General features: G+C 71.9%; 51 protein-coding genes (2 of these 51 only partly in view). 31 read left to right on the top strand and 20 right to left on the bottom strand.

Annotated features, from left to right (window positions below):
* From FOF52_RS07535 to FOF52_RS07520, 4 genes are all read left to right on the top strand, one after another.
* Positions 1-893: the 3' portion of an aromatase/cyclase gene (locus FOF52_RS07535; protein WP_248593108.1), read on the top strand. 55 nt of this gene lie to the left of the window's left edge; only the last 893 of its 948 coding nucleotides appear in the window; the start codon falls outside the window, past its left edge; it ends in the stop codon at positions 891-893.
* A 43-nt stretch (positions 894-936) separates the two neighbouring features.
* Entirely contained in the window at positions 937-1,542 is a 606-nt protein-coding gene (locus FOF52_RS07530; RefSeq protein WP_248593107.1) for a dTDP-4-dehydrorhamnose 3,5-epimerase family protein, read from the top strand.
* Positions 1,543-1,615: 73 nt separating this feature from the next.
* Positions 1,616-2,515, top strand: coding sequence for an NAD-dependent epimerase/dehydratase family protein (locus FOF52_RS07525; protein WP_248593106.1), 900 nt, complete (start codon positions 1,616-1,618; stop codon positions 2,513-2,515).
* Positions 2,508-3,953 carry an NDP-hexose 2,3-dehydratase family protein gene (locus FOF52_RS07520; RefSeq protein WP_248593105.1) on the top strand — a complete coding sequence of 482 codons (1,446 nt, stop codon included), beginning with the start codon at positions 2,508-2,510 and terminating at the stop codon, positions 3,951-3,953. The genes FOF52_RS07525 and FOF52_RS07520 overlap by 8 nt, the downstream gene beginning before the upstream one ends.
* A gap of 19 nt (positions 3,954-3,972) precedes the next feature.
* Here FOF52_RS07520 and FOF52_RS07515 read toward each other — a convergent pair whose 3' ends face one another.
* Positions 3,973-5,082 carry a DegT/DnrJ/EryC1/StrS family aminotransferase gene (locus tag FOF52_RS07515; RefSeq protein WP_248593104.1) on the bottom strand — a complete coding sequence of 370 codons (1,110 nt, stop codon included), beginning with the start codon at positions 5,080-5,082 and terminating at the stop codon, positions 3,973-3,975.
* A 224-nt stretch (positions 5,083-5,306) separates the two neighbouring features.
* Here FOF52_RS07515 and rfbA point away from each other — a divergent pair, with 224 nt between their 5' ends.
* A complete protein-coding gene (rfbA, locus tag FOF52_RS07510) occupies positions 5,307-6,203 on the top strand; it encodes a glucose-1-phosphate thymidylyltransferase RfbA (protein ID WP_248593103.1) in 897 nt (298 codons plus the stop codon).
* Here rfbA and FOF52_RS07505 read toward each other — a convergent pair.
* Together FOF52_RS07505 and FOF52_RS07500 are read right to left on the bottom strand one after the other, a co-directional pair.
* Entirely contained in the window at positions 6,151-6,903 is a 753-nt protein-coding gene (locus FOF52_RS07505; protein WP_248593102.1) for a class I SAM-dependent methyltransferase, read from the bottom strand. The genes rfbA and FOF52_RS07505 overlap by 53 nt on opposite strands.
* Before the next feature lie 66 nt (positions 6,904-6,969).
* Positions 6,970-7,749 carry a cyclase family protein gene (locus FOF52_RS07500; RefSeq protein ID WP_248593101.1) on the bottom strand — a complete coding sequence of 260 codons (780 nt, stop codon included), beginning with the start codon at positions 7,747-7,749 and terminating at the stop codon, positions 6,970-6,972.
* 279 nt (positions 7,750-8,028) lie between these two features.
* Between FOF52_RS07500 and FOF52_RS07495 the strand changes: the two genes are divergently transcribed.
* The 4 genes from FOF52_RS07495 to FOF52_RS07480 are packed head-to-tail and all read left to right on the top strand — an operon-like array spanning position 8,029 to position 11,954.
* Positions 8,029-8,475 carry a nuclear transport factor 2 family protein gene (locus tag FOF52_RS07495; protein WP_248593100.1) on the top strand — a complete coding sequence of 149 codons (447 nt, stop codon included), beginning with the start codon at positions 8,029-8,031 and terminating at the stop codon, positions 8,473-8,475.
* A 9-nt stretch (positions 8,476-8,484) separates the two neighbouring features.
* A complete protein-coding gene (locus FOF52_RS07490; RefSeq protein WP_248593099.1) occupies positions 8,485-9,252 on the top strand; it encodes an SDR family NAD(P)-dependent oxidoreductase in 768 nt (255 codons plus the stop codon).
* A 57-nt stretch (positions 9,253-9,309) separates the two neighbouring features.
* Positions 9,310-10,665 carry a cytochrome P450 family protein gene (locus FOF52_RS07485; protein ID WP_248593098.1) on the top strand — a complete coding sequence of 452 codons (1,356 nt, stop codon included), beginning with the start codon at positions 9,310-9,312 and terminating at the stop codon, positions 10,663-10,665.
* Entirely contained in the window at positions 10,656-11,954 is a 1,299-nt protein-coding gene (locus tag FOF52_RS07480) for a class I SAM-dependent methyltransferase (RefSeq protein WP_282573927.1), read from the top strand. The genes FOF52_RS07485 and FOF52_RS07480 overlap by 10 nt, the downstream gene beginning before the upstream one ends.
* A gap of 45 nt (positions 11,955-11,999) precedes the next feature.
* On the opposite strand, the gene FOF52_RS07475 is transcribed toward FOF52_RS07480, so the two are convergent.
* Positions 12,000-13,286 carry an activator-dependent family glycosyltransferase gene (locus FOF52_RS07475; RefSeq protein ID WP_282573926.1) on the bottom strand — a complete coding sequence of 429 codons (1,287 nt, stop codon included), beginning with the start codon at positions 13,284-13,286 and terminating at the stop codon, positions 12,000-12,002.
* Positions 13,287-13,496: 210 nt separating this feature from the next.
* Here FOF52_RS07475 and FOF52_RS07470 point away from each other — a divergent pair, with 210 nt between their 5' ends.
* From FOF52_RS07470 to FOF52_RS07460, 3 genes are read left to right on the top strand one after another with little or no spacing between them, the layout of a single operon-like run.
* Positions 13,497-14,624 carry a glycosyltransferase gene (locus FOF52_RS07470; RefSeq protein ID WP_248593095.1) on the top strand — a complete coding sequence of 376 codons (1,128 nt, stop codon included), beginning with the start codon at positions 13,497-13,499 and terminating at the stop codon, positions 14,622-14,624.
* A 47-nt stretch (positions 14,625-14,671) separates the two neighbouring features.
* A complete protein-coding gene (locus FOF52_RS07465) occupies positions 14,672-15,466 on the top strand; it encodes a phytanoyl-CoA dioxygenase family protein (RefSeq protein WP_248593094.1) in 795 nt (264 codons plus the stop codon).
* A gap of 31 nt (positions 15,467-15,497) precedes the next feature.
* The gene (locus tag FOF52_RS07460; RefSeq protein WP_248593093.1) at positions 15,498-16,781 is read left to right on the top strand and encodes an activator-dependent family glycosyltransferase; all 1,284 of its coding nucleotides are present in this window, start codon (positions 15,498-15,500) and stop codon (positions 16,779-16,781) included.
* Between the two features lie 31 nt (positions 16,782-16,812).
* Here the strand turns inward: FOF52_RS07460 and FOF52_RS07455 are convergent, their stop codons facing one another.
* Positions 16,813-17,688, bottom strand: coding sequence for an NAD(P)H-binding protein (locus FOF52_RS07455; protein ID WP_248593092.1), 876 nt, complete (start codon positions 17,686-17,688; stop codon positions 16,813-16,815).
* Positions 17,689-17,920: 232 nt separating this feature from the next.
* On the opposite strand from FOF52_RS07455, the gene FOF52_RS07450 reads away from it, so the two are divergent.
* The 4 genes from FOF52_RS07450 to FOF52_RS07435 all read left to right on the top strand — a co-directional run bounded on the left by FOF52_RS07450 (position 17,921) and on the right by FOF52_RS07435 (position 22,727).
* Positions 17,921-19,114 carry a cytochrome P450 gene (locus FOF52_RS07450; protein WP_248593091.1) on the top strand — a complete coding sequence of 398 codons (1,194 nt, stop codon included), beginning with the start codon at positions 17,921-17,923 and terminating at the stop codon, positions 19,112-19,114.
* Positions 19,111-20,409, top strand: a complete 1,299-nt coding sequence (locus FOF52_RS07445) for a nucleotide disphospho-sugar-binding domain-containing protein (RefSeq protein WP_248593090.1) — start codon at positions 19,111-19,113, stop codon at positions 20,407-20,409. The genes FOF52_RS07450 and FOF52_RS07445 overlap by 4 nt, the downstream gene beginning before the upstream one ends.
* A gap of 138 nt (positions 20,410-20,547) precedes the next feature.
* Positions 20,548-21,765 carry a class I SAM-dependent methyltransferase gene (locus tag FOF52_RS07440; protein WP_248593089.1) on the top strand — a complete coding sequence of 406 codons (1,218 nt, stop codon included), beginning with the start codon at positions 20,548-20,550 and terminating at the stop codon, positions 21,763-21,765.
* On the top strand, positions 21,729-22,727 hold the full coding sequence (locus FOF52_RS07435; RefSeq protein ID WP_248593088.1) for an NAD-dependent epimerase/dehydratase family protein: 999 nt from the start codon (positions 21,729-21,731) through the stop codon (positions 22,725-22,727). The genes FOF52_RS07440 and FOF52_RS07435 overlap by 37 nt, the downstream gene beginning before the upstream one ends.
* A gap of 29 nt (positions 22,728-22,756) precedes the next feature.
* Here FOF52_RS07435 and FOF52_RS07430 read toward each other — a convergent pair whose 3' ends face one another.
* The 3 genes from FOF52_RS07430 to FOF52_RS07420 form a co-directional block, all read right to left on the bottom strand.
* Positions 22,757-23,485, bottom strand: a complete 729-nt coding sequence (locus FOF52_RS07430) for a class I SAM-dependent DNA methyltransferase (protein ID WP_248593087.1) — start codon at positions 23,483-23,485, stop codon at positions 22,757-22,759.
* 70 nt (positions 23,486-23,555) lie between these two features.
* A complete protein-coding gene (locus FOF52_RS07425; protein WP_248593086.1) occupies positions 23,556-23,990 on the bottom strand; it encodes an ester cyclase in 435 nt (144 codons plus the stop codon).
* A 426-nt stretch (positions 23,991-24,416) separates the two neighbouring features.
* The gene (locus FOF52_RS07420; RefSeq protein ID WP_248593085.1) at positions 24,417-26,276 is read right to left on the bottom strand and encodes an AfsR/SARP family transcriptional regulator; all 1,860 of its coding nucleotides are present in this window, start codon (positions 26,274-26,276) and stop codon (positions 24,417-24,419) included.
* A 2,416-nt stretch (positions 26,277-28,692) separates the two neighbouring features.
* Between FOF52_RS07420 and FOF52_RS07415 the strand changes: the two genes are divergently transcribed.
* Positions 28,693-30,672 (top strand): APC family permease, encoded by a 1,980-nt coding sequence (locus FOF52_RS07415; RefSeq protein WP_248593084.1) that lies wholly within the window; start codon positions 28,693-28,695, stop codon positions 30,670-30,672.
* Positions 30,673-30,719: 47 nt separating this feature from the next.
* Here the strand turns inward: FOF52_RS07415 and FOF52_RS07410 are convergent, their stop codons facing one another.
* On the bottom strand, positions 30,720-31,109 hold the full coding sequence (locus tag FOF52_RS07410) for a nuclear transport factor 2 family protein (RefSeq protein ID WP_248593083.1): 390 nt from the start codon (positions 31,107-31,109) through the stop codon (positions 30,720-30,722).
* Between the two features lie 1,220 nt (positions 31,110-32,329).
* Between FOF52_RS07410 and FOF52_RS07405 the strand changes: the two genes are divergently transcribed.
* The 3 genes from FOF52_RS07405 to FOF52_RS07395 are packed head-to-tail and all read left to right on the top strand — an operon-like array spanning position 32,330 to position 37,208.
* Positions 32,330-33,700: an MFS transporter gene (locus FOF52_RS07405; RefSeq protein ID WP_248593082.1), complete on the top strand. Its 1,371-nt coding sequence runs from the start codon at positions 32,330-32,332 to the stop codon at positions 33,698-33,700.
* A complete protein-coding gene (locus FOF52_RS07400) occupies positions 33,697-35,784 on the top strand; it encodes a molybdopterin oxidoreductase family protein (protein WP_248593081.1) in 2,088 nt (695 codons plus the stop codon). Before FOF52_RS07405 ends, FOF52_RS07400 begins: the two co-directional genes overlap by 4 nt.
* On the top strand, positions 35,781-37,208 hold the full coding sequence (locus FOF52_RS07395) for an FAD-dependent oxidoreductase (protein ID WP_282573924.1): 1,428 nt from the start codon (positions 35,781-35,783) through the stop codon (positions 37,206-37,208). The genes FOF52_RS07400 and FOF52_RS07395 overlap by 4 nt, the downstream gene beginning before the upstream one ends.
* Positions 37,209-37,426: 218 nt before the next feature.
* Here FOF52_RS07395 and FOF52_RS07390 read toward each other — a convergent pair whose 3' ends face one another.
* The 3 genes from FOF52_RS07390 to FOF52_RS07380 all read right to left on the bottom strand — a co-directional run bounded on the left by FOF52_RS07390 (position 37,427) and on the right by FOF52_RS07380 (position 40,362).
* Positions 37,427-38,365: a nitroreductase/quinone reductase family protein gene (locus FOF52_RS07390; RefSeq protein ID WP_248593080.1), complete on the bottom strand. Its 939-nt coding sequence runs from the start codon at positions 38,363-38,365 to the stop codon at positions 37,427-37,429.
* Between the two features lie 371 nt (positions 38,366-38,736).
* Entirely contained in the window at positions 38,737-39,414 is a 678-nt protein-coding gene (locus FOF52_RS07385) for a DUF998 domain-containing protein (protein ID WP_248593079.1), read from the bottom strand.
* Between the two features lie 117 nt (positions 39,415-39,531).
* Positions 39,532-40,362: an SDR family NAD(P)-dependent oxidoreductase gene (locus FOF52_RS07380; protein WP_248593078.1), complete on the bottom strand. Its 831-nt coding sequence runs from the start codon at positions 40,360-40,362 to the stop codon at positions 39,532-39,534.
* A gap of 121 nt (positions 40,363-40,483) precedes the next feature.
* Here FOF52_RS07380 and FOF52_RS07375 point away from each other — a divergent pair, with 121 nt between their 5' ends.
* A complete protein-coding gene (locus FOF52_RS07375) occupies positions 40,484-41,086 on the top strand; it encodes a TetR/AcrR family transcriptional regulator (protein WP_248593077.1) in 603 nt (200 codons plus the stop codon).
* Here FOF52_RS07375 and FOF52_RS07370 read toward each other — a convergent pair.
* A complete protein-coding gene (locus FOF52_RS07370; protein WP_248593076.1) occupies positions 41,032-41,478 on the bottom strand; it encodes a hypothetical protein in 447 nt (148 codons plus the stop codon). The two genes, FOF52_RS07375 and FOF52_RS07370, sit on opposite strands and share 55 nt — an antisense overlap.
* A 151-nt stretch (positions 41,479-41,629) precedes the next feature.
* Between FOF52_RS07370 and FOF52_RS21905 the strand changes: the two genes are divergently transcribed.
* Complete coding sequence (locus FOF52_RS21905; protein ID WP_282573923.1) at positions 41,630-43,504, top strand: serine/threonine-protein kinase; 1,875 nt, start codon at positions 41,630-41,632, stop codon at positions 43,502-43,504.
* Positions 43,505-43,558: 54 nt separating this feature from the next.
* Here FOF52_RS21905 and FOF52_RS07355 read toward each other — a convergent pair whose 3' ends face one another.
* The 3 genes from FOF52_RS07355 to FOF52_RS07345 all read right to left on the bottom strand — a co-directional run bounded on the left by FOF52_RS07355 (position 43,559) and on the right by FOF52_RS07345 (position 45,530).
* Entirely contained in the window at positions 43,559-44,359 is an 801-nt protein-coding gene (locus FOF52_RS07355) for a hypothetical protein (protein WP_068755364.1), read from the bottom strand.
* Positions 44,360-44,463: 104 nt separating this feature from the next.
* Positions 44,464-44,730, bottom strand: a complete 267-nt coding sequence (locus tag FOF52_RS07350) for a DUF397 domain-containing protein (RefSeq protein ID WP_248593075.1) — start codon at positions 44,728-44,730, stop codon at positions 44,464-44,466.
* Entirely contained in the window at positions 44,727-45,530 is an 804-nt protein-coding gene (locus FOF52_RS07345; RefSeq protein ID WP_248593775.1) for a helix-turn-helix domain-containing protein, read from the bottom strand. The genes FOF52_RS07350 and FOF52_RS07345 overlap by 4 nt, the downstream gene beginning before the upstream one ends.
* Positions 45,531-45,842: 312 nt before the next feature.
* Between FOF52_RS07345 and FOF52_RS07340 the strand changes: the two genes are divergently transcribed.
* From FOF52_RS07340 to FOF52_RS07330, 3 genes are all read left to right on the top strand, one after another.
* Positions 45,843-46,292 (top strand): ATP-binding protein, encoded by a 450-nt coding sequence (locus FOF52_RS07340; RefSeq protein WP_068755370.1) that lies wholly within the window; start codon positions 45,843-45,845, stop codon positions 46,290-46,292.
* Positions 46,293-46,364: 72 nt separating this feature from the next.
* Positions 46,365-46,502, top strand: coding sequence for a hypothetical protein (locus FOF52_RS07335; RefSeq protein WP_248593074.1), 138 nt, complete (start codon positions 46,365-46,367; stop codon positions 46,500-46,502).
* 657 nt (positions 46,503-47,159) lie between these two features.
* Positions 47,160-47,885 (top strand): DUF6882 domain-containing protein, encoded by a 726-nt coding sequence (locus FOF52_RS07330; protein ID WP_068755376.1) that lies wholly within the window; start codon positions 47,160-47,162, stop codon positions 47,883-47,885.
* Between the two features lie 57 nt (positions 47,886-47,942).
* On the opposite strand, the gene FOF52_RS07325 is transcribed toward FOF52_RS07330, so the two are convergent.
* Complete coding sequence (locus FOF52_RS07325; RefSeq protein WP_068755378.1) at positions 47,943-48,722, bottom strand: SDR family NAD(P)-dependent oxidoreductase; 780 nt, start codon at positions 48,720-48,722, stop codon at positions 47,943-47,945.
* 114 nt (positions 48,723-48,836) lie between these two features.
* Entirely contained in the window at positions 48,837-49,595 is a 759-nt protein-coding gene (locus FOF52_RS07320) for an aminoglycoside adenylyltransferase family protein (protein ID WP_068755943.1), read from the bottom strand.
* A 300-nt stretch (positions 49,596-49,895) separates the two neighbouring features.
* On the opposite strand from FOF52_RS07320, the gene FOF52_RS07315 reads away from it, so the two are divergent.
* Complete coding sequence (locus tag FOF52_RS07315) at positions 49,896-50,729, top strand: alpha/beta fold hydrolase (protein WP_248593073.1); 834 nt, start codon at positions 49,896-49,898, stop codon at positions 50,727-50,729.
* 37 nt (positions 50,730-50,766) lie between these two features.
* Here FOF52_RS07315 and FOF52_RS07310 read toward each other — a convergent pair whose 3' ends face one another.
* On the bottom strand, positions 50,767-51,087 hold the full coding sequence (locus FOF52_RS07310; RefSeq protein ID WP_248593072.1) for a hypothetical protein: 321 nt from the start codon (positions 51,085-51,087) through the stop codon (positions 50,767-50,769).
* 318 nt (positions 51,088-51,405) lie between these two features.
* Here FOF52_RS07310 and FOF52_RS07305 point away from each other — a divergent pair, with 318 nt between their 5' ends.
* The 3 genes from FOF52_RS07305 (at position 51,406) to FOF52_RS07295 (ending at position 53,256) form a co-directional block, all read left to right on the top strand.
* Complete coding sequence (locus tag FOF52_RS07305) at positions 51,406-52,173, top strand: SDR family oxidoreductase (protein WP_248593071.1); 768 nt, start codon at positions 51,406-51,408, stop codon at positions 52,171-52,173.
* A gap of 105 nt (positions 52,174-52,278) precedes the next feature.
* Complete coding sequence (locus tag FOF52_RS21900; RefSeq protein WP_282573922.1) at positions 52,279-52,782, top strand: hypothetical protein; 504 nt, start codon at positions 52,279-52,281, stop codon at positions 52,780-52,782.
* A gap of 15 nt (positions 52,783-52,797) precedes the next feature.
* Positions 52,798-53,256: a DUF421 domain-containing protein gene (locus tag FOF52_RS07295; protein WP_248593070.1), complete on the top strand. Its 459-nt coding sequence runs from the start codon at positions 52,798-52,800 to the stop codon at positions 53,254-53,256.
* Positions 53,257-53,292: 36 nt separating this feature from the next.
* Here FOF52_RS07295 and FOF52_RS07290 read toward each other — a convergent pair whose 3' ends face one another.
* The gene (locus tag FOF52_RS07290; protein ID WP_248593069.1) at positions 53,293-54,108 is read right to left on the bottom strand and encodes an SDR family NAD(P)-dependent oxidoreductase; all 816 of its coding nucleotides are present in this window, start codon (positions 54,106-54,108) and stop codon (positions 53,293-53,295) included.
* Between the two features lie 996 nt (positions 54,109-55,104).
* On the opposite strand from FOF52_RS07290, the gene FOF52_RS07285 reads away from it, so the two are divergent.
* Together FOF52_RS07285 and FOF52_RS07280 are read left to right on the top strand one after the other, a co-directional pair.
* A complete protein-coding gene (locus tag FOF52_RS07285; protein ID WP_248593068.1) occupies positions 55,105-55,914 on the top strand; it encodes a MerR family transcriptional regulator in 810 nt (269 codons plus the stop codon).
* Between the two features lie 141 nt (positions 55,915-56,055).
* Positions 56,056-56,809 carry the 5' portion of a maleylacetate reductase gene (locus FOF52_RS07280; RefSeq protein WP_248593067.1) on the top strand. It continues 341 nt past the right edge of the window, so the window shows 754 of its 1,095 coding nt (coding positions 1-754); the start codon lies at positions 56,056-56,058; its stop codon lies off the right edge, out of view.

Here is a 56,809-nt window from a genome sequence, read left to right as displayed (position 1 = left end):
CCGAGCGCGTCTACGCGCTCATCGCCGCGGTGGAGGACTGGGCCTGGGTCTTCGGCCCCACCATCCACGTCGACCGCGAGGACCTGGGGGCGGGCCGGGAGCGGATCCACATCTGGGCCACGGCCAACGGCGACCCCAAGGGGTGGACCTCACTGCGGGAACTGGATCCCACGGAGCGCACGGTCCGCTTCCGGCAGGAGGTGTCCCGTCCGCCCGTGGCTTCCATGCGCGGACAGTGGCGCGTGGAGCCCGGGGGCGACGGGTGCCTCGTCGTTCTGGAGCACGAGTTCCAGGCTGTGGACGGCGACGCCGCGGCCGAAGCGTGGATCACCCGGGCGATTCGCACCAACAGCGGCGCGGAGTTGGCCGCGTTGAAGGAGAGGGCCGAGACCCCGGTGCGGGAGGCCGGACTGCTCCTGGAGTTCTCCGACGAGGTCCACGTCGAGGGGGACCCGGCCGACGTCTACGACTTCCTGCACGAAGCCGGGGAGTGGGAGGCACGGCTGCCCCATGTCGCCCGCGTCGCGCTCGAGGAGGACACGGTCAACATCCAGAGACTGGAGATGGACACCCGTGCCGCCGACGGCGGAGTCCACACCACCGAGTCGGTCCGAGTGTGCTTTCCCCGGCACCGGATCGTCTACAAGCAGCTCCGTACTCCTGAACTGCTGGCGGTCCACACGGGATGCTGGGAGGTCGCACAAGCCGGGAGCGGAGCTTTGGTCACCTCCTTCCACACCGTCGTCCTCGCCCCGGACGCGGTGCCGCGGGTGCTGGGTCCGGGCGCCGACATCGAGAAGGCCCGGTCGGCCGTGCGTGACGCGCTCGGCCGCAACAGCAGGGCGACGATGGAGCGCGCCGGGGCCTACGCGCAGAAGCGGGCGTGTCGCTGAGGAGCGGCAGGAGTCGGTACGGCCGAAGCGGAAAGGGTCGATCATGAAGTCACGGGAACTGTCGGTGCGCGGAGCCTTCGAGTTCGTCCCCGAGGTGTTCGAGGACCCTCGGGGCATCTTCGTCTCGCCGTTCCAGGAATCGGCGTTCGAATCGGCGCTGGGCCACCGGCTCTTCCCGGTGGCCCAGACCAACCACAGCCGCTCGCGGGCGGGCGTCGTCCGCGGCGCGCACTTCACCGTCACCCCGCCGGGAACCGCCAAGTACGTGTACTGCGCACGAGGGAGCGCGGTCGACATCGTCATCGACATCAGGGTGAATTCACCGACCTTCGGTGCCTGGGACACCGCGGTCCTCGACCCGGTGGGAATGCGCGCGATGTACCTCCCCGTCGGTGTGGCGCACGCCTTCGTTGCCCTGGAAGACAACACAGTGATGTCCTACATGCTCTCCGGTGAGTACGTCCGGGAGAACGAGTTGGCTCTGTCCGTCTTCGATCCCGAGATCGGTGTCGTCCTGCCGCGCCTCTGCGACCCGGTGCTCTCCGAACGCGACCGCGACGCTCCTGGGCTGACCCAGTTGCAGGAGTCGGGGCTGCTGCCCGACTACGGGGAGTGCCGGCGGATCGAACGGGCGATGTACGGTGTCTGAGCGTGCTGTTCCGGTTCTGCGGCACGGTGTAGAGGGCCGCCTCTCCGTGGTCGTGATCGGGGGGAGCGGAAGCGTGGGGCGCCATGTCTGCGCCGCGTTCCAGGCGGAGGGGTACCGGGTCACCGCGGTCGCGCGCAGGCCGGTGGGTCTTCCCGCGGGGGTGCGCGGTGTCGGCCTGGACGTGGCGGACGCCGATCCGGTGGAGCTTCGCGCCCTGCTGGAGGAGAGCGGCGCCGAGGTGATCGTCAACGCGGCCGGCGGGTGGGTCGCAACACCCGAGGAGAACCGGCGCGTCCACGTGCTGCTGGTCGAGCGCCTGCTGGAGGCGGCGGCGCGCGCGACCACGGGGCCGCGCTTTGTGCAGATCGGGTCGATCCACGAGTACGGGCAGGTCGGCGGGGGCGTCCGTATCGGTGAAGACGAGCCTCCGCGGCCCTCCACCGATTACGCGCGCACCAAGCTGGCGGGTTCGGAGGCGGTTCTGGAGGCCACACGCGCCGGTCGGTTGGAGGGGGTGGTCCTCAGAGCCGTCAACGTCTGCGGTCCGGGCACCTGCCGTGTCGGGTTTCTCGGTTCGCTCACCAGGCGGTTGCGGGCCGCACGCCCCGGGGAACCGCTCCCCGTGGCCATTGCCGATGCGCGCAGGGACTATGTGGACGTACGTGACCTGGCGCGTGCGGTGCTGCGTGCGGCGCGCGCTGATGCCGTCGGCCGGGTCTTCAACATCGGCCGGGGAGAGGCGGTGAGTGTGCGCGAACTGGTGGGGTTGTTGCTGTCCGCCGCCGGGCTGCCTGCCACCGCGATTCGGGAGGAGGGCGGAGGGGCCTCGGCGCGGGGGGGAGCGTGGACGCTCGCTGACATCCGGTCAGCCCGCGAACTGCTCGGTTGGGAGCCTGCCATCGGGCTTGCGCGTTCCCTGGAGGACCAGTGGGAGGCGTCGCCGGACTACAGGAGCAGGGGGAAGCATGGATGACGATGTCCGCGGCGACGGGACCGCCGCGCTGCTGGCGTATTCGGCTCGCCGGAGCCTGACGGATGCCGGGGAACTCGACGATGTCCGCCGTTGGCTGGCGGAGGTCGAGCACCAGGCGCCGATGCGGGTCCGCCGGGTCTCCCTGGACGACCTGGAGATGTGGGAGACCGACCCCTCCACCGGGGACATCAGCCATCGCAGTGGTGGCTTCTTCACCGTCGGAGGCCTGCGGGTCCGGATTCCGGGGCAGCCGGTCGAGGAGTGGTGGCAGCCCATCATCCGGCAACCCGAGGTGGGCATCCTGGGCATCCTGGTCAGGGAGGAAGACGGCGTCCTCCACTGCCTCATGCAGGCCAAGGCGGAACCCGGCAATGCCAGGACGGTGCAGCTGTCCCCGACAGTCCAGGCGACACGGAGCAATTACACGCGCGTGCACGGCGGCCGTGCGGTTCCCTATCTGGAGTATTTCCGTGATCCCTCCGCCCACCGGGTCCTGGTGGACGTGCGACAGTCCGAGCAGGGGGCGTGGTTCCACCACAAGCGCAACCGCAACATGGTCGTGCAGGCGGACAGCGGTGTCGAGGTGCGGCCCGGCTTCCGCTGGCTGCCGCTGGGCCAGGTGCTCGGGCTGCTCGCCGAGAAAGACATGGTCAACATGGATGCGCGTACCGTGCTGTCCTGCCTGCCCTTCGCCCGCGAGCACGGCGACCCGCGGCCCGAGCGGAGGGGGGACGACCCCTTCCTGAGCGCCCTGCGGCGTTCCTGTGTACGGACTGAAGGCGCCCTGCACTCCATGGTCGACGTGCTGAGCTGGATCACCGACGCGCGGAGCCGGATCGAGCCGCGCACGGCCCCGGCTCCGTTGAACGCCCTTCGCGGCTGGCGCCGAGCCGAGGGCCGGATTTCTCACGAAAGCGGGTTGTTCTTCGACGTCATCGGGGTGAGCGTGGAGGCTGGGGAACGCGAGGTGACCCGGTGGGCCCAGCCCATGATCGAACCCCACGGGCAGGGGGTGGTCGCCTTCCTGGCCAGGCCGGTCGACGGTGTGCTCCATGTGCTCGTGCACGCGCGGGTGGAGGCGGGGTACGTCGACGTGGTGGAGTTGGCGCCGACCGTGCAGTGCACACCTCAGACCTACACCCACCTGCCCGCCTCAGCCCGCCCCCGCTTCCTCGACGAGGTCCTCGCGGCCCCCGCCGAACGCGTCAGGTTTGACAGTGTGCTGTCCGAGGAGGGGGGACGGTTCTACCACGCCCGCAACCGCTACCTCATCGTCGAGACGGATGCCGACCCCGCCGCGGTGGAGTGGCCCGACTTCCGGTGGATGCCGCTCCACCAGCTCGCGGAACTGCTGAGGCACAGCCATTACGTCAACATCCAGGCGCGGAGTCTGGTGGCCTGCCTCTACGGGCTGCTGGGGGCCGACACCCGGGAGTGAGCGGTGCCGGCCCCCCGGCTCACAGTCGGGCGAGGACCTCGGTGAGCGCCTCGATCACCCGGTCCTGGGTCTCCAGGGGGAGGGAGGGGTACATGGGAAGGGAGAAGATCTCGCCGGCCAGCGCTTCGGTCACGGGAAGCGATCCGGGACGATAGCCGAGATGGGCGAATCCCGTCATCGTGTGCACCGGCCAGGGGTAGCTGATGTTGAGTGAGATGCCGTAGGCATTCAGAGCCTCGATGATGTCGTCGCGCCGAGGGTGGCGAACCACGTAGACGTAGTACACGTGGTCGTTGCCCGGGGCGGTGGAGGGCAGGACCAGGTCGCTGTCGCCGAGGGCCTCCTCGTAGCGCCGGGCGACCGCGCGCCTCCCGGCGATGTAGTCGTCGAGTCGCCGCAGCTTGCGGCGGAGGATCTCGGCGTGCACCTCGTCGAGGCGACTGTTGTGGCCGGGCGTGTCGACGACGTAGTACCGGTCCTCCATTCCGTAGTAGCGCAGACGGCGCAGGGCGCTCTCCACCTCGGGGTGGCGGGTCACCGTCGCCCCCGCGTCGCCGTAGGCTCCGAGCACCTTGGTCGGGTAGAAGGAGAAGGCGGCCGCGTCGCCCATGGTCCCGGCGAGTCGCCCGTGGTGGCGGGCACCGTGTGCCTGAGCGCAGTCCTCCAGGAGGGCCAGGCCGTGCTCCTCGGCGAGGGCCTGCAGGGGGGCCATACCGACGCACTGTCCGTACAGGTGCACCGGCAGGATGCAGCGGGTCCGCGGCCCGATGAGATCGGCGACTTGGGAGGTGTCCATCAGGTAGTCCTCCTCGCGCACGTCGGCGAAGACGGGGGTCGCGCCGACCGCGTCGATGGCCACCACCGTCGGCGCGGCGGTGTTGGAGACCGTGATGACCTCGTCTCCGGGCCCGACTCCGAGCGCCTGCAGGCCCAGCTTGACGGCATTGGTTCCGTTGTCCAGACCCACGCACGCGCGCAGGCCGTGGTAGTCGGCGAATTCACGCTCGAACCCGGACACGCTCTCGCCGAGCACGAGGCGCCCCGACCCGAAGACGGTCTCCACCGCCTCGAGGATGTCCTCCCGCTCCTTGTGGTATTCAACCAGGTAGTCCCATACCCGCGTAACCAAGAGACACTCGCTTCCTGTACTGGCTTCCCGGAACGCCACGGGAAGAGAATCCCGCTGCCGAGGTTCCGGCGTGTGCAACTCGATTGGAACTCGCCGCGTTTGCATAATTCTCGAATCGGGGTTGAGCGCGGAACCGCGGCATAGGAATTGCCAATCCCGTTCGATAGAATTCCGGCGAAGAATGACCAGCCCACGTTGCTCCCGAAGGGAGGAGTACTTCCACCGTGAAGGGAATCATTCTTGCAGGGGGAACGGGAAGCAGGCTCCATCCGGCGACGCTCGCTATTTCCAAGCAGCTCCTACCGATCGGCGACAAGCCGATGATCTACTATCCGCTTTCGGTTCTCATGCTGGCCGGAATCCGGGACATCATGATCATCGCCACCCAGGCCGACCTTCCCCGGTTCCACATGCTGTTCGGCGACGGGGGACAGTTCGGCCTGCGGATCGCTTACCGGGAGCAGGAGAAGCCCAACGGAATCGCCGAGGCGTTGATCATCGGTGCCGACCACATCGGCGAGGGACCCGTAGCGTTGGTGCTCGGTGACAATTTCTTCCACGGGAACTCCTTTTCCGAGGTGCTGGAGCGGGAAAGTGAGGACGTGCGTGGATGCGTCCTGTTCGGCTATCCGGTCAGCGACCCGCGGCGCTACGGCGTAGCCACGACTGACGCACGAGGCCGCCTGGTCTCCCTGGAGGAGAAGCCTGAGCGTCCGCGGTCGAACAGGGCGGTCACCGGGCTGTACTTCTACGACGGGGATGCCGTGGAGATCGCCCGCGACCTGCGCCCCTCGGCGCGGGGTGAGCTGGAGATCACCGACGTCAACCGGGTCTACCTGGAGCGGGGCGACGCCCGCCTGGTCGATCTGGGCCGCGGGTTCGCCTGGAGCGACACCGGAACGCCCCGGGCGCTTCTGGAAACCGGTCAGTACGTGCGGACCCTGGAGGAGCGTCAGGGGGTGCGCATCGCCTGCCTCGAGGAGATTGCCATCCGCAAGGGTTTCATCGACCCCGAGAGCGGTTTCCGGCTGGGTGCCCGGATGGGCAACTCCTCCTACGGCCGCTATGTCATGGCCGTCGCGGAGGAACTCTGCGGACGTCCTCTCCCGCCTCGCGGCTGATCCCGATGAACAGGCCGCGTCCGGTCAGGCCGCCCTCCAGGTACTCGGCGGGGCAGCCGGCGTCGGCGAACGCGTCGAGGTACTCCTCGCGGGTGAACAGGGTCAGCAGGTTGATCTCGGTGAACTCGCTGATACCCGCTTTCGTGCCGATGACGAACCGCAGCTCCATCCGGGTTCGGCGGCCCTGGAGGGTGGAGTGGGAGATCCTGGAGACGGTCCTCTCCTCGTCACGGGCCAGATCTCCGGCCACGTACCCGTCGATGAAGTGCTCGGGAAACCACCAGGGCTCCACGATGAGCACGCCCCCCGGCACCAGGTGCGCGGCCATCGAACGCAGCGCGGCACGCAGGTCCGCCACGGTCTCCAGGTAGCCGATCGAGCAGAACACGCAGATCACCGCGTCAAACCGGCGCCCCAGGTCGAAGGAGCGCATGTCACCGACGTGCACGGGGACATCCGGCAGCCTCCGCACAGCCTCGGCCCGCATGGCGTCGGACAGCTCCACCCCCTCGGTCAAGGAGAAGCGCCGCCGGAACGACTCGAGGTGGGCCCCGGTGCCGCAGGCCACGTCGAGCAGGGAGTCGGCGGAGGGAAACCGGGATCTGATCTCCCGCTCCAGGTAGGCGGCCTCGGCGTCCCAGTCCTTGCCTCTGCTCCGGTAGACCAGTTCGTAGACCGCGGCCAGTTCCGGACCGTACATGGGCACTCCTCGCTCGGGTTGTCCTCGCATGGGCTGTCGATCGTCGCGCTCGGGCCGCGCTGTCGGTCAGTCCTCGACCAGGGCGACCGCCCGGGTCCAGCCGGCACCGGCGCCTGTGATCCGCACCGGGAAGCACGCCACCTGAAAACCTCTGGGGCCGGGAAGCGCGTCAAGGTTGGCGAGCCGCTCGATCTGGCAGTACTCCCGGCGGCGGCCCGCCATGTGGGCCGGCCAGAGCACGGACCGGTCGCCGGTGGCGCGGTACCGCTCGATGATGTGGCCGAACGGCGCGTCCAGGCTGAAGGCGTCGGTGCCGATCACCCGCACCCCCAGGTCCAGCAGGAGGTCGACGGCGGGACCGTCCAGGCCGGCGAAGTCGGTGAAGTACCGGTGGGTACCCGCGTGGCGGTCGGCTCCGGTGCGCAGCAGGACGATGTCGTCCGCCTCGGGCGGACCGCCGATTCGCGCGAACTCCTTCTCCAGGCGCGCGGCGCCGATCGTGCCGAGCGGGATGTCGGAGACGTCGAGAACCACTCCGGGGCGGAGGAACCACTCCAGGGGCATCTCGTCGATATGGCGCGGGATGCCGGAACCGTAGGCGACACGCGAGCCGTAGTGCGAGGGGGCGTCCACGTGGGTGCCGGTGTGGGTGGTCAGGGAGATCCTGTCCAGGGAGAGGAACTCGCCCTGGGGCAGTTCGTCGGGGGCGAACTCCACCCCGAAATGGCGGCGCATCTCCTCGCTCATGTGCTCGGCGCCCTGACGGGGCGTCAGCACCTCGTGTACCACCTGGTCAGGCTCCTCCCACGAGGAGTCCACCGGTGAGGACAGGTCGATGATCCGCACGGACGCTCCTTGCTCTGCCTGGACGTGTCCCACCCCGGGCGGGCGCGCCTCGGCCCGGAGCCGACACGATCGTGCTGGGCGGAGGCGGAGCGCCGGTGGAGGACGGCTCGACACCGCGAAGGCGCGTTCCGCTCCCGTCCAGCGGTCCTCGATCCCGCCGCGCCAGGGTGGCGTTGCCGAGCACTGGCACCACAGTGCGCGGAGCACCGGGCGAGGCTGGGAGGAAGAGTGAACGGGAAAGACGCAACGGCGACCGGGACGGGGGTCGGGAGGACGGCCGTGCTCTCCGCGACGGATCTCGCCGAACTCCAGTTGTTCTACGCGGAGCAGTCCCGTCTGCTCGACGAGGGGGGCGCCGAGGAATGGGCGCGGACCTTCACCGAGGACGGGGTGTTCTTCTCGACAGGGATTCCCGCACCGGTACGGGGACGCACGGCCATCACCGAAGGCAGACGGCGGGCCACGGCCGAGAGCAGGGCCGCGGGCGTCCAGCGGCGGCATGTGTTCGGCGTTCCCTCGGTCCGCTCTGCGGACGACGGGAGCCTCGTGTGCCGCCTCCAGGTCCTGGTCGTCTCCACGGCGGACGGCGCCGCCCCGCAGTTGCGGGCCGTGTGTATGTGCGAGGACGTGCTGGTCCGTGAGAACGGCGTCCTACTCATCCGGAAGCGGACGGTCGCACATGACGGGACCTCCGGGGTCGAGCGCGATTCGACCCGCCGTTCCTAGGGTGCGACCATGAGCGCTGCACAAGGAGGTACCGCCCCGCAGGGGGTGATCGTGACCGGAGCCAGTTTCGGCATCGGGCGTGCGGTGGCACGAGCCTTCGCCGCCCGGGGAGCCGGTGTACTCGCCGTCGGACGGACCGGATCGGCGCTGGCCGAGACCGCGGGGGACCGTCCCAGAATCCGGACGATGGAGGCCGACGTCACTGACGAGGACGCTCCGGCAAGGATCGTCGACACGGCGGTCAGGTTCTTCGGGGGTGTCGACGTCCTGGTGAACAACGCGGCCGTGTCAGCCTATGGCGGGCTGCGCGAGACCGGGCGCGAGAAGGTCACGGAGCTGGTCGAGACGAACCTGGTCGCCCCCGTCATGCTGACCAGGCAGGCGCTGGACGCCCTGGAGAGGCGTCGGGGAACCGTGGTGAACGTCAGTTCGTCGGGCTCCCGAGGCAGCCGCGCGTGGCCGGGGGCGGGAGTGTACGGGGCGAGCAAGGCCGCCCTCGACTTCCTCACGCGAACCTGGGCCGTGGAGTTGGCACCGCGCGGCATACGCGTCGTCGGTGTGGCACCCGGTGTGGTGGACAGCGGCGGCGCCGTCCGAGCCGGCATGCCCGCCGACGCCTACCGGGGCCTTCTCTCGTCCATGGGCTCGCGGGCCCCGGCAGGGCGGGTGGGCACCGTGGAGGAGGTCGCTTCCTGGGTGACCTGGCTTGCGGGCCCGGACGCCGCCTACGCCACCGGGGTCACGGTCCCGGTGGACGGCGGCCTGTCTTTGACCTGAGCGGTCCCGGGCGCGGGCCCGGAGCGCCAAATCCACGGTTCTGCCAGTGAGGTGTGTATGACGCAGACGATCCCCGACAGCGGCCTGGGGCTGGTACTGCAGACACTGCGTGGCCGCCAGTGGCTGCTGGGGACCAGGAACGACCCCTATGCTCTGGTGCTGCGCGGCGGCGAGGAGTCCCCCGGCAGGCTCGGGGAACGGGCCCGTGACCGCGGTCCGCTGCACCGCAGCAGCACAGGGGCGTGGGTGGCGACCACCCTGGACACCGCCCGGTCGCTCCTTGAGGACAGCCGGCTCCAGGCCGCGCCCCCGCCTGTGACCGAGGCGACGGTTGCGGAGCAGCGCGATCCCGCGCTCGGTACGCCGATCTCCCTGCGCGAGGCGGTACCCCTGCGGGGTCTTCCCGCCGCCCCCGGGCGGGACGACTGCGCGCGGCTGGGTGCTGCGGCCGCCGTCCTCTCCGGACAGTGCCGGGCGCTTCCGGCGGTGTCCGTCAGGGAGCGCGAGGGCGGGGCGGACACGGGGTTCGATCTGGTCCAGGACGCTGTCCGGCCTTGGGCTGCCGGGGCGGCGGCAGCCGTCCTGGGGTTTGAGGGAGCGGACGCCTCCCGCTTCGCGGCCTTGTCCGCCGCGGCGGCTGGAGCACTGGACGCGACCCTGTGCCCGCCCCGGTTGGAGACCGCGCGCACTCTGGAGTCGGCGCTGGCGGGCATGGTTCGCCTCGCGTCGTCTCGGCGTCGGGCCGCGCCCGACGGGCCGATCGGCGCGGTGCTCAAGGCCGCGGAGCGCGCCGGATCGACCGACCCCGAAGAGGACGCGGTGGCCGTGGCGGTCCTGCTGGGGGCCTGCGGGGTCGAGGCTGCGGTCAACCTCGTAGGCCGTGCCGTGGAGAAACTGCTCGACGGCCCCGAGGGTCTCACCGCGGTCCGCGGCCCCGAGGCCGCCGCCGACGCGGTCGAGGAGACCCTGAGGGTCGACCCACCGGTCCGCGTCCACCGTCTCTTCGCGCACGAGGCGCTGACAGCGCCGAACGGCGCACGGATCGCGGCGGGGGACGAGGTGGTCGTACTCACCGACGCGGTTCATCGCGATCCCGCGGTGTTCGACCTTCCGGACTCCTTTGTCCCAGGGCGCTCAGAAAGCGCCCTCCACGTGACGCTGCACCCGGCCACGCCGCTGGGCATCATTGCGCCGCTGGTCCGGCGGTTGGCCGTGACCGGGCTGCGCGGCTTGGCCGACACGGTCCCGAGGCCGTACGCCACCGGACCGGTGCACCACCGTCCCCGGTCCCCGGTCACCCGGAGCATCGCCCTGTTTCCGTGGCTGTGGACTGGCCCCGGGACCGGGGCCGCCGCTGTGGCAGCACCGCCGGCACCGGCAGAACCGTCAGAAAGGCTGGAAGCATGGATGTGATCCCAGGCGCCCGCGAAGTCGCCGGTTGCCGCGTCTGCGGGGCCACGGACTGGCAGGAGGTCCTATCCTTGGGCCTGGTTCCCCTGGCCAACCGGTTCCTTGACCCGGCGTCCTCCCACGGTGACGAACCCTACTTCCCCTTGCGGGTGCTCTCCTGCCGTGCCTGCCGCCTGATGAGCCTCGACCATGTCGTCGATCCGGAGATCCTCTACCGCGACTACCTCTACATCACTCCTGAATCGGAGACGATCAGGCGTCACATGCGGAACGTGGTGGATTTGTTCTGCGAACGCTTCGGTCCCGAGGCGGGCGACCTGGTTGTGGAGATGGGGAGCAACATCGGCGGACAGCTCAGGCTGTTCGCGGGGAAGGGCATGCGGGTGGTCGGCGTGGACCCCGCGCGCAACCTCGCCGACGTGGCCGAGGCCAACGGCATACCCACGGTGCCCGAGTTCTTCTCCGTCGACACCGCCGCGGCCGTGCGCGACTCCCACGGCGCGGCCAAACTCCTGCTGGGCAGGCACGTCTTCGCCCACATCGACGACCTGGCCGGGGTGCTGGACGGTGCTGAGCGGCTGCTCGTCCCGGACGGTGTCTTCGCGGTCGAGGTGCCCTACGTGCTCGACATGTTGGCCACGACGGCCTTCGACACCATCTACCACGAGCACCTGTCGTACTTCTCGGTGGGCACGCTCTCCGTCCTCGCGGAGCGGCACAGGATGCGTATCGTCGACGTGGCGCGTTCCTCCGTGCACGGTGGGTCCGTCCTCGTGTTCATGGCTCGTCGGGGCTCGAAGTGGAGGAGCACTGCGGCAGTGGAGCGTCTTCGCGGCCTGGAGCACGACTTCGGGTTGTACGGGGACAGGGTCTACCGGCGCTTCGCCGAGGATGTGATGCGGGTGTGCGAGGAACTGCCCCGGATCGTGCGCGGGATCGCGACGGAGGGCGGCACCGTGGCGGGCTACGGGGCGCCGGCCAAGGGGAACACGATTCTCAACGTCTGCGGTCTCGGCCGCGACGTGGTGGCCTTCTGCAGTGACACCACGCCTCTCAAGCAGGGCAAACTGCTACCCGGCACGCACGTCCCGGTCTGCTCTCCGCAGGAGGCGAGGCTGCGCGGCCCCGATCACTACCTGCTGTTGGCCTGGAACTACGCAGAGGAGATTCTCCGGAAGGAGTCCGGGTTCCTGGCGGGAGGCGGGCGCTTCATCCTGCCGATTCCCCGCCCTGTGCTGGTGGATTCGGCTGAGGAGGCCGTCGAGGCGCTGCAAAGTGCCGTCCAGCTGTGAGACCCGCCCGGCCCCCTCCACCGGGGCCGGGCGGGTCGATCGGCCTCAGGCCGCGCGGTGCTCGGCGGTCAGCCGCTCCAGGGCCGCAACGATCGCCGTGGGCGAGGGCATGCTCAGGATCTCGGTTCTCAACTGAGCGGCACCCTCTGCGAAGGACGGGTCCTCCAGAAGGCGGATCAGCATGCCACGTGTCTCGTGCGCGGTGACGGCGTCGGCGCTGCCCGCGATCCCGGCTCCGGCCTGCGCGATGCGGTGGGCCTTGGGCTCGTTGCACCACACACTCGTGGGCAGCATGATCTGTGGGACTCCGTGCACCAGCGCGTTGAGCACCGTGCCTGAGCCGCCGTGGCTGATCATCGCGGAACATGAGGGCAGTAGCTCGTTGAGCGGGACGAAGTCGACGGCCCGCACGTTGTCGGGCAGTTCTCCGACCGCGGCCAGTTGCCCGGCGTCCAGCGTGGCGACCACTTCGACATCGAGGTCGGCGACCGCCTCGACCAGGTCAGCCACTGACGCCCTGTCCCCGCCCATCTCCTCGCGGAAGGTCGTCCCCAGGGTCAGGCAGACCCGTGGCCGCTTCGGTGGCTCCCACAGCCACTCAGGAAGAGCGGACAGGCCGTTGTAGGGAACGTAGCGCATCGGTACGCGCAGCCCCGGAACGTTGAGCCCCAGGGACGCCGGCAGGGGGTCGATGGTCCACTGACCGGTCACGACGTCCTCCGCGAACGCGCAGCCGTACCGCTCCAGGGACCAGGAGAGCCACTCCCGAGCCGGGTCGTCGTGTGTCACCGCGGGCATGCGGCGCAGGAGGTCCAGGTAGCGGGCGCGGACCATGCCCATCAAGTCCATGCATCCGAACAGCAGGCGCGCGTGGGCGGCTCCGGAGGCCCGCGCGGCCACCGGTCCCACGTGACTCATCATGTCCCAGACCACCAGGTCGGGCTTCCAGCTCCGGGCGAAGTCGACATAGGCGTCCATGAGTTCGGGCGGATTGGACGCCGGATGGATCATCCCGGCCCACCCGGTCAGGACCCCGTGCAGGTGGTCGTAGGTGAGGCGTTCAGGGCGGAGTTCGTCGATGTTGAGAACTTCCAGCCAGGCGCCGCCACGCAACTCCTCGGGCTCGTCGCGGTCGTCCGTGGCCATCATGCCGGAGAAGTCGAGTGCGTCTCCGACCGCGGCCGCGGGAAGACCTGCGCGCAGCACGGTGTCCACGACGTCGGGCTGCGCGGCGAAACACACCTCATGTCCGGCGGTCTTCAACGCCCATGCCAGGGGGACCTGGGCGTACACATGAGCGTTCACGGCAAAAGGAACAAATAGGACACGCATGGGGTACTCCCTCGACGGCCCGTGATGCCGGTTCCACCGTGCCGTTCCCCCCTCGAGAACGCACCGAGGTCCGGTTGCTTCCGGTGCGTGTCGCCCGGGGCGGCGCGGGCCAGAAGCAACCGGACCTCCAGTCCGTGTCGAGCGGTCCGAGAGCGGGGCTCGTCAGGATGTGGTCGACACAGGGCAGTGAGGACAAGGATCTCTGAGACGATGAAAGTACTGTTCACTCCGTCACCTGGTCTGGGACACCTGTTCCCGACGGTGCCGCTGGCCCAGGCGCTGCGGGCAGCAGGACACGAGGTTCGCTACGCCACCGGGGGACTCAGTCTTGCCGCGGCCGAGGCCGGCTTCAACACCGTCGACGCCACTCCCGGGCTGGACTACGCCGAGGTGTTCATGCCCGAGGGGATTGACGGGGACCGTCCGGTCTTCAGTCACGATCCGGCCGGGGCAGAGCTGGCCCGGTTGTTCGGCCGCGTCTCGGACTTCATGGTCGACGGCATCGTGCGGGCCGCCCGGGAATGGCGGCCCGACCTGGTGGTCTCCCCGGTCCTCCAGGGCGGCGGTCCGTGCGCGGCCGAAACGCTGGGGGTGCCGTGGATCGAACTTCCGCTGGGACCGGAAGACAGCGCCCCGGGCATGGCTACCGACGTCCGTGCGGCGATGAGCCGCGCCGAGGGCGCCCCTCCCGCCCCGGCTGCGCGTGTCAGCACGCTGCCGCCGAGCCTCGCCGAGGCTCTCGATACGGACAAGCGCCCGCGAGGCGCGTGGCCGATGAGGTTCCTGCCCCACAACGGGACCATGGCCCTGCCGGAGTGGCTCTCCCGGCCCTCGGATTCCCCCAGAATCGTTGTCACCCTCGGCTCGATCGAGGCGATGTTCGATGGGATCGCCGTGCTCGCCCCTCTCCTCTCCGAGGCGGGGAGGACCGACGCGGAGTTCGTCGTCACCCTGGGGGGCGGTGACCCCGAACTGCTCGGCGAACTTCCCGGCAACGTGCGGCTGGTCGAGTGGATTCCGCTTGACGCCCTCCTGGCGACAGCGTCGGCGATCATCCACCACGGCGGTACCGGGACCATGCTGACCGCACTGGCCTGCGGCGTCCCCCAGTGCGTCATCCCGCAGGGGTCCTACCAGAGGATCGCCGCCGACGCCGTGGAGAAGGCGGGGGTCGGGGTGAGCGCTGCCCCCGACTCGGTGGGCGAGGTCCAGTTCGCCCGGTTGCTGGAGGAGGACCTCCGGCGCAGAGTGCGTGAGGTCCGGGCCGAGATGCTCGCCATGCCCACGCCCTCCGATGTCGCTGCGCGCGTCACCGCCCTGATCGAGGACGGTCGGTGACCTGTGGCCGAACCACGAGTGGAACACGGAGAGAGGTGCGACCCGACATGACCGCACAGACGGCCGACTCCCCCGCGGAGTCCGTGGGAGACGACTTTGTCCGAAACTACCGTGAGCAGGGGTTCGCGCACGTCCCCGGTGTGCTCACAAGCGAGGAGGTCGCACGGTACCGGGCCGCCGCCGACCGCCTCTACGCCGCCGAGTCACCCGTCGTGTGGGGGACCAGCGAGGAAGAGGTTCAGGTCCACTACGTCGAACACGCGTGGCAGAAGGAGCCCCTCCTGCGCGAACTGGCCCTCCACCCCAGGATCACGGCGATCGCGCTTCGACTGGCAGGCTGCGCACTGCGCCTCTACAGCAGCGACCTGCTCGTCAAGGAGCCCCGGACGGCACTGCCGACCCTGGTCCACGACGACGAGCCCGGACTTCCTCTCGCCAACCTGGACAACGCCCTGACCGCGTGGATCGCCCTGGGCGACGTCCCGGCCGAACGCGGATGCCTGAGTTTCGTGCCCGGCTCCCACCGGCGCCCCGAATCGGACCGCCAGACGCGTATGGAGAGCTTCGCCGACTACCGGCCGATGCCGAACGTGTGGCCGGACTTCCCGTGGCGCCCCAGGGTTACCGTGCCGTTGCGCGCCGGCGACGTGACCTTCCACCACTTTCGCACCGTGCACATGGCCGGAGACAACCACAGCGACGAACGGCGGGTGGGCAACGGCGTCATCTACATCGACGACGGGGCCACTTACCGACCGGGGGTGCAGGACGAGCATCTGCGCGGGATGGCTCCGGGCCAGCGGCTGGACGGCGAGGACTTCCCCCGCATCGGCCATACGTGACGGTACACGCCAGGGACGAAGGGCGGTTCACATGCGGGTACTGATCACCACCTTCCCCGCGACCACGCATCTCTACTCACAGGTCAACATCGCCTGGGCCCTCCAGGGAGCCGGACACGAGGTGCTCGTCGCCGGGCATCCGGGAATGGAACGGGAGGTCACCGCCGCCGGGCTGTCCATGGTCGCGGTGGGCGAGGAGTTCGAGGCCGACGATGGCGGCGGTGCGCAACTCGACGCCGGAATGGACCTCGACCTGATCGCTCCGCAGACGCTGGCCCAGGAGCCGTTCGATCGACTGCACGGCCTGTTCACCATGATGACACCGTTCGTGTTCCACAGCGTGTCCGAGGACAAGATGGTCGACGACCTGGTGGACGTCGCCCTGCGCTGGCGGCCCGACCTGGTGCTCTGGGAACCCCACACCTTCGCCGGGGCGATCGCCGCGCGGGTCTGCGGCGCCGCCAGCGCGCGCGTCATGCTGTTCGGCCTCGACGTGATCGCCACCATGCGCACCGTGCACCGGGACAGGCTGGCCGGGCGTCCCCCAGAACTGCGCGACGACCCCCTCGCCGACTGGCTCGCCGGACACCTCGCCCGATACGGGGTGGACTACGACGAAGGGGTCGCCCTGGGTGATTTCACGGTCAATCCCTGCCCGCTGTGGATGCGGGCACCGACCGACCCACCCGAAATGCACTACGTCCCGGTGCGGTACCTGGCCTACAACGGCCAGCGGCCACTTCCCCACTGGTTGCGGGAACCCCCCGCGCGGCCCCGCGTGTGTCTGACCCTGGGGGTGGGTTTCCGCGACGTGCTCAAAGAGGACGAGGCACCGGTGGAACGGCTCCTCCTGGCGATGGAGCGGCTCGACGTCGAGGTGGTGGCCACGCTCAACGAAACCCAGACCTCGGCTCTGGAGCGGATTCCCGACAACGTGCGCGTCGTCGACTTCGTCCCGCTCAACGCCCTGCTTCCCACGTGTTCGGCGATCATCCACCACGGCGGAGCCGGGACGTTCGGCTCCGCGCTGGCCGCGGGGATTCCCCAGATGATCTTCCCGTGCGACCTCGCCGACACCGAACACATGGGCCGCAAGCTGGCGGAGCAGGGGGCGGGAGTGCACGTGGCACGGGATCACAACCCTGACGTGGAGTGGCTGCGGGACCGGATCGCGGACATGCTGGACAATCCCGCGTTCGCGCGCAACGCCCGTCGACTGCGCGACGAGACGGCGCGGATGCCCTCCCCCTCCGACATCGTTCCCGTGCTCGAACGGCTCGCCGAGCGCTACAGGCGGGTTCCGGTCGGCAGGTGACCCGAGCGCCGGAGCCTTCCCCGGGAGGCGGTCAGGACTTCGGGAGGAAGTCGTCCCGGTGGTCGGCCACCCACTGCGCGAAGCTGCGAGGCGGTCGACCGGTCACCGCCTCGCACGTCGGCCCCGGCTCGCTCTCCTCCTCGCCCCATTCCTCGCCCCATTCCTCGTCCCCGTCCCCGTCGGCCTGGGCGGTGCCCAGCAGCCAGTCGGCGAGCTCGGGGGCCATCCCCTCGGACACCCACAGTTCGCGGGCCTGTTCGCGGGTGAGCTCCTCGAAGCGGATCTCTGTGCCGAGCACCTCCGCGATGACGCGCACCTGCTCGAGTCGGGTGAGGGTCTCTCCGCCGTTGACTTCGTAGGCCCTACCGGCGTGGCCGTCGTCCAGCAGAGCCGCCACCGCCACGTCGGCGATGTCGGCCTCGTGCACGGCGTTGCTCTCCTCATCCGGGAAAGGCGCCCGCACCACACCTTCGGACCTGATCGACGGCGCCCAGTCCAACAGGTTCGCCATGAACTCTCCCGGTCGTAGGTGTGTCCATTCCAGTCCCGACGCCTCGACCACCACCTCCACGGCGCGGTGGTGGTCTCCGCTGAGATCTCCCGACTCGTAGCCGGCGGAGACCGAGGACAGGACGACGACACGGCGCACGCCCGCTTCGCGGGCCATGCGGACCACCTCGCCCGCGGTCTCGGCCACCGGGAAGAGGAAGAGCCGGTCAACCCCCTCGAACGCAGACCGGAGCCCCTCCGGTTTGGTGAGGTCGCCTGCGACCACCTCGACTCCTTCGGGCAGGTTCGCGGTCGCCGGCCTGCGGGTCAAAGCCCTGACCGGCTGCCCGGCCTCCAGCAGTTGCGCCACCACATGGCGGCCGACATTTCCCGTCGCACCCGTCACCAGAATCGTCATGCGACTCCACCGCCCAATCATTACGCCAGTGAATGACTCTTCTCGTGGCCACTCTACGAGAAGAAAACCGGGTGTACAAAATCCCTTTTGCCGGATAAGGAAATCTGGTTCCGGTTTCCAAGGAAAACTCAAGTGGTTTTCGAGTTCGACCGAAGACCATTGTCCGCTGTATTCGTCCTGCCCCTCGAACCGGTGCAGCCACAAGGCCACCGAGGGGCGGAAAGGCGGAGAAGTGATCGAAGACGTGGAGTCGCTGCACGAACAGCGCGCCGGCCAGTGGCTCTGCCGGCTCAGGGGCGACCCCTACGCCGCGCTGCTGTGCGCCGACGGTTCCGTCCAGGCCGCGGGGTGGGCGAAGGCACGGTCCTTCGCAGGGGCCGCGCCGCGGCGCAGCGCGCTCGGCCCCCTGGTGGTCGCCGGATACGACATGAGCAGAGCCGTGCTGGAGGCGCTTCCCGCCGAAGCGCTGCCCCCGGACCGTGCGGCCCACACGGACGGCGCCTGGTTCGACCGGGTGGCCGCCGCCGCGGAGGCGCCGATCGCGGCGGCTCAGGAGCATTCGGACCGCCTGGCCGCCACGTACATCGCCGGGGCCCGGCTCCGCGCCGACTTGGTCGAACTGACCGTACGGACCGCCGCGGCGGTCATCGCCGAGGGGTTCGGCCTGTCCACCGCGCAGCGCGACCGTCTCGCCCTCGTGGTCCCGGCGGCCGCCGCGGCGGTCGACGCGTTGTTCTGCCCTCAACGACTGTCGGACCACCGCGCCGCGTCCGACGCGCTCGCCGCGGTCCGCGCGGTGGGCCAACAGACGCGGTCTCCCGCCGCCGACCTGCTCGTGCTTCTCACGGCTGCCGGGGCCCCCGCGGCCGCTGGCTTGGTCGTGCACACGGTGCGTACGGTGTTCGGGACTACCGGGGAGGTCGAGGGGGTGGCCGACGACTCCGAGCGCACCCGCCGAATCGTGGACGAAGTGCGTCGCCTGCACCCGCCGGTGCGGCTGTGGGAGGGAACCCTGCCGCGCGCTCTACGCACGCCTGGCGCGTCGATAGCCGCGGGTGAACGTGTCGCCGTCGTGATCGCGGCCGCCAACCGCGACCCGTCGGTCTACCCGGAACCCGACCGCTTCGACCCCTGCGGCCCCGGCAGAACCCGCGAGGCGGCGCTACCGCTCGGTCCCTACGACCGTGTGCTGGCCCCGTTCGCGCACACCTGTGCCGAAGCGGTGGTGCGCGGTCTGGCGCGCCGTGCGGCCACGCGCGGGGCGCGGGGCGCCTCGCGCGACTCCCGCCCGCCCTCCGTCGTCTACGCCGCCAGGGCTGCGGTGACGGGCCGGATCGCGCGTTTTCCCGCGGTGGTGCTGGACGGGCCGCCCGGGCGGTGGCCAGCGGGACGTGCCGCGCACGAGCACGCGGAGGTCGCGCAATGAGGGTTCTCTTCACCGCGTTCGAGGGGTCTCACTTCAATCAGCTCGTCCCGATGGCCTGGGCGCTGCGGGCCGCTGGCCACGAGGTGCTCGCCGCCTGCAAGCGGTCGGTCCTCCAGGACGTGGTCCGCAGCGGACTGCCCACGGCACCGCTGGACGCCCCGCCCATCTGGGAGCTGCTTGACGACTTCCACCGCCAGTCCATCGCCCACTACACCGCCGTCGGCACACGCGGGCCCGATGGCTCCCCGCCCACCTGGGAGGAGCTTCTCGCGCAGGAGAGCATCCTGGTTCCCTGCCTCTACGCCCGCCTGAACCACATCACTCTCGTGCGGGCGTTGACCGCCCTGGCCCGCGGCTGGCAGCCCGACCTGGTGATCTGGGAGAACACGTGTTTCGCCGCTTCGGTCGCGGCTGTGGCCTCGGGAGCGGCGCACGCCCGCATGGTGTCGGGTCCCGAGCTGTCGATGCAGGTGCGTACTCGCACCGACTTCCTGCGTCTGGCCGGGGAGCGACCGCCCGAGCAGCGCGAGGACCCCACCGCCGAATGGCTGGGAGCGCTCCTGGAAGACGTGGAAAGCCCCTCCGGCTTCGAGGAGTCCTTGCTGACCGGGCAGTGGACCATCGACACCAGAGCGCCCAGCACACGCACAGACGCCCCGGTTCCCACGGTCCCCGTGCGCTATGTGCCCTCCGACTACGGGAAAGGCCGCACGGCCTCGGCCCTGCCGCCGCCGAACCGGCCCCGGGTCTGCCTGACGCTGGGCACCTCCATCGCTGAGGCCGAGTACGCCTTGTTCGACCTGACCGAGGTGCTCTTCTCCTTCTTTACCGCGATGGCCGGCGAGTCCGTCGAAATCGTCGCCGCTGTCACCCCGCAGCAGCGCGAGCAGATGCCTCCGCTCCCCGCGGACGTGGTCGTCGCCGACTACCTTCCGCTGGACGCCGTCCTCCCCACCTGTTCGGCTGTCGTGCACCACGGCGGCTACCAGACCAAACTCACCGCGGAACTGTACGGCGTACCGCAGGTTCTCCTGTGCGGATACGAATGGGTCACCGAGTCGATGGGGGCCGACTACGAGATGTCGGGAGCCGTGCTCTCCCTTCCGCTGCGCCGACTGAACGCCCGGACCCTGCGTTCGAGCGTGCTGAGGGTGCTCCGCGAGCCCTCGTACCGGGAGGCGGCGCAGCGGGTCCGCCGGGAGATGCTCGCCATGCCCGCACCGAACGACGCCGTGCCCGCCTTGGAGGAGTTGACGCGGTTGCGCCGACCGGCTTCGGCCGTCCGGGGCCGGTAGCGTCCAGCGCACATTGAGGACGACGCGAGCCGCGCCGCGCATGCTGGGTCCGCCTGGGACAGAGGGTCGCCGGGGAGCCGGCAGCTGAAGGCGGCACACCCGCGACCAGGGCCGCCGACGTGAGATGGGGTTGACACGATGCTCGCATGCCGTATCTGTGATGGTCGGGTGGAGGAATTCTGCGATTTCGGCCGCCAACCGCTGTCCGACGCGTTCCTCGGACCCGACGGCCGCGACGATGAGTACTTCTTCCGGCTCGCCGTGGGGGTGTGCTCCTCCTGCGCCATGGTGCAGTTGGTCGAGGAGGTCCCCCGGACCCGGATGTTTCACGAGGACTACCCCTACCGCTCGTCCGGTTCCACGAGGATGCGCCGCCACTTCGAACGCACCGCCGAGGAGTTGTTGGCGGGCGAGCTCTCCCAGGGGGATCCGTTCATCGTCGAGATCGGCTGCAACGACGGGATCATGCTGAAGACGATCTCGCGGGCAGGGGTGCGGCACCTGGGCGTGGAGCCCTCGGGAGGCGTCGCGCAGCTTGCCCGCGCGGACGGGGTCAGGGTGACAACCGAATTCTTCCAGGAGTCGTCTGCGCTGACCATCCGCAAGACCGACGGAGCGGCGGACGTCGTCTACGCGGCCAACACCGTGTGCCACATCCCCTACATGGACTCGATCTTCCGCGGTGTCGACGCCCTCCTCGGTCCTGACGGCGTGTTCGTGTTCGAGGACCCCTACCTCGGTGACGTCATCGACCGCACCTCCTTCGACCAGATCTACGACGAGCACTTCTACCTCTTCTCGGTGACCTCCGTGGACGCCATGGCGCGGCGCTTCGGTTTCGAGCTGGTCAACGCCGAGCGCCTGCCGGTCCACGGCGGGGAGGTGCGCTACACCCTGGCCCGGAAGGGGCGCAGACCGGTGGCCCGCGAGGTGCACGAACTGCTCGCCGAGGAGGAGCGGCGCGGGCTCGCCACTCTGGAGGTCCTGCGCGGCTTCGCGGAGCGGGCCCGGGGGATCCGCGAGCGTCTGGTCGCCCTGCTGCGCGAACTGCGTGCGGCCGGGAAGACCGTCGCCGGATACGGGGCCACGGCCAAGAGCGCGACCGTGCTCAACTACTGCGGCATCGGCCCGGACCTGCTGCCCTACATCAGTGACACGACTCCGACGAAGCAGGGACGCCTCACACCGGGAAGCCACATCCCGGTGCGCACCCCCGACTCCTTCGCCGACCCCTATCCCGACTACGCGCTGCTCTTCGCGTGGAACCACTCGGAGGAGATCATGGCCAAGGAGCAGCGCTTCCGGCAGGAAGGGGGCAAGTGGATCCTCTACGTCCCCGACGTGCGCATCGTCTGAGCCCGACCGTCCAGGCCGGGGAAGGCCCCCGGCGCGTCGTCGTCCTGGGCGGCACCGGATGGCTGGGCCGCCACCTGCACTCCCTGGCCAGGAGACGCGGGCACGACGTGCTCGCGGTCGCGCGGACGCCCGTGTCCCACATCCGCGGCGGGGAGTTCCGACGTATGGACGTGGCCCACGCCTCGCGCGGGCAGGTCGCGGCCCTGCTCGAGGAGTTCCGCGCCGACGTGGTCGTCAACGCCGTGGACTCGGCCAACGCCACCGACGGCTGGGAGCGCACCGAGGAGGAGATGGCCGCTTCCAACGTTCACCTCGTCGACACTCTCCTTTCGGCGGTGGCGGGTCTGGCACACCGGCCGCGCCTGGTGCATGTGAGCACGGTGCTGGAGTACGGACCGCAGTCGCCGGGGACGTCGCTGTGCGCCGCTACGCCGCTGACCCCCCGGACCGTTTACGACAGGACGCGGCTGGTCGGGTCGCTCGCGGTGCTTCGGGCCGCCCGCGCCGGCCGGGTGGACGCCACGGTGGTTCGTCTTCCCAACTTGTGCGGCCCCCATCCTTCGCCGGCCACCTTTTTCGGCAAACTCCTGGCCGCTCTGCGGGAATCGGCGCGGTCCGGTCGCACCGTCAGAGTGGCCGTTGCCAAGGCCCACCGCGACTTCGTGGACGTGCGTGATGCCGCCGACGGCGTCCTGCGAGCCGCTGTGGTGCCCGAGGCCGTCGGCCGGGCGGTGAATCTTGGCAGCGGCAGGGCCGTCGAGATCCGTACCCTGGTGCGACTGTTCACCCGGGCGGCGGGGCTGTCGGAGGGAGCGGTCCGTGACACCGGGCAGCCGGTGGCGAGCCTCGGCGGCGATTGGATCCGGGTGGACGTCGAGGAGGCGTGGGACCTGTTGGGGTGGCGGGCACGTACTCCGCTTGAGGTGTCGCTGCGCGAGGCCTGGGAGCAGGACGCGGCCTGACCGGGGCCCCAGGCCCCGGTCAGGACCGGTCAGCGTTCGTTCGGGACGCGTGCGTGGCCGATGAAGAGGCCGAGAGGGAAGCGAGCGTCGCGCTCGTAGTGGACGTCGCAGCCCGCGCGGTCGAATGCGGACTCGTACTCGGACTGTTCGAAGAGCCTCAGGGTGTGGGTGTCGGTGAAGTGGCGGATTCCGGTCTGGGCATCGGCAACGATGTAGTGCACCACCATCGGCACCTTCCTGCCCCGGCGATGCGAGTGGGACACGCGGGCGACCGTGCGGTCGCCGTCCCTGGCGATGTCCGCCGCCACGTAGCCGGGGATGAAGTTCTCGGGGAAGACCCACGGTTCCAGGACGATGACTCCCCCCGGTCTCAGGTGACGTGCCATCGCGGCCACCGTTTGGCCCAGTTCGCCGGTGGAGCGCAGGTAGGCGATCGAACTCGCCATGCAGATGACGGTGTCGAAGCGGCGGCCGAGGTCGAAGTCGCGCATGTCGCCCCGGGAGATCGTGATTCCGGGGCGCCGGGAGCGGGCCTCGGCGATCATGTCCGGGGAGAACTCCAGCCCCTCGACGCGGCTGAAGCGGGACTGGAACGCGGCCAGGTGGGCACCCGTCCCGCACGCGACGTCGAGGAGGGAGTCGGCTTCGGGGCTGTGGGCGCGGACCAGCTTCTCAACGGTCCTGGCTTCGGTTGCGTAGTCCTTGCCCCGGCCGGTGTAGATGAGGTGGTATACCTCTGCCAGGTCGGCTGTGTACATGGCTGTCCTCACGGGGGTTCGGTCGGGGAGCGCCCTGCCCCTCCTCGCTGCCCTGCGTCATCGTCCGCGGTCACGGACGCCAGCCGCCCTTCTCCGGCCAGGGGTCACCCAGTTGGCGGAGAGTGCTCTGGAAGGCGGGCCAGTCGCGATGGTCCCGGATCTTGCCGTCCACGAAGCGGAACAGATGGACCTGCTCGCCGGCGAACCTGCGTCCCGTGGGTGCCATGCCGACGAGGTTGCCGACGTGGCGGCCGTAGAGGACCAGGTACGCCTTGACCCACTCGCCACGCTCTTCGATACGGACCTCCTCCAGATGGGCCTCCTCGGAGAAGGTCGCCTTCACCCAGCCGACGATCTGGGCGAAGGCCTGAGGCCCCTGGGCGATGCCGTGTTCGAGCGTCGCGGGGTTCAGGTACTCCTCGTGGATGTACTCGTCCACGTCGTCGGTCTTGCCGGTATTGATCGCCGCGATCAACCTGCGGACGCTCTCCACCTGGTGGCTCATGCTTCCTCCTCGCTTCTTGTAGCCGGCCCTGCCGGACCGCTGCACACGACGATGGCTGATCCGGATCGCGGATCCGTGGAACTCCGCTTGACCCGTGCGTGAGGGGAAGCGGTGGCGGCGCCGGCCACCGGGGAGGACGAGGGCGCCCGTGGCGTTCGCTCCAGCCGCGCCCGCACAAGCGTTTCCGCTCCTGTGCGGTCCTGGGCTGGGCGACGGTACGGGGCCGCCGGAATCGCCCTGCGCCTACGGACCTGTTGAAGCCCTGGCCGTCGCACGGTTCCGGGACCGGCCCCGCACGGCGGAGTCGGGGAGTGGGGCTGTGCTTCAGCGCTCTCCCGCGGGGCTTATTCGACCGCACTCGGCTTTGGGGGAGGAGCGGAGTGCGAGTTCGGTGGAGGCCGCGGGGCGCCGCGTGGGTCCAGGGAGTCAGATGGCGGTGGCCTGGGAGTTCTCAAGGGTGTGCGCGAGGCGCTCCCGGGCGTAGTTGAGGAGGGGTTGAGGGAGCGTGTAGTGGGCTTGGCCGTCGTCTCCGTGGGAGACGGTGATCAGGTGGTGGTCGACCAGTCGTTCCAGGGTGTGTTCGGCGTCTTGGACGTCGACGCCGAGGAGGCCTGCGGCGGTGCCGATCCGGAAACCGTCCGGTGAGAGCATGCTGAGCAGCCGGAACGCGCTTTGGTCAACTCGGTTGAGCGAAGCGTAGCAGGAGTCGAAACGCGATTTCAGGTCGCTTCCCCCCACGTGCAGCATGTCTGGGGGACCGCTGCTGTCGAGGAGCTGTTCCGCCACTTCGTCGATTCGCAGACCGGGCGCCGCGGCCAGGTGGTCCCCGATGGAGCGCAGCGCGGGGGGAAAGCCGCCACTGGCGTTGACCAAGCGCTCCACGGCGCGAGGCGCGCGGTCCAACCGGGAGGCGCCGACGATGCTGCGGAGCAGCTCGACGCTCTCGGAGCGTCCGAGCGGGCTCATTTCGACGCTCCAGACCCCGATGAGGCCGTGCAGGCGGCGGCGACTGGTGATGATCGTGGCGCAGTTCGGGGCGTCCAGGAGCAGGGGGCGGACGTCAGCGGTGGAGGAGGCGCCGTCGAGGATCATGAGCAGCCGTGTCCTGGAGCAGAGGGAGCGGAACATCCGGCCCTGCTCCTCCAGAGTCGCGGGCAGGCCGTCGGGGGTGACCCCGAGCGTCTGCAGCAGCTGCTGGAGCACGTGACCGATGGTGGCCTGGGTTCCGGCCGCGCCTTGAAGGTCGACGTAGAGGTAACCGTCCTCGAACCGGGGTCTGAGCCTGTGCGCGAGGCGGATCGCCAGAGAGGACTTGCCGACACCGGGCATTCCGCTGATGGCCACAGTGCGGGTCACCGGGGGTTGCGTGCCGGAATCGCCGGGAGCCAGCCCAGCGGTGATCTTCTCCAGGACGGCGGTGTGTCCGGTGAAGTCCGCCAGGTCCGGGGGGAGCTGCGTGGGAAAGGGCCGCTGCCCGCGCGGTGTCCTCTTCGAAAGACCGGTGCCGTGGGGCGGGACGGTGAGCGGTTCCACCGCGCGGCGCTGCTGCGGGGCGTGCTTGTGAAGGGGTTTCTCGGCCGGGGGGTGGACGAAGTCGTCGGACAGCAGCGACTGGTGCAGTTCTCTCAGGTCGTGTCCAGGCTCCAAGCCCAGATCCTCGATCATGGTCCTACGGAGCTTCTGGTACATCTCCAATGCCTCGTGCCGCCGCCCGGAGCGGCTCAGGGCGATCATGAGGGACGCGTGGAGTTTTTCGTGCAGAGGGTGGGTGAGGACCAAAGACTTGAGTTCGCTGATGGTCTCCCTGTGGTGGCCGAGCCTCAGGTCGGCCTCGATGCGCAACTCCAGTGTCCGGAAGCGCAACTCCTCCAGCCGGGTCACGTAGGAGGAGAGGAGGTCGCCGTGGGCCACGTCCAGCAGAGCCGGGCCGCGCCACAGCGCCAAGGCACTGCGGAGTGTCCGCGCGGCCTTCTCGGAGTCACCGGACTCCAGGAGGAGTCGTCCCTCGTGTGCTTCCTTCTCGAAGCGCGAGAGGTCGACCATCGTGTCGGGCACGGTCAGCATGTAACCTCCGGGCCGCGTGCTCAGGCAGTCGCCGTTGCCGTGTTCCAGGAGGATCTTGCGCAGCTTGTAGATGTAGGTCTGGAGCGTGGTCATCGCGCTGGGAGGCGGGGACTCTCGCCAGAGTTCGTCGATGAGTTCACGTGTCTGCACGACCGTGTTCCTGCGCAGCAGTAGGAGCGAGACCACCTGCCTGGGCTTGGGGGCGGTCGGAGTGATGTTCACGTCATTGTGAATGATCTCTATCGGACCTAGAAGATTGAACTGCACTGATTCCCCCATGTTTCGCCGAACAAACCAGGTGGAAGCGGTGTTCGGCTTTGTGTCCCCGTTCAATGTTCCACCCTTTGTTCTGTTCGTCCCTTGCGTTCACCGCTTTCCTTGAGGAATCTATGAAAATCGGCGGTCACACTATAGTCAGCGCCTTTCTTGGCATCAAGTGTCTTGAAGAGTCTCTGACTCGACCTCAATCGAGCACTGTCCAACGTCCGGATGCGTCGGATGGTTCCGAGGGGCTGAGAAAAATTTCTTGACAAATCGGACATGAGGGTCGCTGCTCCGTCGAAACCGACGCGTCCACGGCCACGCGGGAGCAGAACTCCTGATTGACCACCGGAAACGATCCAACCGACTGCCTATCGCACGAGCCTCGACGATTCGAGGAGGCCAATTCGACGGATCCGCGGATCCGGGGGAGGGGTCGCGGCCCCGCGGGTATGCGACGAGGCGCACCGGGCCTTTCTCGCCCTGGCGGTGCCGGCCACAGCCCTGCAGCGGTCGCCTCGATCCCCTTCTGGACAGCAGGAAGCCCCTGGTGGAGGAGGTGCCGACCGAGACCAACCGCTCCACCAGGGGCTGCATGCTGGTGGACCGTGCCTGTCTGCCGTTGCCGCGCCGTACCGCTGAACCTGGCGGCCCGCGCCACCCGCGCCCACCGGAGCGCGGCGCCGCCGCATCGCTCCAACCGTCCGGGCTCTTCATCCTGGTCCCTCTGCGCGGAGGCGAGCCTCTCACTCGCCTTGCAGGGGGATTCGGAGCGGCCGTCTCCACCGCGTGGCGGTATGTGTACGAGACCGTCGCAAGGCCACGCCTTCGTGGTGGTGGACGGCCTCCTCACCCTGCGGCCCGGTGGCGGCCGAGTGCCCGTTCTCCTTGGGCAGACACCGTCGGCACGGGATGAATGTGCGGGTGGCACCCCACCGGACAGGGGGCTGTTGTGGGTGTCGGAAGCATTGCCGGGGCCGTGCACGGCACTCCAGCCGCCCGGAAGGGGGCGTCGAGGGTCCGCTCACGGGCCGGGGCAAGCCTGCCCGGAAGAAGGACGCCAATCCCGCCCACACCAGGCCGCGCGGCTCTGGCGGGCGGGCCACCGCCCGCTCCAAGAACCGGCGAACTCGTCCGGGCGGTGCTGGTCCTTCGACTCCGCGAAGCAGGGTGGAAAGACTCACCGTGCGGGCCGGGGGTTTCCGATGCGGAGGGAGGCCCGGTTCGCTCACCACGGCGCCTCCGTCCCGCCCCCCTGTCCTCCCTGCTCCGGAGGGACTGGGCCGAGCAGGGGATTTCCCTCTTTTCTTCCCGGGGAGTGGTCAAATTCAAAATCTCTTCCGGCCGCCCTTGAGCGCCCGAAGGTACCGGTCGCCCACCAGGATCCCGTCTTTCGTGAGCCGGATTCAGACTCCCGCAGCCAGTAGCTCGGGCAGAAGGAAGCGATGCAACGACAGTCACATGGTGTGGGCGTGTTTCCGATATCCCGAAAGGCGAGCCGATTTGATGGCGGCGGATGCGCGAAGAATCCTCTCCTCCAAAACGAGGGAGCCTCGCTTCCGAGTCGACTGCCCGGGGGTAAACGCCACGCGGGAAGAGAAACCCCCAGCAGGTGGAGGGCGGGGACCGGGGACATTGCGCAAGGGCTTCGAAGCCGGTTGGAATCCCGGTCGAGGCTGGGACGACACGCTGGCCGTCGGCAGCCGGGGAACACGCGACGCAGCAGGTTCCCCCTCGGCGTCTCGGGAGAACCGGTCCGGTGAGGCGTGTGCCCTGGTGCACGCCGGATCCGTGGCCGCGGCGCTGACGCTGGCCAGCGCATTGGGGCGGACAGCAGCGAGTAGACGCCGGCCACCAGCCCCATCGTGTTGTGGGTGGCGGCGGGACGGCGGTGCGGGCGAGCAGCCCGGCGAGGGGGCTTCTTGGACCGCCCGGTCGCGCACTGACCGTGTCGATCAGCTCGTGGGCGCCGAGCACCCCCGGTGGCGCGGTCCCCGCTGGTGGACGTCCCCTGTTCGGCGTGGACTCGGGCCCGCTCCTCAGCGGGGGAAGGAACCTCGCCTGTCACGGTTGGCGTAGACCATGATCAGGTACTTCGTACCGGTGTCCCTTCGGTGCCGGGCGCGCCCTGGCGGCATGCCCCACCCGTGGTCGGAGCCGGGCGCGGGTTCTCGACCGCCGGGGCGGCTTCGCCCCGAGATTTCCCCGTCTCCGCTCCCCGGTGTGCAGCGGCGCGGACCGCAGGTCGCGGGACGGAGGGGCGGGACCGTCCCGGTGCTCCGCGGACGCCGGGCCGTCTTCCGTGTCACCCGCGGTGTGCGGGTAGCACCTCCCGGGTGGGCGGGGAGTGTCCGCCCGCGGTGGAGGAGCGTCGCCCATGAGCAGTCGCACGATCCGGATGCCCCGGTGGTGGGAGAGTCCGATCCGCACCCGCCCCCCGTCGGGGAGGGTGGCGCGCTGGCTGCTGCGCCACCGGGTCGAGCAGGTCCCCGGCCCGGCGGCCCGCGAAAGCCCCGACGGCCAGTACCCCTGGTGGCAGGTGATGTGCCTGACCGGCGTGGACTACTTCTCCACGCTGAGCTACCTGCCGGGCATCGCCGCGCTCGCGGCGGGGGTGTTCTCCCCGCTGGCGACGCTGCTGATCGTGGTGCTCACCCTGGCGGGAATGCTGCCGATGTACCGCAGGGTCGCCGGGTACAGCCCACGCGGGCAGGGGTCGGTGGCGATGCTGGAACGCCTGCTGCCGGTGTGGCGCGGCAAACTGTTCGTGCTGTGCCTGCTGGGGTTCGTCGCGACGTCCTGGATCGTCACGATCACGCTGTCGGCTTCCGACGCCGCCGCCCACATCGTGGCCAACCCGCTGACCCCCGAACCGCTGCGCGACCAGAGGCTGCTCATCACGCTGGCGCTGCTGGCCGTGCTCGGCGCGGTGTTCCTCACCGGGTTCACCGAGGCGATCCTCATCGCGATCCCGGTGGTCGCGGCGTTTTTGCTGCTCAACGCGATCGTGGTGGCCGCGGCGGCGGAGCACATCGCCGCCGTTCCCCAGTCGCTGGACTGGTGGTGGCGGGCCCTGCTGTCCTCGGGCGGCGGTGATCCGGTCACGATCGCCACCACCGCGGTGCTGGCCTTCCCGCTGCTGGCGTTGGGCCTGTCCGGGTTCGAGACCGGGGTGAGCATGATGCCGCTGGTGCGGTCCCGGGGAGAGGACGCCGAGGAGCGGCTGCGCGACCGCGTGGCCGGCACCCGCCGGATGCTCACCGTGGCCGCGCTCGTCATGAGCGGCTACCTGCTGGCCACCACGTTCGTCACGACCGTGCTGATCCCGCCGCACGAGTTCGCCGAGGGGGGCCGGGCCGAGGGGCGCGCCCTGTCCTACCTCGCCCACGAGTACCTGGGCGAGGGCTTCGGCACGACCTACGACGTGGCCTCGCTGTTCATCCTGTGGTTCGCGGGGGCCTCCGCGATGGCCGGCCTGGTCAACATCGTGCCGCGCTACCTGCCCCGCTACGGGATGGCCCCGGCCTGGGGGCAGGCGGTGCGCCCGGTGGTGCTGGTCTACACCGTGACGGCGGGCCTCATCACCGTGCTGTTCGACGCCGACGTCAACGCCCAGGCGGGCGCCTACGCCACCGGGATCCTGGCGATGATGGTGTCGGCGGCGGTCGCGGTGGCGCTGGCCGCACGCCGCTCGCGGCAGTACGGCGCGGCGGTCGGTTTCACCGTCGTGGCGCTGGTCTTCGGCTACGCGCTGGTCGACATCGTCGCCGTCCGGCCGGACGGGATCGCGATCTCGCTGGTGTTCGTCGCGGGGATCGTCGTGATCTCGGTGGTCTCGCGGGTGGTGCGCAGCACCGAGCTGCGCGCCGACAGCCTGGAGTTCGACGCCGCGGCGCGCCGGTTCGTGGCCGAGGCGGCCCTGCGCGGCCCCCTGCAGGTCGTCGCGAACAAGCGCCAGGCCGGGGACGTCCGCGAGTACCGGAGGAAGGAGTGGGAGCAGCGCGTCCTCAACCCGATCCCCCGCAGCGCCCGGGTGCTGTTCGTGGAGATCACGGTCCAGGACCCCTCGGAGTTCACCAGCGTGCTGCGGGTGCGGGGCGTGCAGGTGGGCGACTACCGGATCCTGCGTGCCACCAGCCCGGTGGTGCCCAACGCGCTCGCCGCGATCCTGCTGTGCCTGCGGGACGCCACCGGGATGGTCCCGCACTGCTACTTCCAGTGGGCCGAGGGCAGTCTGGCGGGCAACCTGGCCCGGTACGTGCTGTTCGGGGTGGGCGACACCGCTCCGGTGACCCGTGAGGTGCTGCGCGAGGCCGAACCGGACCCGCGGCGCCGCCCCGGCGTCCACGTCGGGTGAGGCGTCGACGGGGAGGCCCGCCGGACGGCCGTGTCCTCGGAGCGGGGTCAGCCGTTCTCCGGGGCGGGGAGCGGTGTCTGCTGGTACAGGGCCAGCCGCCACCCGTCCTCTCGGCGGACGTAGACGCTGGACATGAGGGCGCGGAAGACCGACGCGGCGCCGTCGCGGTGGGCGGTGCCGGTGTAGCAGAGGGCCGCACCGCCGGGGCCGGTGCCGACGAGGCGCGCGTCGCTGATCTCGTAGCCGCTCCACGGCGGGGCGTCGTCGAGGGAGGCGACCACGGCCGCGCGGTCCAGGGCGAAGCCGTGGGCGAGGACCATCACGCCGTCGTCGGTCATCAGGGAGCCGTAGAAGTCCGCTCCCGTGCCCGCGCACAGGGAGTCCCAGCCCCTCCGTTCCAGGCGGAGCAGCTCCTCAAGGAGGTCGGTGTCGGACAACGTGTCCCCCTTCGGGTGGTTCGCGGCGGCCAGGTGGACGTCCTGGGACGGGGTTCCCGCGGGCGGCGCGGGAAAACCCCGGAGCCGGTGGCCCGGCCGGGGGACGGACACGCGGGCCGTCCCGACCGGCTGCGGGGGGCGGGCCGCGACCGTTTCCGTTGTTCGGGCGCGGCCCGGGCGGCAGGGCCGCGCCGGAGGGAAGACGGTGGAGGCCGCGCCCGGGGAGGGGAATGGTGCGGTGGGTTCCCGGCGGTTCCGGAAGGTATCGCCCCCGAAAGGGGCCGGAGCCCGGAAAAGCGCGGAAAAGCGGGGCGGGGCCGCGGGAAACAGGGCGCTCAGGCATGTCGCGGGATGTCCGCCGAACGGCACCGGTATTCGGCGGGAAGGAGCCGGCTCGGCATACGGGGGCACAACGGCGGCCGGTGGACCGCGGACGGGGTGAACGGCAGCAGGCGGTGCCGGGGGTCGGGGCCTGTCGGGTGGCGTCGCGGCTGGTGGAGAAGGAGCCCGGCAGGGCGGTGCCTCCGCGGTTGAAGACGGATTCCCCTGTCGCCCGCCGTGGCGGGCCGGCCGGGAATGCCAAGGCCCCGGAGGAGTTCTGAGTGATATTCATTGTGGCCGACCGGTGGGGGAGGTGACACATTCTCATATTTTTTATTGTGACGGACCGGTGGGAGACCTAAAGTGCCGTGGTGGATTCTGTGGGCGGTATTCGTTGTGATGAATCGTTCGGGGATGTGGCGCATTTTGGTTGAGGGCTGGGAAAGCGGACCCGGCTGGGAGTGGGACGCGGACGCCGGGCCGCTCCGCCGGAAGCGGGTTCTGCGGGCGGGGACTCGGCGCCGCGGAGCGCGGGCGCTCGGCACGGTCGGCCGCGCCGAGCCGTCGCCTGCGACGGGCCGGACGCGTGCTGCGCGAGGCCGGCCCGGCTGACCGGAGCGCGAGGTCCTGGTCCACCCGCCGCAGACCGGAGGCCGAGGGCGGCGGCGCCTTCGCCCGGCCCGGGCCGCGAGCGGGCGGTGGCCGCCTCCCCCCGACCCACACCACCGCCGTCCTGCGTGCCCGGGCCGGACGGCTCTCCCGGCACCCACCACACCCCCCGGGGAGCGGACCGTCGCGCGTACGTGCGGGCCGGACACGTCCGCGCCGGGCTCTTGCCGGTCTCCTGGCCGAGCGGCCCCGCATCCCTGGGGACCGATCCACACAGGAAGGACAGGACCGTGACGACCGAGACCGCAACGTCCCGAGCGGCGAGGGGACGGTGGATCACCCACTGGGACCCCGAGGACGCGACCTTCTGGCGCAAACACGGCAGCAGGATCGCCCACCGCAACCTGTGGGCGTCGATCCTCGCCGAGCACCTCGGCTTCTCCGTGTGGAGCCTGTGGTCGGTGCTGGTGCTGTTCATGACGCCCGAAACCGGATTCGCCTTCACCCCCGAGCAGAAGTTCCTGCTCATCTCCGTCGTCTCCCTGGTGGGCGCGGTGCTGCGGGTGCCCTACACGCTGGCCGTGCCCAGGTTCGGCGGACGCAACTGGACGCTGGTCTCGGTCGTCGTCCTGGTGGTGCCCACCGTGCTGGCGGCCGTGCTCGTCCAGCGGCCCGACACCCCGTTCTGGCTGTTCGTGGTGCTGGCCGCCACCGCGGGCCTGGGCGGCGGCAACTTCTCCTCCTCCATGGCCAACATCAACTTCTACTTCCCCGAGCGCCGCAAGGGCTGGGCGCTGGGGCTCAACGCCGGGGGCGGCAACATCGGTGTGGCCACCGTGCAGTTGGCGGGCCTCGCCGTCATCGCGGCGTTCACCGTCGAGGCCGGCCCCCTCGTCCCACTGTGCTACCTGCCCCTCCTGCTGCTGGCGAGCTGGGCGTCCTGGCGGTTCATGGACAACCTGGCCACCGCCCGCGCCGACACCGCCGCACAGCTCGCCGCCGTCCGGGAACGCGATTTCTGGACCATGTCGGTGCTCTACATCGGCACCTTCGGCTCCTTCATCGGCTTCGGGTTCGCGTTCGGCCTGCTGCTGCAGAACCAGTTCGACCGCACCCCGCTGGAAGCCGCCGCGGTCACCTTCCTCGGCCCGCTGCTGGGGTCGCTGGTCCGCCCGGTCGGCGGCTGGCTGGCCGACCGCTTCGGCGGCGCGCGGGTCACCGCCTGGAACTTCCTGGCCATGGCCGCCGGTACCGGTCTGGTCGCGGTCGCGACCGTCCAGGGGTCGCTGCCGCTGTTCGTCCTCAGCTTCGGCGCCGTGTTCGTGCTCACCGGCGTCGGCAACGGCTCCACCTACAAGATGATCCCCACGATCTATGCGGCCAAGGCCGAGAACCTCGTCGCCGGCGGCACCCCGCGCACGGAGGCCGCGGCCCGTACCAAGCGGGTGGCCAGCGCCATGCTGGGGCTCATCGGCGCGGTCGGCGCCCTGGGCGGGGTCGCCATCAACCTGGTCTTCCGTGAGGCGTTCGCCGCCACCGGCTCGGCCACCCCCGCCTTCATCGCCTTCCTCGTCTTCTACCTGGCCTGCCTGGCCCTCACCTGGCTGTGCTACCTGCGCGTGCCCGCGGCCGCGCCGACCGCCGGGACTGCCGCGCGGTGACCGCCACCCACTGCCCGTACTGCGCCCTGCAGTGCGCCATGCACCTGGACCGCGGGGCAGACGGCGTCCTCACCGTCCGCCCCGCGGACTTCCCCACCAACCGGGGAGGGCTGTGCCGCAAGGGCTGGACCTCGGCCGAACTGCTCACCGCCGCCGACCGGCTCACCACACCCCTGCTGCGCAGGGACCGCGACGCCGGGCTCGAACCGGTCGACTGGGACACCGCGCTGGACCACGTCGTCGACCGGGTACGCGCGGTCCAGGCCGCCCACGGCCGCGACGCGGTCGCGGTGTTCGGCGGCGGCGGCCTGACCAACGAGAAGAGCTACCAGCTCGGCAAGTTCGCGCGGGTGGCGCTGGGCACCTCCCAGATCGACTACAACGGCCGGTTCTGCATGTCCTCGGCGGCCGCCGCGGGCAACCGCGCCTTCGGCCTGGACCGCGGTCTGCCGTTCCCCGTCACCGACCTGGCCGGTGCCGAGGTGGTCGTGCTGGCCGGCGCCAACCCCGCCGAGACCATGCCGCCGCTCATGGGGCACCTGGCGGGGCCCCGCCTCGTCGTGGTGGACCCGCGCCGCTCCGCCACCGCCCGCGAGGCGCTGCGCCGCGGCGGCGTGCACCTGGCGCCCCGCCCCGGCACCGACCTGGCGCTGGCCCTCGGCCTGCTGCACGCCGCCCGCTCGGAGGGGCTGCTCGACGACGCCTACATCGCCGCACGCACCACCGGTTTCGCCGCGGCCTGGCGGCATGCCGCCGCCTGGTGGCCCGAACGCGCCGAGCACGTCACCGGAGTGCCCGCCGCCCGCATCCGGGAAGCCGCCCGCCTGGTCGGCGCGGCGCGGCGCGCCTACATCCTCACCGGACGCGGAGTGGAGCAGCACGCCAGCGGCACCGACACCGCCTCGGCCTGGATCAACCTGGCCCTGGCGCTGGGCCTCCCCGGACGGGTCGGCTCCGGATACGGCTGCATCACCGGCCAGGGCAACGGACAGGGCGGCCGCGAGCACGGCCAGAAGGCCGACCAGCTGCCCGGCTACCGTCGCATCGACGACGCGGCGGCCCGCGCGCACGTCGCCGCCGTGTGGGGGGTGCACCCCGACGGCCTGCCCGGTCCCGGGCGCAGCGCCTTCGAGCTGCTGGACGCGCTGGGCGCCGACGGCGGGCCGCGCGCCCTGCTGCTGTTCGGTTCCAACCCGGTGGTCTCCGCCCCCCACGCCACCCGGGTGCGCGACCGCATGGCCGCCCTGGACCTGCTGGTCGTGGCCGACTTCGTGCTGTCGGAGACGGCGGCCCTGGCCGACGTGGTCCTGCCCGTGGCCCAATGGGCGGAGGAGAACGGCACCATGACCAACCTGGAGGGGCGCGTGCTGCGCCGCCGCCGGGCCGTGGCACCCCCGCAGGGGGTGCGCACCGACCTGGAGGTGCTGCACGGCCTGGCGGTGCGGCTGGGGCAGGACGCCGAGGGCTTCCCCACCGACCCCGACGCGGTACTGGCCGAGCTGCGCGCCGCCTCCGCCGGGGGAGCCGCCGACTACTCCGGTGTCACCCCGGAGCGGTTGGCGGGGGGAGAAGCCCTGTACTGGCCGGTCCCCGAGGACGGGACGCCCACCCCGCGCCTGTTCCTGGACAGCTTCGCCCATCCCGACGGGCGCGCCCGGTTCACGCCCGTGGAGTACCGCCCGTCCGCCGAGCAGGCCGACGGCGACTATCCGCTGCTGGCCACCACCGGCCGGCTCATGGGCCACTACCAGTCGGGTGCCCAGACCCGCCGCATCGGCGAACTCGCCGCCGCCGAACCCGAGGTCTACGTGGAGGTGCACCCCGACACCGCTGCCCGCTGCGGTCTGGCCGACGGGGAGCGGGCCGTCGTGGAGTCCCGGCGCGGCACCACCGTGGCGCGGGTGCGGACGTGTCCCGGTGCCCGGCTGGACACCGTGTTCCTGCCGTTCCACTACCCGGGCGAGCAGGCCGCCAACAACCTGACCAATCCCGCTTTGGACCCGACCAGCCGCATGCCCGAGTTCAAGGTCAGCGCGGTGCGGCTGCGACCGTACACGGACCGCCGAGGAGGAGAGGAGCGGTGAGCCACCAGTCCAGGCACGTCGTCGTCATCGGTCACGGCATGGTGGGGGCCCGCTTCGTCGACGAGGTCGCCCGCCGCGACCCCGCCGGCGAGCGGCTGCGCCTGACCGTGGTGGGCGCAGAACCAGAGGGGCCCTACAACCGCGTCCTGCTGCCCGAGGTCCTCAGCGGCCGACTCGGCGAGGCCGACCTCGCGCTGCCGGAAACCGTCCTGCCCGGTCTTGCCCTGCGCACTGGGACCGCTGCCACCGCGGTCGACACGGCCGCCCGCACCGTCGCCCTGGACGACGGGAGCACCCTGCACTACGACGAGCTGGTGCTGGCCACCGGGGCGCGCGCGGTGGTGCCGCCGCTGCCCGGCGCCGCCACCGCGGCCGGGCCCGCCGAAGGGGTGGTCGCCCTTCGTGACCTGGCCGACTGCCGACGCCTGACCGCCCTGACGCGTCCGGGGACGCCCGTGGTCGTCCTGGGCGGCGGTGTGCTCGGCCTGGAGGCCGCACGCGCGCTGGGCCGGCGGGGCGCGTGCGTGCACCTGGTGGAGTCCGCCGCCTGGCTGATGCCCCGCCAACTGGACCGGAGGGCCGCCCGCGTGCTGGAGGGCCGCTACGCGCGGCTGGGCGTGGCCGTCCACTCCTGGACGACGGCGGCGCGCTGGATCCCCGCAACCGGATTGGAGCTCGACGACGGCCGTGTCCTGGCCGGGGAGGTCCTCGTCGTCGCCGCCGGGGTGCGTCCGCGCACCGAGCTGGCGGTCGGGGCGGGCCTGCAGGTGGACCGCGGGATCGTCGTGGACGACTCGCTGACCACCTCCGATCCGCGCGTCCACGCCATCGGCGACTGCGCCCAGCACGCGGGCGGGGGAGGCGGGCTGGTGCAGCCCGGCTACGAGCAGGCGGCGGTCCTGGCCGACCTGCTCACCGGTGCGGCTCCGCAGGCCCGCTACACCGGGGCGCGTCCGGCCACCCGGCTCAAGGTGGACGGCATCGACCTGGTCTCCTTCGGCGCTCCCGACGCCGAGGACGCCGAGACCGTCACCGTCGACGACGCCCACGGCGGCCGCTACGCGAAGCTGTCGGTGCGCGACGGCCGCGTGGTCGGCGCGATCCTGCTGGGCTTTCCCGACTCGGCGGCCACGATCGGCCAGCTCTACGACCGCGGAGCCGCGGTGCCCGCGGACCCGCTGGCCCTGCTGGTGGGAGGCGTGGCGGTCGGCGCTTCGGCCGCGGAGCCGGGTGCGGTCCTGGTGTGCCGGTGCAACGCGGTCAGCCGCGCCCGGCTGGAGAGCGCGTGGCTGGACGGTGCCCGCAGCAGGCGGGACATCGCCGCCGCCACCCGGGCCACCACCGGCTGCGGCGGCTGCGTCCGGGACGTCGACGCCCTGATCGCGGCGTGGAGCAGCGGTCGGTCCGCTCCGGTGGGAGCGTGACCGCGGCAGGGGCGGCCGCCCCGCCCCCGGGGCCGAGGCGGCGGAGGGGTGGCGGGCGGTGGAACGGAGGGACTTCCTCCGGCGGCGCAGAGCATCCCGGTGACGGCGAGGAGGGTGTTTTGCTGCGGTGGAGACGCACCCCGCGCACCGGCCGCCGCCCCGGGGCCGGTCGGCCGGACCGCCGACACGGCTCCGGGGCTCCGCGGTCCCGTGCCGGCTCAGTCCGCGCCGCCGGGCGGGAACGGGACGGCGGCCAGGACGGGCAGCAGCTCCCGTTCCTCGTGGTCGAGGTGGGCCGTCAGCTCCCGGGTGATCCGGTCGAGGTCGGCGCGGAACCGGTCGGGGTCGGCGGTGGACACCTCGGCCAGCAGGTCGACGAGTGCGGCGCGCAGCCGCTCCACCGTGCGGTGCTCCTCGCGCAGCCGTGCCACGGTCTCCCGCAGGTGCGGGTACTGCTGTTCCAGGGCGGGCAGCAGCCCGGCGTCCTCGAAGGTGTGGTGGAGGTGCAGGGACTCGCAGAAGGCCAGGCAGTGCTGGCGGATCTGCAGGTTCAGCCCCGCCGGGGGACGCCGGGGCGCGTCGGCGTGGGCGCGGAGGTAGGCGTCGGTCTCGGCGCGCACCCGGTCGAGTTGGCCGCGCAGCCAGGTGTGGACCTCGACCAGTTTGTCGGCGAGGGTGGCGGCTTCGCCGGACGACGGCTCGACAGGGGAGCGTTCCAGCGCCACCACCGGGATGGTGCGGTCGGTCTTGGCCTGGTAGTCGCCGTAGCGGGGGAACCGGCGGACGATCTCGGCGAACGCCCGGTCGCGTGCGGCGCCCTCCAGGGGGACCGCGACCGCCTCGAAGGTCTCGGTGCCGACCTCGACGGTCACCAGGGGGTGGGCGAGCAGGTTGTGGTACCAGGCGGGGTGGCGGGGCGCGCCGGCCGCGGAGGCGACGACCAGCAGCCGTTCGCCGTCGCGGAGGAAGCCCAGCGGGCTGGTCTGCTCGCGGCCGGAGCGGGCGCCCGTCGTGGTGAGCAGCAGCAGGTCGCTGCCCTCGAAGGGGCCGCCGACGCGTCCGCCGTTGGCGCGGAACTCCTCGACGACCGGGCGGTTGAAGTCGCTGACGTACGGCTCGGGGCGGTCGAACGGGTTCGGGGTCTGTGAGGTGGACAAACCGGACTCCTCGAAGGTCCTGGGAAACGGTGACGGCGAGGACACGCGCGGGGCCGTGGCCCGACCGGCGAGAGCGGCGGCACGGTGGAGCGCGTGACGACAGAAGACCCGTGAAGCGATATATCGGAGAATAGTTCCGAATAGCGGGTCGGTGATGGTCCGCGATGGCCGGAAACGGCCACGGACAACGGGAACACGACGGCGTCGGGCGCGGCAACGGCAGAGGCGGCCGCGGCGGCCGGATCAGATGAGGGGCGTCTGTGGACTCACGACTGGCTCCCCGGATGTGACGGTGCCTCCATGCCGCCGCCGTCCACCTGGTCGGCGGCACGCGACACAGGGAGCAATTACAGGGGGTGGCGGCGCCGCTGTCAACCGGGGGAGGTCAGCCGTTCGCCGGGGGCGGCGGTGCTGCGGGCGGTGTCGCGCAGCAGCACCAGGGCGACCGCGGTGGTCCACGCCAGCCCCGTGCCGACCGACAGCCGCTGGTAGAGGCCGCCCACCTCGACCAGGCCGGGCTGCTGGGCGAAGCCGAGACTGGCCAGCAGGAAGAAGAGGACGAAGACGGCCGCGCCGAGCCCGCTGCAGACCGCCGCCGGCCACCGCCCGCCGCGCGCGGACCGGAGCGCGAAGGCGAGGCAGGCCAGCGGCAGGCCGAGGAAGAACAGCATCGACAGGCCGTCGTGGGCCGCGCCGAGCGGGGTGTAGACCAGCGCGTCGGGACTGCCCGGCGGATAGCCGCTCACCGGGTCGGTGGGAAACAGCCCCGCCCCGACCAGCCCGACCCCGCAGGCGCCCAGCAGCCACGGAAGGATCCCGGCGCGCCCGCCCAGCGCCCGGCGCACCCCGACCGCGAAGGCCGTCAGCAGCGCTCCGGTGACCAGGAAGTTCGCCACCTGGGTCCAGCCCGCCGGGGTCAGCGCCAGGGAGCTGACCGGGTGGCGCAGCGGGTCGTAGCCGGGACGCAGCGCACCCGAGACGGTGAACACCGCGACGAACAGCGGACCGGCGGCCGCGCCGCACCACAGGAGTCCGCGGGTCACTGCCACGGGGGCCTCCTCCCGTCGTCGGGGAACCGGTGGGCCTCCAGCCTAGGAGCGGACGCGCTTTCCGCGCGTGGCCGCAACCGGCCACGCACGCAAGCGCGGGTGCGGCCGGGGCCGCGGTCAGCCGGCCCGGCCGCTCAGCTCCTCGGTGCGCGCGTGCTCCGCGGCCAGGGCCAGCAGCATCTGCCGCACCCGGGTGTTGGCCTCACCGCCGAGGACCAGCCGCCGGGGCGGATCGGCCATGTCCACCAGCTCCAGCAGCGCCGGGGCGGCCTTGGCGGGGTCGGCGTCCTCGACCCCGCTCCACATCGCGGCGAGGCGGGCGCGCAGCGGCGCGTACTCCGGCCTCTCCGCGGCGAGGGTGGCGCCCCGGGTGAACAGTTCGGTCGCGTAGCCGCGGGGCTGCACCATCGTGACCCTGATCCCGAAGGGCTCCACCTCCATGGCCAGGGCGGCGCCCACCGAGTCGAGCGCGGCCTTGCCCGCGCCGTACAGGCCCACCGAGGCGAACCCGCCGAACGGGGCCATCGTCGTGACCTGGAGGATGTGGCCCGACCCCTGGGCGCGCAGGTGCGGCAGGACGGCCTGGAGCACCCACAGCGCGCCGAAGAGGTTGACGTCCAGGTGGTCGCGGGCCTGCTGTTCGGTGGTCTCCTCCACCATGCCGAGCAGGAACCGGCCCGCGTTGTTGACCACGACGTCCAGGCGGCCGAACGCGTCGACGGCCTGCCGCACCGCGGAGAACACCGCGGCGCGGTCGGTCACGTCCAGGGGCAGGGCCAGCAGGCGGCCCCCGTACTGCTCGGCCAGGCCGGCGAGCGGGGCGGTGTCGCGGGCCGTGCCCACCACGCGGTCGCCGCGCTCCAGGGCGGCCTCGGCGACGACCCGGCCCAGGCCGCGGGAGGCTCCGGTGACGAACCAGACGCGGGACGGGGACGTGTGCGCGGTCATGGCGCCCTCCTCGGTAGTTGCCGCCCCGCAGACAAGACGAGACGTATCGTTTCGTTCAGTGTCCAGGGTGCTCCTCGGCCGCCCTCCTGTCAAGACGGAACGTCTCGTCTATTCTGTGGGGGTGACACCGCCCAGGAACCCCGACCCCCGACGCCGCAGCGAACGCTCCCGCCGCGCGATCCTCGACGCGGCCCGCGCACTCGTCGCCGAGACCGGCTATCCGAGACTGACGATCGAGGCCGTCGCCGCCCGCGCCGGAGTGGGTAAGCAGACCATCTACCGCTGGTGGCCGTCCAAGGGCGCGCTCCTGCTCGACGCGGTGCTGGCACTCAGCCAGACCGCGGAGGGCGACATCACGCTGCCCGACACCGGCGACATCGAGGCCGACCTCAAGACCCTCATGCGCGCCACCGCCGCCGAGTTCGCCACCCCCGCATTCGAAGCCCCCCTGCGCGCCCTCAACAACGAGGTCGCCGCCGACCCCGAACTGGCCGCCGCCTACCGCCGGCAGGTCGCCGAACCGGTGGAGGAGGCCACCCGGGAACGGCTGCGCAGCGCCCAGCGCGCCGGGCAGATCGCCGCCGACGCCGACCTCGGCCTACTCCTCGACCTGCTCTACGCCCCCCTGTACCGGCGCTGGCTGCTGCACGAGGGGCCGCTCACCCCCGACTACACCGACGCCCTGGTCGACGCGGTGCTGCGGGCCTTCACCCCCCGCGCTTGAGGGGGCACGACTCCCCGGGCGCCCGGTCCGGGTCGTCCTCCGCCGACCACGGCCGCCGCGGCAGGGCCCCGCGCCACCCCGGCCGCCCCGCCGCCCAGTCCGCCAGGATCCCGGCGACGGGCTGGGGGGGCGAGCATCTCGGGCGGGCGCGGCACGTGCGCCCAGAAGTGCCGGTCCGCGCCGCCCTCGCGGTACTCCACCCGGTAGCTCAGGTCGTCGTTGAGGTGGACCCGCATGGAGTGGTGGCCGCGGGGACGCCGGCCCAGCCGCTCGACGACCACGAACCGGTGGGCCAGGTTCAGGTCGGCCAGCAGGGCGTGCAGGGTCTCCTCCGACGGGTCGTCCCAGGTGCGCCCGCACCACTCTCTCGCCCGCAGTACCGGTCCGGTCATGGCGGCGACCCTACCGCCCCGCTGTGACCGGCACCGACACTGGAAGGACCGCACAACCCCCGTGCCGGGGCGGGATCCGGTCACCGGAGCAACCGGCACACTGCGGTAAAGAAGTAAGGAAAACGGCGGCGGTTGTCCAAGGGAGTCGCGGGTGCAGTCCGAAATGGTGCTGGCGGGCCGGTACCGGCTGGAGGAACGGCTGGGACGGGGCGGAATGGGCGAGGTGTGGCGGGCCTTCGACCCGCATCTGGAACGCGAGGTCGCCGTCAAGGTCATCGTCGGGGGAGGCGGCGACGACGTCCTGATCCGCCGCTTCCAGCGGGAGGCGCGCATCGCCGCCGGCATCCAGCACCCCGGCATCACCGCCGTGCACGACTTCGGCCGCCACGACGGGCAGCTGTTCCTCGTCATGGAGCTGCTGCGCGGCCGCGACCTGGGCGCGGTGCTGGCCGACCACCCCGAAGGACTGCCGCTGGACCTGCTGGTGTCGGTCTCCGTGCAGGCCGCCGAGGCGCTGCGGGCCGCGCACGCCCACCGGGTGGTGCACCGCGACCTCAAACCCGGCAACCTGTTCCTGCTCGACACCGGGCACGTCAAGATCTGCGACTTCGGCATCGCCCACATCGCGGACGCGACCAGCCAGCTCACCGCCGTGGGAACCGCGCTGGGCACCCCGGCGTTCATGCCGCCCGAGCAGTGGAAGGGCGAGGAGGTCGACGCGAGCAGCGACGTCTACGCGTTCGGCGCGGTCCTGCACACGATGCTGACCGGCAGGGTGCCCTTCAGCGGCACCCTGCCCGCGCTGATGGCCCAGCACCTCACCCAGCCCCCGCCGCCCGTCCTGGAGGCCCGGCCCGACATCCCCGCCGAACTGGCCGACCTCGTCGCCCGGATGCTGGCCAAGGAGCCCGCGGAGCGGCCCGCCAGCGACGAGCTGGGAGAACTGATCCGCCGCGCCGCCGGGGCCGGCCCGCAGGGCGGGGCGGCCCCCCTCGCCCCGTCCCCCGCCGCGTCGCCCGTCCACACCGAGCGGCCCGTGCCCGCCGCCCCGCAGACGCCCCCGCCGCCGTCCGCCCCGGCCCCGCCGCCGTATGCCACCGGCCAGTACCCGTCCGGACCCCCGCCGGCCCACGCCACCGGGTACGCCGCGCCCGGGCCGTATCCGCCGCAGGGTCCGCCGCCCCACCCCACCGGCTATCCCGCCCCGGGCCCCTATCCGCCGCAGGCGCCGCCGCCCCACCCCACCGGGTACGCGGCCCCCGGCCCGTACCCGCCCGCGCCGCCCCCCTCCTACGGCTCCCCACCGCCCGCGGGCGACCCGCAGACCATGTTCACGCTCGGCCTGCGCCACCGCGAGCAGGGCGATGTCGCCGGAGCCGAGTCCTGGTACCGCCGCGCGGCCGAGGCGGGCCACATCGACTCCATGTTCAACCTCGCCCTCCTCTCCCGGGAGCGCGGCGACACGGCCGAGGCCGAGCAGTGGTACCGGCGCGCCGCCGAAGCCGGCGACCCCGACGCCATGGTCAACCTCGGCGACCTGCTCAAGGACCGCGGGGAGACGGCCGAGGCCGAGACCTGGCACCGCCGCGCGGCAGAGGCGGGCCACGTCGCCTCCATGCACACCCTCGGCAACCTGCTCTACGGCAGGGGCGACGCGGCCGAGGCCGAGACCTGGTGGCGGCGCGCCGCCGAGGGCGGCAACATCCGCGCCATGGCCCTGCTCGGCAACCTGCTGGAGCAGCGCGGCGACATCCTCGGCGCGGAGCAGTGGTACCGGCGCGCCGCCGAGTCCGGCAACATCGACGCGATGGTCAACCTGGGGGTGCTGCTGGAGAACCGCCGCGACACCTTCGGCGCGGAGCAGTGGTACCGGCGGGCCGCCGAGGCGGGCGACATCGACGCGATGGCCAACCTCGGCAGTCTGCTGCAGGGCCGCGGCGACGTGGGCGGCGCCCAGTACTGGTGGCGGCGCGCCGCCCAGTCCGGCAGCACCCGCGCCATCCGCCACCTCGACCAGCTGGGCTGAGACCGGCCCCGGTGCTCGGGTGCCCGGAGTCGGGGCCGCGTGCCGCGCGGGGCCTCAGGCCCGCTCCGCCAACCGGTCCACGGCCTTGGCCAGGAGCGCGTCGAAGCGGTCGGCGCGCTCGGCGGCCGCGTCCTCGACCGCCTGGTCCCGCATGCGGTCCGTGCACTCCATGAGCTCGTCGATGTGCGGGGTGGCAGCGGGGTCCTCCATGAGGCACTCGGCGGTGAGGTCCTCCGGGGACAGCGGGGAGGAGTCCGCGCCGAGGGTGACCGCCACCAGCAGGAAGTGGACCTCTGACACCCGGCCCCAGGCCATCCGCACCTCCACCGACGGGCCGCCGCCCGCGGGCGTGGACGTCACGAGGACGCCGTCGCCGCCCTCGGGCAGAGCGTCGCTGGGCAGGCTCTGGAAGGCCCCCGTCACCGGTTCGTCCTCGATGCGTCCAGTGAAGGTGAAGCAGTCGGTCAGCAGCCGCTTCACCGACTCGGGGGTGGGGGTGCCCGACAGGTCGCCGGTGGCCAGCGTGTAGTGGTACACGGTCTCCGGGGTGCCGCGCCGGTTCGGGGTGGCCTGCTGCGCCGCGACCGCCTCGACCCCCTCCGGCAGCAGGTCGGGCCGCGCCTCGGCGAGGGTGTCGGCGCACTCCCGCGGTTCGATCTCCGTGAACGACGGCGAGGACGGCCCCTGCCGGACCTCGTCGGCGTCGACGCTGTGCACCGTGTAGCCGGAGAAGGCGTTGCGGGGCAGCAGCAGCTCCTCCAGGCCGGGGCCGAACAGGGACGCGCAGCCGGTGAGCGCCAGCAGCGCGGACAGGGACAGGGCGAGCGGAACGGCGGAGCGGGCGGGGGATGGCATGGGGTTTCTCCGTGGGGCAGCGGCACATTCCTGCCGGCCCTGGCACGGGTGCCATGCTCGATGCCGATCATGGCCCCCGTGCCAAGGGGGATCGGGTGTCGGGGTTACAGGTGGTCGTGTTTGAGGTTGGCGAGGAAGGTGGCCCATTCGGTGGGGGAGAAGTGGAGGTGTCCGAGGTCGCGGTGCTTGGTGTCGCGGATCAGGACGGCCTCGGGAGTCTCGGCCACCTCGACGCAGTTACCGCCGCCACCGTCGCTGTAGCTGGACTTGTGCCAGGAGACGGCGACCTCGACGCAGTCGCCGCCGTTACCGCCGCTGTAGCTGGACTTGTGCCACCGGAGCCTGTTGTGATCCGTGTAGCCAGTGCTCATAGTTGGTCCTTTCTGCTGCGGATGTAGTCCGCAGAGTCGCTGGGGGACAGCGCTTCGGACTGTAGTGCCGAGAATATCGCCGAGCAGTATCGGACCTCCTCGGTCTGAGCCGAGAGATGACCTCCCAAGGCATGGTCTGTGTAGACCATTGTGGGACGGTCGTCGAAGGTCATGATCCTGATTGCCCCGGATGAACCAGGATGTACTGGTGTCTCCTGTGATACGACCTGGAACCGGATTACGGAGTCCTCGATCAGGCTCAGCAGGTACGTCAGTTGCTCCTTCATCACCGCAGGACTCTCAATGACGCGGTCGATGACGACTTGGTCCACGACGAACCAACTAAGCGGACGGTCCGGGACGGTCAGGATTTCGCGTCTACCCATGCGGGCGTGGACGAGTTCCTCAACCTTGGCGGCATTCGCCCACGGCTGGGCGGGACGAATCAAAGCCCGAGCGTAGTCCTCAGTCTGCAACAATCCAGGCATCACGATTGGCTGATATTGCCGGATTTCTACCGCTTTGCGCTCTAGTTTGAGCACTTCCTGGAACCAGTCGGGGTGGGATGGTGTGGAGTTCAACGAATCCCAGAGGCGGACAAGCCTGCCGTCGGTGTTGAAGGCCCGGTCGAGAGCTTCCGCATGATCCCTTTTGGAGCCTTTGTGGCCTAGTTCGATACCACTGAGCATACTCTGGCTGAGTGGTATCGCCTTGGCGAGTTGGGTCTGTGAATACCCTGCTTGGAGGCGTAACCGACGTACCTCGGCACCGAAGCGAGACCATGCCGGGGGGTGCTTCACCACAGTTCTACGACTCCTTAGAACCGAGCTAGTGCTGTTCAGTCTAGGTCTTCATAGATATTCAGAGAACGGCGCTATGGCTAGAAAAACGTTACTCGGTACTGGAGTGTTGAGTTGTCGCCTCTGACGAAGCGACAACGGCCCCGATTCGGCGCTGCAACGCCGAACCAGGGCCTTGACTCCTCGACCTGAGTGAGCAGGTGAAGAATCCATGTCCCAGGCTACCCTCCGCCTTTTGTCTGAATTGTGGCGGTCACCCCGAAACCGCCCCCGTGTCCCCCGTGTCCTCCACCCCGGGAAGGCAGTGGCCCGGTGACCGTCGTCTCCGCGTCCTTTCCCGGTCTTCCCGCGAGTGTGGCCGCCGCACGCCGGTTCGTGGTCGAGGCGATCCGGTCGTGCCCGCAGGCCACCGCGTCCTCGGACGCGGTCGGCCGGGTCGAGCTGATCGTGTCCGAGCTCGCCACCAACGCCATCCGGCACACCCACTCCGGCGACCCGGGGGAGTCTTTCACGGTGCGGGTGAACGTGACCGAGCGCGGCGTGTGGACGGAGGTGCGCACCCTGGCCCCGCGCCGCTGGAACTCGGTCCCGCACGTCGTCGAACCCGACGACCCGTCCCGCGAGCACGGGCGCGGCCTGTTCCTGGTGGACCGGTTGGCCAGCCGGTGGGGCCGCCTGGCCCCCTGGCAGGAGGGCGTCTACTCCGTCGTGCACTGGGACGGCCACCCCTGTGCCGAGGACGGCCGGGCGGCGGCCCGGTGAGGGACCGGCCCCTGCCCCCACTGCGAGATCTGCCAGTTCCACGATGCCGCCGGGGCGCCCGAGGCCACCGCCGTGCCCACACCGCGGTTCCGGTACACCGGCCTGACCGTGCTGGCCTGCACCGCCACCGTCGCCGAACCGGCCGGACTCCTGCGCGCCCGGCCGAAACCGGGACTGCCCCGGCGCGACCGGACCCGGCCGCGCCCGTAGCCGCACCGACCGCCGGTCGCCCGCACGGCTCAGGGGGCGCGGGCGACCGGTCTGCTGCGGGCGGGCCGGGGCAGTTCCTTCCCCGGCCCCGGTCCGCCCCTTCCCCGAACCCCCGCACACCCGCACGACCCCGGAAGGCGACCCCTCGTGGACGACGACCTCGTGACCCTGTACGCCGGGCCGGTGACCCTGTACGCCGGGCCGCTCGCGGCCTCGCCGTCCTCCGAAGCCACCTGGACAACCTGGTCCAGGACCACGGCACCGAACGCTTCCTGCTGCTCACCCGGTCCGGCGTCTCCGGCCTCTACCAGGAGGCCGCGGGCCGCTGGGTGTACGCCACCCCGCACCTGCTGGAGACCCCGGAGCATCCCCCGAGTCCTCCGGAGGGCGACGGTCCGTGACGCCGCGCACCGGGACACGCGGCGGGGTGGGGCCGGACCGGTCGGACCGTGGCCGGAACCGGTCACCTCGCGGGACGGGGCGGCCTCCGCGAGGGCCGTTCGGCCCCGCCGTCCCCTGGACGGTGTTCGGTGTGGTGACCAGCATCAAGAGCGCAGCGGCGGCTTTTTGCCACAGCCGTGGCGGGCCGGACCGGAGGGGGACCGGGGAACACCGCGGCGGGCGGCGGGTGTCGTCGCCGTCCCCTAGTATCCCGGCATGCCGAAGATCACCGCACTGACCGACCTGCTGGACGACGCCGCCCTGTTCTCCCTGGAGCACCAGCTCCACCTCGTCGACGTCCTCGGCGAGCACAACTGGCACGTCGACCTGCAAGCCCCCCGGTTCGACTTCGTCGGGGAGCGGACGCTGACCTGTGAACGCTTCCACCTCCTGGGCAGCGCCGCCCCCGGGCCGGGGTCGTGGATGTGGGCCTGGGCGAACCCCAGCGGCTTCCCCGAGGAGCTGACGCGGCTCTCCGCCGAGGTCCGCGCGCACGGTGAGCGGCTCGGCATCCCCGAACTGGCCAACGCCGAGGTTCCCTTCGCCGCACTGCCCGGGAACCCGCAGCACCCGGCGCAGGTCGCGTTCCTGCTGACCGAGGCCGCCAAGGTCCTGGGCGGCCGGTGGACCTCCTACACCGGGGAGGTGGGCGGGGGAACCCGCGTGGCCTGCCTCATCGAGCACCCCGAGTTCACACTGCCCGCCCCCGAACCGGCGCGGACCATGCGGGTGATCCAGCAGGCCGTCGCCGAACTCCCGCTGTCGGACCACCGGCGTGCCCTGGCCGGCTACGCCGCCCGGCGGGGCCTGGGACAGCAGACGACCCCGGACGGCGGGCTGGTCCTCACCGGCCCCGGCTTCGAGCTGGGCGTCGAGTTCGACGACAGGGGTCTGGTGGCGCGGACCAGCCTCACCGCGCAGCCCGGCCCGCACGCCCGCTGAGCGCCGCCCCGGCGGGTGCGGTCCCCGTCGGGGCGGCGCTCGACACCCCGGGCCGGGTCACAGGGCGTGGCCTCCGGCGACCTGCAGCACCTGCCCGGTGATCCAGCGGGCCTGGCGGGAGGCGAGGAAGACCACGGCGTCGGCGATGTCCGCGGGCTCCCCGACACGGCGCAGCGGAATGAGTGGACGGACCTGCTCGACCAGGTCCGCGTCCATCCAGCCGGTCTGCACCGGTCCGGGAGCCACGGCGTTGACCCGGATTCCCCGGGGCGCCAGGTCCAGTGCCGCGGCCCGGGTGAACGCCTCCAGGGCGGCCTTGGAGGTGCCGTAGCCGATCTGGCCGGGGAAGGCGCGGGCGGCGTCAGTGGAGATGTTGACCACGCACGGCGGGTCGGTGTCGGGGGCGCGGCGGGCGAGTTCGGCGGTGAGCAGGGCGGGCGCGATCGCGTTGACCCGGTAGTGGCGGCCCAGACCCTCGGCGGTGAGCGTGTCCACGGTGTCGGGCGTCTCGCAGTGCGCGGCGTTGTTCACCAACACGTCGACCGGCCCCAGACGCGCCTCGACCTGGTCGAACAGCCGCGTGGCGGCGTCCGGGGCGGACAGGTCCGCCGCGACCGCCACCGCCCCGTCCAGTTCGTCCACCAGAGCCTCCACCTCCCGCAGCGGCGGGACCTCGTGCTCCCAGCGCACCCCGTCGGGGGCGGGTGGTGCCGAGGGCAGGTAGTGCACGGCCACCCGCGCCCGCTGTGCGGCGAACGCGCGGGCGATGGCTGCGCCGATGCCCCGGCCGGCACCGGTGACCAGCACTGTCTTGGCTGCGAGTCCCGTGTCGATCATGGCGCCAGCCTCCCAGAAGCGGGACGGACGGACAACGGGATTGTCCGGCGTGCGGCACCGGGGCGACGGCGCGCTGTCACCGCTCCGGTGCGCCCCGGTTCCCGCACGCGGGCCTCAGCGGGGCGTGAGCCGGTCGATCTCGGCGAGCACCCGTGCCACGTGCGGACGCACCCGCGCCCGCAGTTCGCCGCTCCACCGCTCCTCGGAGTAGCGGCGGTGCAGGTACAGGTCCCTGGCGTGCTCCAGCACGGGGCGGTGCTCCGGGGGGAGGCGGGCCAGCGCCCAGTCCGCGGCGGCGTCCTTGGACCGGATCTCGCCGGTGGCGAGCGTCGTCCAAACGCGGGCGAGGGTCAGCACCGTGTTGCGGGTGTCGCCGTCCAGGTCGGCGAGGAGTTCCGGGAGGCCCGCGACGCTCGCCCGCACCAGGTCGGCGTGCGGGACGGGGTCGAGGAGCCGCGCGGGCGGGGGACCGGCGAGCGGACGGTCGCCCGCCAACACCATCGTGAGCAGCAGCGCCAGGTCCGGCATCGGCCGCGGCCGGGGCAGGGCACCGGCCTTGAACGCGTCGCGCAGCCACTCGCCGTACTGGAAGTCGCCGGTGGGCGGGAAGCGCCACGGGCGGACCTCGGAGTGGACGACGACGGTGAGCTCCACCGGCCGCAGCCCGCCCTCGAAACCGGAGGCCGCGAGCAGCCCGTCCAGGAGTCTCCGCCGCTCCCGGTCGTCCATGCCGCGCCGGGAGACGACGAGCAGGTCGAGGTCGCTGGCCGGGCGCAGGCCGCCGAGCACCGAGGAGCCGTGCAGGTAGACGCCGACGGCCTCGGGGCCGAGCGTGTCGCCGACGAGTGCCACGATCGTTTCGACCTGGTCCACGGCCCCACCGTAGACCACCGCTGTCTCCGGCCCCGGGACGGTCGGTGGCAGCGGTTCCGTGACGACACCGGAAAAGGCCTGGGAACGGGCCGGTGGCTGCCGGACAGCGGTACGGCGCTTCCGGGTGGCGGAGGTCGCGGAAAAGCCGGGTAGTGCCGCGTCCAAGAGTGCCGTGATCCTCCCCCATATCCGGGCCGGACGGGGTGACACGGGGGTGCGGGTCGGTAGTCGTCCGCACGGGCGCACGGGAACAACCGTGTCCCGCTCATCGATGTCACTACCGCAGAAGGCGAGTGGGCCATGTCTTTCGTCACCGTCGGCACCGAGAACTCCTCGCCCATCGGGATCTACTACGAGGACCACGGCAGCGGTCGGCCCGTCGTGCTGATCCACGGCTACCCGCTCAACGGACACTCCTGGGAGAAGCAGGAACGGGTGCTGCTGGAAGCGGGATACCGGGTCATCACCTACGACCGGCGCGGCTTCGGCCGGTCCACCCACACCACCGTCGGCTACGACTACGACACCTTCGCCGCCGACCTGAACGCCCTCGTCGAACACCTCGGCCTGTCCGACGCCGTCCTGGTCGGCTTCTCCATGGGCACCGGTGAGGTGGTCCGCTACCTGAGCCGCTACGGTTCGGCACGGATCAGCAAGGCGGTGCTGCTCGGAGCGCTCCAGCCGTTCCTGCTCAGGACCGACGACAACCCCGAGGGCGTGGACTCCAGCGTGTTCAAGGGCATCGAGGAGGCGATCCTCGCCGACCGCTTCGTCCATTACAAGAACTTCTTCGACGACTTCTACAACGTCGACGTCCTCGACGGGGTCCGGATCAGCAGGGAAGCGTGGCAGAACAGCTTCGCCGTGGCCGCCTCGTCCTCGGCCCACGCCACCTACGCCTGCGTGCGGACCTGGCTCACCGACTTCCGCGCCGACCTGCCCCGTATCGACGTGCCCGTGCTGGCGATGCACGGCGACGCCGACCGCATCCTGCCGATCGACGCCACCGCGAACCGGCTGCCCGGGCTGATCAAGGACCTGGAGTACGTGGTCGTGGAGGGCGGCCCGCACGCCATCAACTGGACGCACGCCGAAGAAGTCAACAGCGCCCTGCTCGACTTCCTGCGCGGCTGACGCCGGTGAGCCCCGCGCCCGCCGGGGCGGGCGCGGCTCACTCCTGCCCCAACACCCGGTCCCGGTAGCCCTGGAAGCCGTGCCAGCCCGCGAGGTCCTCCGCGCCGGTGAGGAGCTCCGCCGTGGAGTAGTCCACGGCCCGGCAGCCCAGTGCCGCGGCGATGCGCAGCACCACGGGGAGGACGTCGTCGCCGGAGCCGCGGACGTGCAGCGTGACCGAGCGCACGGGGACCTCGGAACCGATGTCGACCTCCATCGACCAGCTCGGACCGGTCAGGAGGCCCCAGGCCGGGTCCGTCAGGTCGACGTCGGGCACGGCGTCGCGCAGGCGGGCCAGGACCCGCTCGGCCGGACCCACCGGAGGGGGGCTCGTGGTCGTCGGGGAGGTCGTTCACCGAGGCGATCTCGTCGGGCAGCGGCATCAGGAGCACGTCCCAGCTCACGGGGGTCCTTTCACGTCGTCCGGGTCGGCACGGGGCGCCCGCGGCGGCGCGGCCGTCGCGGGCGGGAGGAGGAGCGGCGTCCCGCGGCGGGGAGTACCCGCCGCGACCGTTCCCACGACGCGGAGGGTAGCGGCGGGCACCGACAGACTCCCCGCGCCGACGGCGGCCCCGGGCCCGCATCCCGGACGACGGTCGGGGAAGCGGACCCGGGAGCCGAGGATTGGAGCGCGACCATGACCCCACCTGTTCTGGTCACCGGGGGCACCGGCACACTCGGGCGGCACGCCGTGCCGCTGCTGCGGGAGGCGGGCCGCGAGGTGCGGGTGCTCAGCCGGCGCCGCCACACGTCCGGGGACGGCGTCGAGTACACGGTCGGGGACCTGCGCCGGGACGTGGGTGTCGACGCCGCGGTGGACGGGGCCGACACCGTGCTGCACCTGGCGGGCGCCCCCAGGGGCGACGACACGGCGGCCCGCACCCTGGCGCGCGCCGCCGCCCGGGCCGGGGTACGGCACCTGGTGTTCATCTCGATCATCGGGGTGGACCGCGTCCCCCTGGGCTTCTACCGGGCCAAACACCGCGCGGAGCGGGCCGTGGCCGACTCGGGGGTGCCGTGGACGGTGCTGCGCGCCGCCCAGTTCCACGACCTGGTCCTGGCCGGGGTGCGGAACCTGGCGAAGATCCCGGTGGTGCCCGTCCCCACGGGGCTGCGGCTGCAGCCGGTGGACGCGGGCGAGGTGGCGGCCCGGCTGGTGGCGCTGGCCCTCGGCGGGCCCGCCGGACGGGTGCCCGACCTGGCCGGGCCGAAGGTGTACGCGGTGGGCGACCTGGTCCGCGGATACCTGCGGGCGCGCGGCGAACACCGGCTGCTGCTGCCGGTGCGGACCCCGGGCCGGATCGGCCGCGCCTACCGGGAGGGCGCGAACCTGGCCCCGCCGGGCGCGGTCACGGGCGGGCGGAGCTGGGAGGACTTCCTCGCCGAACGGGTGGGGGTCCCCTAGCGCCTCCGGGCGCGGTTTCGCCGCACGCCTTCGCGGCAAGTACGGCAGGCACGTCCACGGGCGTGGACGTCGAGCACCGCGCGGAGCCGGGGAGGGGACGCCGCCATGGGCGACAGCAGCGAGGTGGACATCCGCGACGACGTGGCCTTCCAACGGCGCGAGTGGCGGGTGGAGCGGGCCGCGTGGGTGCTGGCGGCGCTGCTGCTCGCCCTGGCGCTGGCGGGACTGTTCGGGGGCGGGCCGCTGAGCTGGGCCGGTGCGGGAAGCCCCGACGGGGTGGTGCACGTGGCCTACGAGCGGTTCGTGCGCGGCCACAGCCCCACCACCCTGGAGGTGCGCGTCGCCCCCCAGGCGGTGCGGGAGGGCCGGATCTGGCTGGGGGTCTCCCAGGACTTCCTGGAGACGGTCACGGTCGAAAGCGTCACCCCGCAGCCGTCGAGGGTGGTCGGCGGCACCGGCACGCTGGTCTACGAGTTCGACACGGACCGGGCCGAGGAGCCGCTGGCGGTCGCCTTCGACCTGCGGGCCGAGCGGACGTGGCTGCACCGGGCCCGGATCGGCGTCGAAGGCTCGGAGCCGGTGCGGTTCTGGCAGTTCGTCTACCCCTGAGACGGAGGAGAACCCGTGGACCCGGTCCTGCGCGCCCTGGCGGTCTACGTCGTCCTGCTGGTGATCTTCCGGCTCGCCGGAAAACGCAGCATGGCCCGGATCACCACCTTCGACCTGCTGTTGCTGCTGGTGGTGTCCGAGGCCACGCAGCAGGCGCTGCTCGGCGACGACTTCTCCCTCACCAACGCCGCCCTGGTGATCCTCACCCTGGTGGCGGTGGAGCGCACCGCCGACTTCCTGCGGTGGCGGTTCGGCTGGTTCACCAGGGTGACGCAGAGCGTGCCGGTGGTGCTGGTGGCCAGGGGCGAGGTGCTGGCCGAGCCGATGGCCAAGCACCACATCGACGAGAGCGAGATCCTCGCGGCCGCCCGCGCTAGCCAGGGCATCTCCAGCATGGCGCAGATCGACTACGCCATCCTGGAGGAGTCGGGAACGATCAGCGTCCTGCCCAGGAACCGGCCCCGCGGGCAGTGACCGCCGGTGCCGCCGACCGACCGGGAGGCGGCCTCCTCACCCGGGGAGGCGTCCCGCCCGGGCGTCCTGTTCGTCGAGCCGGAGCGCGGTGCGCCGCCACGACCGGGCGGTCCGCCGATCCACCAGGGACGGCCACCAGCGTTTGAGGCGGAGCGCGCGCCGCCCCTCGGGGTGGGGGTTGACCAGGAAACGGCGTCGGGCGACGGCCTTGGCGACCTGCGCGGCCACCTGCTGGGGGGTGAGCCTGCCGCCGCGGATCAGGTCGGCGGCCCTGCGGGCGAGCACCGGGTCGGGGCCGCGCAGTCCCGCGTCCAGGCCGGTGGGCATGAACCCGGGGCACACCACCGTGGTGTGCACGCCCCAGGGGGCCAGTTCGTGGCGCAGGGTCTCCGACAGGGAGATCACCGCCGCCTCGGACACGTTGTAGGCGGACAGGCCCGGCGGGTTCACCAGCCCCGCCAGCGAGGCGACGTTGACGATGTGGCCGCTGCGCTGCGCCTTGAACACGGGCACGAAGGTGCGGCAGCCGAGCACCGCACCGCGCAGGTTCACGTCCAGGACCCGGTCCCAGTCGGCGTCGGTGAGGCGTTCCATCCGCCCGGCCGCGGCCACCCCGGCGTTGTTGACGAGGAGGTCCAGTCCGTCCCAGTGGATGCGGCACCACTCGCGCACCGTGGCCCAGTCGGCCTCGGAACGCACGTCCAACCGCTGGTAGACGAGTTCACCGGCGGGCGGGGCCGCGGGTTCGGCGAGGTCGGCGACGAGCACCCGGCAACCGGCCGCGGCGTAGTGCTCGACGAGGGCCCGCCCCAGCCCGGAGGAACCCCCGGTGACCAGGACCCGCGTGCTCACGCCCGCCCCCGGGGACGGGCGTGGGGGGTGCGCGGCACCGCACCCGGGGGAGTCCCGCGCGGGCGGGCGTTCGGCGGCGGGGTCGTCCACCGGCCGGTGACGTGCGCGGGGCGGCCCTGGGTCCGCGGCGAGGGGGTGGGGTCCACGTTCGGCTCCTTCACGACAAGTGACGAACCGGAATACTAATCGTCCCCGGACCGCCGGCGACGCGGATGCGGGACTGCCTGCGGCGGACGGGGCGGCGCGGTTCCCCGGCCGGCCCGTCCACCGGTCGCCGTGCGACTCGGCCGGGCAGGGGCCCGGGGGCCGGGAGGGGCCTTCGGCACGCTCCCGCTGCCGGGGAGGCCGTCAGGGGGGCGGGGGGTGGTGGTGCGGCTGCCGGGCGGGCTGCCGTCACTGTGGTCAACCAGGTCGACCACGCTCCGACGCCTCTCCGCCGACCACGGTCGGGAGGATCCCACGAGAGGGGACGGCACGGCCGAGGAACCGAAGCCGCTGGCCGCGCAGAGCACGGCCGAGGAGGGGCGGCGCACCCCCGGGGGGCGGGCGCTGCTCGACCGGGGAGACGCCGACGAGCAGGCGCTCGCCCCGGTGAGCCGGCTCCCGCTGCGGCAGTTGGCCGAACTCGGCCAGGGTGCGCTTCTCCGGGAGGCGGTCGACGACCCGGTGCTGCGCGCAACGACGGGACCGCGCCGACCGTCGGGGCGGCCGAGGGGACGTGGACCGAGCGGATCGTGCCCGGCCGTTTCGACGGACGGACCGTCATCGCGACCGGCGCCGCCTCCGGCGTCGGCTGTGCCACCGCCTCCCGTGTGGCCCGGGAGGGCGGCCGGGGCGGCGTCGTCGACCTGTCCGCCGACCGCGGCGCACCGGTGTCCCGCTACGGCGCCCTCCTCCGGCAGCTGCTGACCCCGCCGAAGCCCCCGCCCCCGTCCGCGGCGGAACCCGCCCCGGCGCGGTTGCCCCTCCGGTGGCCGGAGGCCGGAAGCTGGGGGCATGCTGAGCATCGGAGAGTTCGCGAGCCTGACCGGGTTGACGGTCAAGGCCCTGCACCACTACGACGAGAGCGGCCTGCTCGAACCGGCGCGGACCGACCCGGCGTCCCGCTACCGCTTCTACGCGCCCGGACAGGTCCGTGCGGGGACCGTGGTGCGGCTGCTGAGGGACGCCGGGGTGCCGCTGGCCGAGGTGGCCGAGGCGCTGCGCGGGGACCCGGCCGAGGTGCTCGACCGGCACCGGCGGGCCGTGCTGGCCGCCCGGGAGCGCGAGGACCGAAGCCACGCGGCCGCGGCGGGGGCGCTGGCGGACCTGGTCGGCCCCGTCGAGGTGGTCCGGCGCGACGCCCCGCCGCAGCCCTACGTCGGCCGGGTGCTGGCCGTCGGCGACGGCACGGACGCCGACGAGGCCAACGCGGCGGCCAACGACGCGTTGGCGCGGCTGCACCGCGCCCTCGCCGCGGAGGGCGCGGGCCCGGTGGGACCGTTCTGGACGGCACTGCGGGCGCAAGGCGTGCCGCCCGCCGTCGAGGTCCTCGCCTGCTGGCCGACGGCCGTCCCGCTGCCCGCGGACTGGGGCGGCGCGGAGGTGGAGGTCGGTGTGCCGCCGGCCCGCACCGAACTGGCCGCCCGGTGGCGTCCCGGCGGCCGCCCCGCAGCGGAGGGGGCGCCGCACCCCGCCGTCGTCGCGCTCTTCGACGCGCTGCACGAGCACGGGTGCGACGCCCGCGTCGACTCGGTGCGCCAGAGCGTCCTTCCCGACGGCGACGGGGAGGACGGGACCGTCGAGGTCGCGGTCACCGTCGCGTGAGCCCGCCCGGCGGCCCCGCGGGCCCCCGGGACGCGGCGGTCTCGGCCCCCGGGCGGGGCCGCGGGCCCCGGATCGGGTAGGCCGGGAAGCAGGCCGGGGCACGGAGGCCGGACCGGCTGTCAGGTGAAGGAGAGTGCGCCCATGACCATGACGTTCGAGCACGTGACGCTGGGCCAGCGGGTCCTGTTCGGCTCCGGCGCGGCGGCCGCGAACCTCGCCGGGGAGGTCCGCAGGCGCGGGGCCGGACGGGTGATGGTGATCGCCACGCCGTCCGCGCGGCCCCTCGCCGAGCGGGTGTGCCGGGACGTCGACGTCGCTCTGTGGTGGGACGAGGTGGTCCAGCACGTGCCCGTGCCCCTCGCCGAGGCCGCGCGCACGGCCGCGGCCGCACACGGCGTCGACCTGCTGGTGTGCGTGGGCGGGGGCTCCGCCGTCGGACTGGCCAAGGCGGTGGCCCTGACCAGCGGCATCCCGGTCGTCGCGGTGCCCACCACGTATGCCGGGTCGGAGGCCACCAACGTGTGGGGGATGACCGAGGGGCGCACCAAGACCACCGGGGTGGACGACCGGGTGCTGCCGGAGACGGTCGTCTACGACGCGACGCTCACCACGTCCCTGCCGGTGGAGTTCTCGGTGGTCTCCGGGCTCAACGCGGTGGCGCACTGCGTGGACTCGCTGTGGGCGCCGCGCACCGACCCCGTCAACCGGCTCATGGCCCTGGAGGGCGCGCGAGTCCTGGCGGCGGCGCTGCCGCGGATTGCGGCGGGCCCCGGCGCGGTGGCGGCCAGGGAGCAGGCCCTGTACGGCTGCTACCTGGCGGCTGTCGCGTTCGCGTCGGCCGGGTCCGGACTGCACCACACGATCTGCCACGTGCTGGGCGGCGCCTTCGACCTGC

This window comes from Thermobifida alba, assembly GCF_023208015.1.
In the GTDB taxonomy this organism is placed as follows: domain Bacteria; phylum Actinomycetota; class Actinomycetes; order Streptosporangiales; family Streptosporangiaceae; genus Thermobifida; species Thermobifida alba.
The sequence above is the reverse complement of the archived record's forward strand: the minus strand, read 5'-3'. Positions and strand labels throughout refer to the sequence as shown.

Coding starts and splice junctions, on each gene's coding strand:
- FOF52_RS07350 (WP_248593075.1), bottom strand. CDS start 44,730: ATGAGCACTGGCTACACGGATCACAACAGGCTCCGGTGGCACAAGTCC.
- FOF52_RS07485 (WP_248593098.1), top strand. CDS start 9,310: ATGACGCAGACGATCCCCGACAGCGGCCTGGGGCTGGTACTGCAGACA.
- FOF52_RS07425 (WP_248593086.1), bottom strand. CDS start 23,990: ATGAGCCACCAGGTGGAGAGCGTCCGCAGGTTGATCGCGGCGATCAAT.
- FOF52_RS07380 (WP_248593078.1), bottom strand. CDS start 40,362: ATGACCGCGCACACGTCCCCGTCCCGCGTCTGGTTCGTCACCGGAGCC.
- FOF52_RS07470 (WP_248593095.1), top strand. CDS start 13,497: ATGAAAGTACTGTTCACTCCGTCACCTGGTCTGGGACACCTGTTCCCG.
- FOF52_RS07520 (WP_248593105.1), top strand. CDS start 2,508: ATGGATGACGATGTCCGCGGCGACGGGACCGCCGCGCTGCTGGCGTAT.
- FOF52_RS07465 (WP_248593094.1), top strand. CDS start 14,672: ATGACCGCACAGACGGCCGACTCCCCCGCGGAGTCCGTGGGAGACGAC.
- FOF52_RS21900 (WP_282573922.1), top strand. CDS start 52,279: ATGGGCGACAGCAGCGAGGTGGACATCCGCGACGACGTGGCCTTCCAA.
- FOF52_RS07445 (WP_248593090.1), top strand. CDS start 19,111: ATGAGGGTTCTCTTCACCGCGTTCGAGGGGTCTCACTTCAATCAGCTC.
- FOF52_RS07480 (WP_282573927.1), top strand. CDS start 10,656: ATGGATGTGATCCCAGGCGCCCGCGAAGTCGCCGGTTGCCGCGTCTGC.
- FOF52_RS07440 (WP_248593089.1), top strand. CDS start 20,548: ATGCTCGCATGCCGTATCTGTGATGGTCGGGTGGAGGAATTCTGCGAT.
- FOF52_RS07415 (WP_248593084.1), top strand. CDS start 28,693: ATGAGCAGTCGCACGATCCGGATGCCCCGGTGGTGGGAGAGTCCGATC.
- FOF52_RS07370 (WP_248593076.1), bottom strand. CDS start 41,478: ATGACCGGACCGGTACTGCGGGCGAGAGAGTGGTGCGGGCGCACCTGG.
- FOF52_RS07355 (WP_068755364.1), bottom strand. CDS start 44,359: ATGCCATCCCCCGCCCGCTCCGCCGTTCCGCTCGCCCTGTCCCTGTCC.
- FOF52_RS07325 (WP_068755378.1), bottom strand. CDS start 48,722: ATGATCGACACGGGACTCGCAGCCAAGACAGTGCTGGTCACCGGTGCC.
- FOF52_RS07305 (WP_248593071.1), top strand. CDS start 51,406: ATGACCCCACCTGTTCTGGTCACCGGGGGCACCGGCACACTCGGGCGG.
- FOF52_RS07330 (WP_068755376.1), top strand. CDS start 47,160: ATGCCGAAGATCACCGCACTGACCGACCTGCTGGACGACGCCGCCCTG.
- FOF52_RS07475 (WP_282573926.1), bottom strand. CDS start 13,286: ATGCGTGTCCTATTTGTTCCTTTTGCCGTGAACGCTCATGTGTACGCC.
- FOF52_RS07285 (WP_248593068.1), top strand. CDS start 55,105: ATGCTGAGCATCGGAGAGTTCGCGAGCCTGACCGGGTTGACGGTCAAG.
- FOF52_RS07460 (WP_248593093.1), top strand. CDS start 15,498: ATGCGGGTACTGATCACCACCTTCCCCGCGACCACGCATCTCTACTCA.
- FOF52_RS07430 (WP_248593087.1), bottom strand. CDS start 23,485: ATGTACACAGCCGACCTGGCAGAGGTATACCACCTCATCTACACCGGC.
- FOF52_RS07315 (WP_248593073.1), top strand. CDS start 49,896: ATGTCTTTCGTCACCGTCGGCACCGAGAACTCCTCGCCCATCGGGATC.
- FOF52_RS07505 (WP_248593102.1), bottom strand. CDS start 6,903: ATGTACGGTCCGGAACTGGCCGCGGTCTACGAACTGGTCTACCGGAGC.
- FOF52_RS07530 (WP_248593107.1), top strand. CDS start 937: ATGAAGTCACGGGAACTGTCGGTGCGCGGAGCCTTCGAGTTCGTCCCC.
- FOF52_RS07455 (WP_248593092.1), bottom strand. CDS start 17,688: ATGACGATTCTGGTGACGGGTGCGACGGGAAATGTCGGCCGCCATGTG.
- FOF52_RS07490 (WP_248593099.1), top strand. CDS start 8,485: ATGAGCGCTGCACAAGGAGGTACCGCCCCGCAGGGGGTGATCGTGACC.